A 55305-nucleotide genomic window follows, 5' to 3' on the forward strand; every position below is an offset into this window, starting at 1 on the left:
GCGTGGATGACCGAGTCGCAACCGCTGCGCGGCAACCCGGTGTTCGCCTATGCCGATCACAAGCGGCAGGTGGAGGAGATGCTTGCCGACTACCGCGCCGCGCACCCCGCGCTCGCGCAGACGGTGCTGCGCATCGGCACCATCCTCGGCGAGCGGGTCGACAACCAGATCACCGCGCTGTTCGAGAAGAAGCGGCTCATTGCCATTCGCGGCAGCGCGAGCCCGTTCGTGTTCGTGTGGGACCAGGACGTGACGGGCGCCGTCGCGCATGCGCTGGGCGGCGCGCCGGCCGGTTGCTACAACCTCGCGGGCGACGGGGCGCTCACCATTCACCAGATCGCATCGCGGCTCGGAAAGAAGGCCACCGACTGGCCGGCCGGCGTGCTCAAGGCGGCGCTGGCGGTGGGGTCTGCATTGGGTGTGAGCCGCTACGGGCCGGAGCAGCTCGACTTTTTGCGCTACCGGCCGGTGCTGCTCAACACCGCGTTGAAAGAGCGCTTCGGCTATGTGCCGCGCAAGACCAGCAGCGAGGCCTTCGATGCCTTCGTGGCGTCGCGTGCCCGGCAGGGGCGGCCGGTTACTTTTTCGTAAGCGCTTCGGGCGGTGCGATGAGGTGCTCGAGCATGCGCCGGGCATTGAGCGGCAGATCTTCGGACGAACGCACGCAGGCCATCAGCGTGCGTTCGGCCCAGGCGTCGGCGAGCGAGGCGCGCGCGATCTTCATCGAGCGGGCGCAGCGCTCTGCGGCGGTCTGCGGCACGATGCCCACGCCGATGCCGTACTCCACCATGCGGCACACCGCCTCGAAGTTGCGCACGCGCACGCGGTAGGCCAGGTGCTTGCCGAGGGCGCGCACATGGCCGGTCAGCAGCTGCTGCAGCGCGCTGTCCGCGGGAAGACCCACGAATTCACTGTCGACCACTTCGGCCAGATGCACACGGCGGCGCGATGCAAGCGCGTGGCCGCGCGGCATGACGAGCACCAGGTCGTCGCGGCGAAAGGGGTGGCATTCGAGGCCTTCCGAATCGATGGCGTCCGAGACGATGCCGATGTCGCACAGCCCGCCGCGCAGCGCATCGACGGTGTCGGGGCTCGCGCGTTCTTCCAGGTCGACCGAGATGCGCGGATGCTGCGCCAGGAAGCGGCTCAGCACCTCGGGCAGGTGCTCGGTCAGCGCCGAGGTGCCGCACATGAAGCGCACGTGGCCCTTGAGGCCCTGGCCGTATTCGCCGAGCTCGCCGCGAAGCCGCTCCATCTGCTGCAGCACGACGCGCGCATGGTGCAGCAGCGTGCGGCCAGCCTCGGTGGGGCGCACGCCTTGTGCGTGACGGGTGAGCAGCGGGGTGCCGAGCGCGTCTTCCATGCCGCGCACGCGCTGGCTGGCCGAGGCGAGCGTCATGTGCGAACGCTCGGCGCCCGCAGTGAGGCTGCCGGCCTCGACGACGTGGATGAACAGGCGCAGGTCGGTGAGGTCGAATCGCATGATGGATCGCAAGGTAGCACGCGAGCCTCAGCCTGTGCCTGAGGCTGGGTGTGCGAATGCCGCATTTGCGGGTGAGGTGCCGGTCGGCAGACTGGGCGGCAATGACGATTTTCTCCTCGAACGACCTGGCGGCGGGCCACTGGGCCGCGGCCGCTGTGGTGTTTCTCCTGGCCGGTGCGATCAAGGGCGTGATCGGGCTCGGGCTGCCGACGGTGTCGATGGCGCTGCTCGCGCTGTGGATGCCGCCGGTGCGGGCGGCGGCGTTGCTGATCGTGCCGTCGCTGGTCACCAACCTCTGGCAGACCGGGCCGCGGGCGAGCTTCGGGGCGGTGCTCAGGCGCATCGGCGGCATGCAGGCGGGGATCGTGGCGGGGACGCTGGGCGGCGCGCTGTGGCTGGGCGCGCCGGGTGGCGCCTGGGCTTCGGTGGCGCTCGGCCTGGCGTTGGTGGCCTATGCGCTCTGGGGGCTCACCGGGCGGCAGTTGCATGTGCCCGAGGCGCACGCGTGGTGGCTGGGGCCGCTGGTGGGCGCCGCGACCGGCCTGATGACGGCGGTGACCGGCGTGTTCGCGGTGCCGGCTGTGCCCTACCTGCAGGCGCTGGGATTCGAGCGCGATTCGCTGATCCAGGCGATGGGGATTTCGTTCACCACCTCGACCGTGGTGCTGGCCATCGGGCTGGCGGGCAACGGCGGCTATCCGATGTCGGCGGTGGGCGGGTCGGTCGCGATGCTGGTGCCGGCCGTCGGCGGCATGGTGATGGGGACGTGGCTTCGGCAGAAGCTGCCGGTGGCGGTGTTCAAGCGCTGCTTCTTGATCGGACTGGCGCTGCTGGGGGCGTACATGGCGGTTCGCGCCATGGTCTGAGCGGGCCGGCCGGCCCGGGGTGGTGCGCTCAGGCGAGGGACAGCAGGGCGGCGCGCACGCGCTCGATGGCCTGGCGGTAGGGCAGGGCGAAGTCGTCGAGGGCGTCGTCGGCATTGAGCCAGTGGAAGACGAACACCAGGCCTTCTTCTTCGGGGCTGCCCGTGGCCATGTGCTCGAAGGTCTCGGGCAAGGCGCCGTCGGCGCGCATCAGGAACAGGTGCCACAGCTGCGGATGGCGATGCGTGTTGCCCTCGACACCGGCTTCGCATTCGCGGTCCAGCGTGCCGAGCGGCTGCAGCGCGCCGGTGAAGTCGATGCCCGACTCCTCCAGCAGCTCGCGCAGCACGGCCACCTCGGGCGATTCGCCGGGCTCGATGGTGCCCTTGGGCAACTGCATGTTGCCGTCTTCGGGATGGCGAAACACCAGCAGCCGGCCCCGCGCGTCGACCAGGCAGGCGCAGGCCTTGAGGATCGGATCGGAGGGGCTGGCGCCGGTGTCGCTCATCGCTCAGGCGCCCGTCAACGCGGCCTTGACCGCTGCACTGACCTGGCCCATGTCGGCCTTGCCGGCCAGGCGGGTCTTGACCACGCCCATCACCTTGCCCATGTCGCCGGGGCCGCTGGCGCCCAGCTCGGCCACGATGGCCTTCACGGCGGCCACGGTTTCATCGGCGCTCATGCGCTGGGGCAGGTAGACCTCGAGCACCTTGATCTCGGCGGCTTCCTTGTCGGCCAGGTCGGCGCGGCCGCCGGTGGTGAACGCGGCGATGGAGTCCTTGCGCTGCTTGACCATCTTGTCGACGATGGCCACGACCATGGCGTCGTCGAGCTCCACGCGCTCGTCGACTTCCTTCTGCTTCAGGGCGGCGAGCAGAAGGCGGATGGTGCCCAGGCGCTCGGAGTCCTTGGCGCGCATCGCCGTCTTCATGTCTTCAGTGATCTGTTCTTTGAGGGTCATTGGGAGCCTTTCGGAAAAAACAAAAGCCGCGGCAGGTTTCCCTGGCGCGGCTGAGGCAACGGGGCGCTGGCGGTGACTTACGTCGAGGGCCGGCTGCCCGCAGGTGTTGCTTAGTACAGCTTCTTGGGGAGCTGCATGCTGCGCACGCGCTTGTAGTGGCGCTTGACGGCGGCTGCCTTCTTGCGCTTGCGCTCGGCGGTCGGCTTTTCGTAGAACTCGCGGGCGCGCAGGTCGGTCAGCAGGCCGAGCTTTTCGATGGTGCGCTTGAAGCGACGCAGAGCGACGTCGAAGGGCTCGTTTTCTTTAACGCGGATGGTGGTCATTGATGAATCGTTGAACTGAAGTTGGCTCGGGGAGATCGAGGCCCAAAGCCGGGGTTCCTCAACTGAAAATCTTTTGCGGCCGTTGAGGGGAGGCCAGAAGTTAGCCCGCGAGTATAGCACTCCCCCAGGCTGCGCGCACTTCGTGTCGCTTCGCCAACCCCCTCGCCGGGGGCGCCACCGGTGGCCCGGCAAAGCCGGTTGCACGGTGGCCCTGGAAGGCGCATCAGATGGCTGTTGCGCACGCGTGGGCGCTCGCCCAGGCCCATTGGAAGTTGTATCCGCCCAACCAACCCGTCACATCGACCACTTCGCCGATGAAATACAGGCCCGGTTGCTTCGATTCCATGGTCTGGGACGACAAATCCCGGGTGTCGACGCCGCCGGCGGTGACTTCGGCTTTCTTGTAGCCCTCGGTGCCGCTGGGGGTGATCTGCCAGCGGGCGATGCGCTCCGACAGCTGCGCCAGCGCCTTGTCGGCCGCCTCGTTCACGGGGCGCTGCAGGGCAGGGTCCTGCCCGACCCAGGCGTCGGCCAGCCGCGAGGGCACCAGCGTGGCCAGCTCGTTGGCGATGCGTTTCTTCGAGCGCAGCTTGGCTTCGCCCAGCGCCTCGGCCACGTCCGTGCCAGGCGCGAAATCGATGGTGAGGGGCGCGCCGGGCTTCCAGTAGCTCGAAATCTGCAGCACCGCCGGGCCGGAGAGCCCGCGGTGAGTGAAGAGCAGGTCTTCGAGGAAGGCCATCTTTTCCTTTTTGGCCCCGGTCTCGATGCGCACCGGCAGCGCGAGCCCGGCCAGTTCGGCATACGGCGCCCAGCCTTCGCCGCCGAAGGTCAGCGGCACAAGGGCCGGGCGGGGCGTGACCACGCGCAGGCCGAACTGCTCGGCCAGGCGGTAGCCGAAATCGGTGGCGCCGATCTGCGGGATCGACAGGCCGCCGGTCGCAACCACCAGCTTCGGCGCCTCGATGACGCCGCGATCGCTGTCAATCCGATAGATCCCGGCGCCCGTTGCGCCGGCCGCTCCCGGAGAAAAAGCGATGCTCCCCAGCTTGCACGGCTGCCACCGCGTCACGCCGCCGGCCTCGCATTCGGCCAGCAGCATGTCCACGATCTGCTGGGAGGAGCCGTCGCAGAACAGCTGCCCCTTGTGCTTCTCGTGAAAGGCAATGCCGTGCTTTTGCACCAGCTCGATGAACTGCTGCGGTGCGTAGCGCGACAGCGCCGAGCGGCAGAAATTCGGGTTGTCGCCGATGAAATGGCGCTGGGGCGCGCGCACGTCCAGGTCGCGGTTGGTGAAGTTGGCCCGTCCGCCGCCCGAAATGCGGATCTTTTCGCCCACCTTCTCGCTGTGGTCCACCAGCAGCACCTTGAGCCCGCGCTGGCCCGCCACCCCGGCGCAGAACAGCCCGGCCGCACCGGCGCCGATCACGACCACATCGAACTGAAAAGGAGTGCTCAAGACGTCAGGGCCCATCGGCCGCCAGCAGCGGCGGCGCGTTGTATTTCAGGTGCCCCACGTAGCGCAGCGGCTGCGTGGCGGCGATGGAGGGCACGTCGCCCTCGCGCATGTGCAGCAGGTCGGCCGGGCTCACCCAGCGCGGATCGGCCGCGGTGATCGGCAGGCCCGCCTGGCGGTAGGCTTCCAGCACGAACTGGGAGCAGAAGAATTGGTCGTCGCGGCTGGCTCCCAACTGCACCATGGCCAGGCCGCTGATGCAGTAGTTGCTGACCGACGACGGAATCAGCGGCAGCTCGCACAAGCGCCGGTTCAGCACGAAGGGCGCATTGAGCAGCACGCCCGTGGTGTTGTAGCGCGTGCCGACCTTCGAGTTGGCCCAGGCGCGCAGTTTGTCGACGCCCGGCGCATCGAGGCCGGGCACGCGAAAGGCCACCACCATCTGCTCTTCGGCCACCACGTCGGCCAGCGGCCGTGCGCGCACGCCGGTGCCTACGGCTTCGGCGATGAGCCCGTCGCCCAGGTACAGCACCGCATGGCTCACCGGCGAAAAGGTGCCCAGCCGGATGCCGAATGAATTGACCGTGGCGATCGAGGTCAGCAGGATGTCTCCGGGGGCCAGCGCGTCCGCCGCGATGAGCTCGCCGCCGTTGCCCGGCGCAATGACCGAGCTCTGCACGCGCAGGCGCAGGCCGTTGTCCTCGGAAGGCAGGTCGAGCCGGGTGGCGCACGCCGACACCAGCAGCGCGGCACCCGCCGCAGCCACGAGCCCGGCGGCGCGAAGGTAGGCGGCGCGCATCATCCCTTCCACATGAACGGAAACTTCAGCTGCTTGAAGAAGCCGTTGGGCACGTAGTCGCCCAGCACGCCGTACTTCTCGGGCCAGAGCTTGGTGCTCTTGACCGCAGTGCCGAAGATGTAGTCGAGAAAGGCGTAATGCGCCGCGTAGTTCTTGTCGAGCGCCTCGATGTCCTGGCTGTGGTGCCAGTGGTGGAAGTTGGGCGTCACGATCACGTAGCGCAGCGGCCCCAGGCGCACGCTCACGTTGCAGTGGTTGAACACCGCCTGGAAGCCGACAACCACGATGTAGGCGTCGATCACTTCCTTGCTGAAGCCCAGCACGTAGATCGGCGCGAGCACCAGCGTGCGCGTGATCAGCAATTCGAGGATGTGCTGCCGCGAGCCCGCCATCCAGTCCATGCTCTTGACGCTGTGGTGCACCGCGTGCAGGCGCCACAGCACCGGCACCTCGTGGTAGGCACGGTGCGTCCAGTACTGCACCAGGTCGGCCACCAGAATGATCAGCAGCACGCCGGCCCAGAACGGCAGGTTGCCCACCCAGCCGCGGATGCCGTCGTTGGCGGCCCAGCCGAAGAGCTTGTGCACCATGAGGTTGGTGGCCAGCAGCACGAAGCCCACGATCATGTGGTTCACCACGAAGTGGTGGAAGTCGGTTTGCCACTCTTCGCGGAATACGGGCTGGTCTTTTCGCAGCGCGAACAGCTTCTCGATGAAGATGAAGATCAGCGACGAGCCCAGGAGGTCGAGGATGAACCAGTCCAGCCCGATGTACGGCGTGTTGTCGGCGAAGTCGTGCACCGGCACCTTGTGCCCGCCGAGCAGGGCCGAGGCCGCCACCAGCAGGAACGCGGCCGACGAGAGCCAGCGCGAGCGGTTGAAGATGATGTTGACCAGCGAGAGCCCGCCCGAGACCACCAGCGCCGCCAGCAGGATGTAACGCATCAGGTCCACGTTGTAGCTCTTGCGCAGCTCGGGCGTGCTCAGGTACTGCGGAAAGTGGAACACCAGCACGCCCAGGAAGCACAGGATGCCCAGGCTCAGGGCGATGGTTCCGGTGACAAGGCCGCGCCCGCGCTGCAGCTCGCCGTGGCTTCCTGTGAAGTCGTTCAGTTTGTCGAGCATTTCCGCCTCTCTCGCTTGTGCTTTTGTTGGGCCGCGATTTTAGGCGGGCTGCGGGCAAAGCGCGGGCTTACCGGCTGCCTGCAGGCCCCGGTGAGAGAATCGCCCGCTGTGTTTCTTCGTATGGGCCTTGGCGTGAAATTTCGGTTGCGACGCGAGCCGCTGGCTCTGGGGTTGGTGACGGTGCTCACGGCATGCGGCGGCGGCGGCAACGATGGCACCGGCGGCACGGGCGCGGTGCCCCTGGCCTCGGCGGCCCCCATGGCCGCACTCGCCGCTTCCGGCGATTCGGCCGCAAAGCCCACGACGGTGCCGGTCGGCACCACCGCGTTGCTCCCCTCGGCGGCTCCCTCCACCACATTGGTTGCCAGCGTCCCGGCGCTCACCCTGTCGGTGAACGACACCGATCTGAACGCCGCGCTCACCGGGCGCCCCCGCACCCTCACGATCACCAACACCGGGCTCTACGAAGCCGCCGCGGTCGTCTACACCGTGTCGCCCGCGCTGCCCCAGGGCAGCACCATCTCCCCGCCGGACTGCGGCGCCATCGCCGCGGGCGGCAGCTGCGTGCTCACCGTCACCCCCGGGAGCACGCCGACGGCCGCGCCGGGCAACGCCTCGCCGGCACCCGTCGTTCTCGGCATCCAGGGGCGCAACACCAATGCGCTCACGGCCGAGCTGCGCGTGCTGGGCTACGGCGGCATCTACCAGGGCGGGCTGGTCTTTGCCATCGACGACACCGGTGCGCCGTCCGGCAGCGTGATCGCCAAGGTGCTCGCCACCTCCAGCGCCGCGCCGTCCGTTCCCTGGGGCGTCAACGGCCCGGTGCCCGGCGCGAAGGCCACGCAGGACGGCCGCTCGAACACGCAGGCGATCCAGCAGGCATCGGGCACCGCATCGGGCTACGCAGCCCGCAGCTGCAGCGAGAGCACAGAGGCCGGCTACCGCGACTGGTACCTGCCCGCGCTCTGCGAGATGACCAGCTTCTACGCCTGCGGCACCCCCGACCGGCCGCTGATGCAGAACATCAAGTCCAGCCTGAGCGACCCGCTCATCCTCGAAGCGCCATGGGACGCGTTCTGGAGCTCGACCGTGCCGTCCGAGGGCGACGGCAGCACCGCGCTGGCGGTGGGCTTCCAGCCGTTCTCGCAGATCCGCAACGAACCGCGCACGAGCCTGGCGCAGGCCCGCTGCGTGCGCGCCACCGCGCCCTGAATCGACCCGGACGCGCCGGGCGCCCGGCGCAAGGTCAGAGCGCCGCGTTCTGCCGCGCCACCATCTTCGGCGTGATGAACACCAGCATCTCGACCTTGTTGACCACCCGCTCGCGCTTGCGGAACAACGCCCCCAGGTAGGGCACCTCGCCCAGCACCGGCACGCGCGATTCGTCGTTGGTCTCGGTCAGCTCGAAGATGCCGCCGATCACCACCGTGCCGCCGCTCTCGACCAGCACCTCGGTCTGCACATGCTTGGTGTTGATGGCCGGCCCGGCCGAGGTGTTGGCGCCGCGCGAATCCTTGCTCACATCCAGCGTGAGGATGATGTTGCCCTCAGGGGTGATCTGCGGCGTCACCTCCAGCTTGAGCACGGCCTTGCGGAACGAGATGGAAGTCGCGCCGCTGGACGTGGCCTGCTGGTACGGGATTTCCTCGCCTTGCTCGATCAGCGCCTTGGTCTGGTCGGCCGTGATGACGCGCGGGCTCGACACCAGCCGGCCCTTGCCTTCGGCTTCGAGCGCCGAGATCTCCAGGTTCAGCATGCGCGTGAAGGCGGAGTTGAACAGCGACAGCGAAAAGGTCCCGGCGCTGTTGCCGGTGCCGCCCGCATCGCCGCCCGGCAGGTTCACGAAGTTGCTGTTGGTGAACGAGGTGAAGGCGTTGTCGGTGCCCGTGGGGCTGGTGCCGAAGGAGCTGTTCTTGCCGATGGCCCCGCCGCCCAGCTTGACGCCCAGCGACTTGCCGAAGGTGTCCGAAGCCTCGACGATGCGCGCCTCGATCAGCACCTGCCGCACCGGCACATCCAGCTTGCGGATCAGCTCGGCCACGTCCGCCAGCCTCACCTGTGTGTCGGTCACGAAGAGCTGGTTGGTGCGGACTTCCGCGATCGCGCTGCCGCGCGCGCTCAGAAGCCGCGTCGCCGTGCCGCCGCTGGCACCCGCGCCGCTGCCGCTGCCGCTGCCGCTGCCCGTGAGGCTCTGCACCACCGTCGCCGCCTTGGCGTAGTTCAGCTGGAACGACTGCGTGCGCAGGGCCGTCAGGTTCTCCAGCGTGGCCTGCGCCTCCAGCTCGATCTTTTCCTTGGCATTGATCTCGTCGCGCGGCGCGATCCACAGCACGCTGCCGTTCTTGCGCAGACCCAGGTTCTTGGCTTGCAGGATCACATCCAGCGCCTGGTCCCACGGCACGTCCTTGAGCCGCAGCGTGAGGGCGCCCGACACGCTGTCGGAGGTCACCACGTTGAAACCGGTGAAGTCGGCAATCACCTGCAGCAGGGCGCGCACATCGACGTTCTGGAAATTCAGCGTGAGCTTGTCGCCCGCATAGCCGGTGCCCGGCGTCAGCTTGGCCGGATCGATCTTGCGCTGGCGCACCTCGATGACGAACTGCTCGTCGGCCTGGTAGGCGCTCTGTTCCCAGTCGCCGCGCGACGCGACGGTCAGGCGCACGCGGTCGCCCATCTGCTCGGCATGGATCGATTCGACGGCCGTCCCGAAGTCCGACACATCGAGCCGGCGGCGCAGCGCGTCCGGCAGCGAAGCCCGCATGAAGTCGGCCACCAGCGCCGTGCCCTGCCGCCGCACGTCCACGCCCAGCTGGCTGCTGCCCATGGCGATGACCACGCGGCCGGCGCCGTCGCCGCCGCGGCGAAAGTCGATGTCCTTCAGCGGCGTCGTGCCGCGTTCCCTGCCTTCGGCGAATTCGGCGTTCGACGAGGTCTTGAGCGGCTGGCCGGCGCCGGGCTGCAGCGTGACCAGCAGCGAGCGGCCCTGGATCTCGGCCTGGTAGGTGGTCGCCTGTTTGAGACTCAGCACCACGCGCGAGCGTTCGCCGGCCTGCACCACGTTGGCCGCGCGCAGGTTGCCCAGGTTGAAGGCGATGGCCGCGCGCCCGACGGCATTGGTCACGCCGGGAAAATCGAGCGCGATGCGCGCCGGCTCCTGAACGACGAAGCCGGTCGGCAGCGCGGTCAGCGGCTGTGTGAAGTCGATGCGAACCAGTTCCACGTCGGACCTGGAGGTGCTGGTGACGGCTTCGATGGCGTTCTGCGCCTGCGCCTTCGCTGCCGTTGACAGCAGCCACAGCAGCGACATCAGCGCGATGGACGCAACGCCGCTCCACCTTCGCAGGCGTGCGTGCAGGACGCTCGGCGAGCGCGGGCATGTCTTCATGGGTTCTTTCTCTCTGTTGAGGCGAGGCGCGAGAGACACGCGCACTCCGCCGTTGACGGGGTGCATGGTTCCGCCCAATCTGGGAGAAATCTTGCCGAGGCGCGACGGATCGCAACTTGTGTTGCAGCGATGCAATGGACGGCCGCGGCTTGTCCTTGTCCTGCGGGCCGCCTCTTCGATTTCTCCCAGATTGGGCGAAACCATCGCGCTTTCTGGTTCATGCAGGAGCGCACGAATGGTGGCGAGTCGGTCAATGGTTGCGATGCTCGTGGGCGCGCTGGGCATCGCGTGTGCGGGGTCCGGCGTGAGCGCGAGCTACGCCACGGTGCAATCGGGCGCCGGTCATCGGGAATTGCGGGCTGCGGATGTTTCCGCGGGCCTTGCGGCACGTCCCTGGTGGTCGGCGTTCCAGAGCGAGACGCTGGATGCGCTGATCGCGCAAGCCAGGCGCGACGGGACTTTGCCCGCCGGCGGCACACACCCGAACGGCGCGAGCAACACGAGCAACCTGGAAGGACCGGCCACGGAGGTCGGCGTCTCCGCGGCTTATGTCGCGCTGCTGGTCCAGACGCTGAGCCTCACCTACATCGACAACGCGCGCGCCGCGGCGCAGCGCCAGTCGCAGCTCATGGCCGCCAGCCCCGCGGTGCACGACGACTTCAGCCGCGAGCTGGCGCGCCGCGAAGCCACGGCCCGGACATCGCTCAAGAAGATCGACGCGATGCGCGAGGTTCAACTTGCCGATCTCGCCCTGCGCGCCCGAATGCCGGCGGAGGCGCTGCAGAAAACGATTGCCGACGAGGTTGCGGCGCGCAGGTTGCCGCATTTCGCGGCCTCGCTGCCGCAGGCGCTGCCCGCGGTGCTGCTCGCCAACCGCGACGACATCCAGCTGGCGGCGTCGCTCTACGGCATCGAGCCGCGGATGCTGCTCGCGGGGACGATCCGGGCCGCCGGACAAGATGGAGATGCAGAGGATGGCAGTGATCCAGATCCCGATGCGCAGCTTCCCGGCTACCCGCTCTTTCCTCAGGCCGTGGCGCAGGGCCGCGCTGAAGTCGCCGAGGCTTTGCGAAGGCTGCAGGCCAGGAGCGGCCTCGCAGCCGCCGCCGAACAGCGGGCGCGTGAAGCCAAGGCAATGTTCGAGATGTCGAAAACGCGGCTGGACCGTCGAGAAATCTCGGAGGTCCAGATGCTGGAAGACTTCCAGGGCCTGATGCTCGACCAGCAGCGGCTGGCCGCGGCCCACGGCGACCTGGCCATCGCGTGGATCGGGCTCATGGCCAGCCTGGGCAGCCGCACGCCGGTGGTGCTGCGGGCAAGCCCTGCGAGGGACGCCGCCGCTGCCTTGCGCGCACGGCCGGCCCTGGTCGGTCCTTTCTGAGCGCCGACAGCTGGTGGGTCAGCGCGGGCGCACAGAGCGCCGGCGCAGCAATGCAGCCGCGCCCAGCGCCGCGGCCATGACCAGCAGCGACACGACGGTGGTCACCGTCCCCAGCGCATAGATCGAAGGCGTGGTCACCGTCGAGGTCAGGCCCTGCAGTTCGAGCGGCAGGGTGTTGACGTCGCCAATCGCTTGCGAGGTGCGGGCGATTTCGTCCCACGACAGCGTGAAGCCGAACATGCCGATGCCCACGATGGACGGGCCGATCAGCGGCAGCACCACGAAGCGGAAGGTCTGCCACGGCGTGGCGCCGAGGTCGCGCGCGGCTTCTTCATAGGCCGGGTTGAAGCGGTTGAACACCGCGAACATGATCAACAGGCCGAAGGGCAGCGTCCAGGTCAGGTGCGCGCCCAGTGCGGAGCTGAACAGGCCGAGCGCGGTGCCGTAGCCTTCGAGCAGCGTGGTGGCGTCCATGGCCGTCAGCACGCTCTTGATGCCGGTGTCCAGCAGCCGGAACTGAAGGCCAATGCCCAGCGAAATGATGATCGACGGCATGATCAGGCTGGCCACCGTCACGAAGAAGAGCGCGTTGCCGCCCTTGAGCTTCTTGCGAAAGGCGAGCCCGGCCAGCACCGACAGCGCCACGGTGAACGCCATCACGACCGCGCCCAGCGCCAGCGAGCGCCTGAAGGCCGCGCCGATGTCGACGGTGCCCAGGCCCTCTGCCAGCTTGTGGAACCAGTGCAGCGACATGCCCCGCAGCGGGAAGGTCAGGCCGCCCTCGGGGCCCTGGAAGCTCAGCACGAAGATCGTGATCATCGGGCCGTAGAGAAACAGGACGAAGAGGGCGAAGACGATCGCAAGGGGCCAGAAGCCGGGGGCGCGTTGTTCGCCGATGCGTTGGCTCATGTCAAAGCTCCTTGCGAATATCGACGAGCCGGGTCAGCCCCCAGATGATCATCAGCACCACCGCCAGCAAAATCATCGCGTTGGCCGCGGCCAGCGGAAACTGCAGGTACGAGGTCTGCACCTGGATGATCTTGCCGATGGAGGCGATCTGCTGCCCGCCCATCACGCCGATGGTCACGAAGTCGCCCATGACGATGGTGATGACGAAGATCGAGCCGATCAGGATGCCGGTGCGCGACAGCGGCACCACCACGTTCCACAGCGTCTGCCAGCCCGAGGCGCCCGCGTCGCTGGCCGCTTCGAGCAGCGAGCGGTCGATGCGCATCATGCTGTTGAAGATCGGCACGATCATGAACATGGTGTACAGGTGCACGAAGGCCAGCACTACCGAGAAGTCGGAGAACAGCAGCCACTCGACCGGCTGGTTCACCACGCCCACGCCCATCAGCGCCTGGTTGACCAGGCCGTTGCGCCCCAGGAGCGGCACCCACGAGATCATGCGGATCACGTTCGACGTCCAGAAGGGCACGGTGCACAGCACGAACAGCACCGTCTGCATGGTCGACGAGCGCACATGGAACGCGAGAAAGTACGCGACGCTGAATCCGATCAGCAGCGTGATGCCCCACACCAGCAGGCAGAACTTGAAGGTGCTGAGGTAGGTGTTGAGCGTGACGCACAGGTCGCCGTTGTCGGTGAGGCGCGAGCAGCCCTCGAACAGGCTCAGGTAGTTGCGCAGCGTGATAGCCGGGATCAGCTCGTATTCGTTGAAATTCCACAGGCTGACCATGGCGACCAGCGCCAGTGGAATCAGAAAGAACAGCACGAACACCAGCGCGAACGGCGCCGCCTGCCACCATGCCTTCACGGTGTGCGTGGGCATGGTGGCGGCGTGGCTGGATGTGGCGGGTGCGCTCATGCCTGCGGGGTGGGTTTGCCGGAGCCTTCAGGCGGCGACGAACTCATTCCACTTGCGAACCATGTATTCGTTCTCGTCCATCACCGCGTTCCAGCATGCGATGCCGCCCATCCGCTGCTCGTAGCTGCCGCCGTCGCGCACCGCGCCGGCCTTGGCGATCACGTCGCCCTGGGGGCTCTTGATGTCCTGCGCGGCGGGCTTGCCTTCCATCCAGTAGGCCCACTCGTAGGCTTCCATCTTGGTCTTGGCGGTGTCCAGCACGGCGCTGTAGTAGCCCTGGCGGTTGAGATACGCGCCGGCCCAGCCGTCGAGGAACCAGTTGATGAACTCGTAGGCGCCGTCGAGCTTCTTGCCCGAGAGCGTGGCCGGCAGGCCGAAGCCCGAGGCCCAGGCGCGATAGCCTTCCTTGAGCGGCTGGAAGGTGCACGCAATGCCCTTGCTGCGCACGGCCGTGACGGCGGGCGACCACATCGACTGGATCACCACCTCGCCCGAGGCCATGAGGTTGACCGACTCGTTGAAGTCCTTCCACAGCGCGCGGAACTGGCCGGCCTTCTTGGCTTCGATCAAGGTCTTGATCGTCAGGTCGATCTCGGCCTTGGTCATGTTGCCCTTGTCGGCGTACTTGTGGATGCCCTTGGCCTCCACCACCATCGCGGCGTCCATGATGCCGATCGAGGGAATGTTCAGGATCGCGGTCTTGCCCTTGAACTCCGGGTTCAGCAGCTCGGCCCACGAACCGATGGGGCGCTTGATCAGGTCGGGGCGGATGCCCAGCGTGTCGGCGTTGTAGGTGGTGGGAATCAGCGACATGAACTGCGTGGCCGACTTGGCGAAGACCTTGCTCTTCTCGCCTTCGAGGTAGATCACCTTGACCGGCGCGGTGCCCTGGTCGCCCACCTTCTTGCCGGCGACTTCGCCCTTGGTGAAGAGCGAGGTGATCTTGTCGGCGTTCTTCACGCGCTTGGTGTCGATGCCCTTCAGGTTGCCCGTGGGCACGATCTTCTTGAGCGAGAAGAACTCGGTGTCGATCAGGTCGAAGCTGTTGGGCGCGGTCACGGCGCGCTTGGTCACGTCGTCGGTGGTGACGGCCACGTACTGGATCTCGATGCCGGTGTCGGCCTTGAACTTCTCGGCGATGGCCTTGTCCTGGTTCACCGCGGTGCCCAGGTAGCGCAGCACGATCTTTTCCTGTGCGTGCACGAAGGGCGCGATGCCCGTGGCCAGGATGCCGGCGGTGCCTTGCAGCAGCGTGCGGCGCTTGACGCCGGTGGACGAGTCGATGGGTTCGGTCATGGATGAGTCTCCGTGGAAGAAAGGATGGCGAACGAAGGGAAGGGGAAAAGGATGAGGGGCTACGCGGCCACGGCCAGCGCACGCGCATCCGCCTCGGCCCATGAGAGGCGCACCGCCTGGCCCTGTGCGTAGGGGCTCGCGAGAAACGCGGCCTCGCCCAGCAGCACCGACACGTTGCGGCGCGTCGGCGGAGCGGCTTCCAGCGCCAGCCCGAGCAGCACGTAGGTGCCCTGGTATTCGACGTCGGTGACCGCCGCGGCAAGCCCGCCGGACGCATCCGCGGCCTGGGCCGGCGCGATGTGCATGTGGTCGTTGCGCACGGCGATGGGGCCGCCGGGCGTGTCGATCACGTTGTGGCCGCCCATGAAGCGCGCCACGAATTCGTTCACGGGGTGGTTGTAGATCTGGTGCGGCGAGCCGACCTGTTCGATCACGCCGTGGTTCATGACCACCATGGTGTCGGCCAGCGCCATCGCTTCTTCCTGCGAGTGGGTGACGTGCACGAAGGTCAGGCCCAGCTCCTTCTGCCAGCGCCGCAGCTCGGCGCGCATCTGGATGCGCAAGAACGGGTCGAGCGCGGACAGCGGCTCGTCCAGCAGCAGCACGCGCGGCTCGGTGATGAGCGCCCGCGCCAGCGCCACGCGCTGTTGCTGGCCGCCCGAGAGCTCGCCGGGCTTGCGTTCGGCCAGGTGGCCCATGGCGACGCGTTCGAGCAGTTCGTTGGCGCGCTTGTGGCGCTCGGCCTTGCCGACGCCTTTCATCTTCAGGCTGAAGGCCACGTTGTCGGTGGCCGAGAGATGCGGGAACAGCGCGAAGCTCTGGAACATCATGGCCGTGCCGCGCGCGGCGGCGGGCAGGTTGGTGATGTTGCGGTTGTCCAGCAGGATGTCGCCGCTGGTGACCGACTCGTGGCCCGCGATCATGCGCAGCGTGGTGCTCTTGCCGCAGCCCGAAGGGCCCAGCAGGCAGCAGTAGCTGCCGCTGGCGATGCGCAAATCGAGCTGGTCGACGGCGGCCGGTGTGCCGGGGGCATAGCGCTTGGTGAGCGCGACGATCTCGACCGCGGCGGGGACAGGCGTGGCAACGGCATTCATTGCCGATGGCCCAGCACGATCCATGCCACGCCGCGATTCTTCGCGGGCCCTATCGCGGGGTCAGGGCGGGGTCAGGGCGGCGTCAGGGCAGGGTCAGGTGCCGAACTGCTTTGCGTCGAGCGGCAACGCGGCGGCGGCCAGCCCGCGCAGCACGTCGCCCACCACGATCACCGCGGGGCTCGCGAGTCCGGCCTCGGCGATGCCTCGGTGCAGTCTGTCCAGTGTGGTCGCGATGTGCCGTTGCTGCGGCAGGCTCGCATGCTGGATCACGGCCACCGGCGTGTCGCCCGGCAGGCCTTGCAGCAGTTCGCGCTCGATGTGCCCCGCACCCGCCACGCCCATGTAGATCACCAGCGTGAGGCGTGCGTTGTACGCCGTGGCGGCCAGCGCGCGCCAGTCGGTCGGGTCTTCGCCGGCGCCTGCGCCGGTCTTGGCGTGGCCGGTGACGAACACCACGCCCTGTGCATGGTCGCGGTGCGTGAGCGGCACGCCCAGCGCGGTCGCCGCCGCCAGGCCCGCGGTGATGCCGTTGACCACGGCGCATTCGATGCCGGCTTCGCGCAGGTGCTGCACCTCTTCGCCGCCGCGCCCGAAGATGAAGGGGTCGCCGCCCTTCAGGCGCACCACGGTTTCGCCTTCGCGCACCGCGGTGATCATCAGCCGCTCGATGAAGGCCTGCGGCGTGCTCTTGCAGCCGCCGCGCTTGCCCACGTACACGATGCGCGCGTCGGCGCGGGCATAGGCGAGGATCTGGTCGTTCACCAGGTCGTCCACCAGCAGCACCGTGGCGGCCTGGATCGCCTTGACGGCCTTGACCGTCAGCAGCTCCGGATCGCCGGGGCCGGCGCCGACCAGCGTGCAGCGGCCCGTGATGAGAGGAGGGGCGGTGTCGATGTCGTGGTTGTCGTTCATGCGTGGGATGCCAGTTGCGTGATGTGCCTGACCTGCGTGGCAAGGGCCCCCGGCACGGGAAGCTCGCCGGCCAGCACGCGGCGCGTGTAGTCGGCCGTGGTGGCAACGTCGATGTCTGTCGGCAGGCCCGGCACCTCGGCCGCGGTGCCGGGCTGCTGGGCTTGCAGCTCGGTGCGCACGCCGCGCACGAAGCCGTCGATCTGTGCGGTGCGGCGCGGGTCGGACACCACCTCGCCTTCGAGGCCGCGCGAGAGCAGGGCGGTGGTGCCCATCAGCTCGAAGGTGTCGGCCATGACGCGCGCGTATTCGGGGTGCGTGTAGCTGGCGACCACCACGGCAGGCCCTGCGGCGGGCTGCATCAGCTTGACCACGCTGTGGCCCGGGTTGCGCAGGCCGACCACGCGGCGCACGTCGAGCAGGCGCTTGAGCGCGGGGTTCAGCAGCTCGGTGGGCGCAAAGGCAGCTTCGCCGTTGGCGATGGGGCGCACCGCGGTCAATGGCGGCATGCCCATGGCCGACAGCACGTTCGAGGCCAGCACTCTCGATGTTTCGCTCGCGCTGCCGTGCACCAGCACCGGCAGCCCTTCGCGGGCCAGCAGCAGTGCCAGCAGCGGCGTGAGCACCGGGAGCTTGCGCGCGCCGTTGTAGCTGGGCAGCACGACGAGCGGGCGGTCGCCGGGAGGAATGCGTTTCAGCCTGGCATGGGTGGCGTCCAGAAAACCGGCCATCTCCTCGGGCGTTTCGCCCTTGATGCGCATGGCCAGGCAGAAGCCGCCGATTTCCAGGTCGGTGACGTTGCCGTCCAGCACCTGGCCGAAGAGGTCGGTGGCCTGTTCGCGCGTGAGCGGCCGGGCGCCCCGCGCGCCGCGGCCGATTTCCTTGATGTATTGGCTGATTCCCATGGGTGGGGGGATTGTCCTGCAAGGCTTATGCCGGAATGTGAGTTGGCTTATGCATCCGTCTGGCTCCTTCCCCTCCCCCGGGAGGGGAGGGAGCAGGACGCGTGGTCAAGGGGTCTCCGCCATCGCTTTTGCCGGCGCCGTGCGGATCATGCGTTTGAGCTCCGGAACGCACGACCCGCAGTTCGTCCCGCACTTCAGCGCGCCCTGCAATGCGGCCAGCCGTTCGTCGGGTGTGCCGGTGCAGCGCTGCAATTCGCCCTGGATCGCCACGTCGGCCACGTTGAAGCAGGTGCACACCGTCTTGCCGCGCGACTGCACCGCCACGGGCGCGCGCGCGCCGGGCGACAGCAGCAGGCGGCCGTAGCTCTGCGCCGGCAATTGCTCGCGCAGCAGCGTGGCGATCCAGGCTTCGGCGCTGGTGTCGCCGCCCAGCAGAAAGCCCTCGAGCCCGGCGCTGCCGTCGGGGCGGCGCGCGAGCCGTACCGACCGGCGCTGGCCGCGGCGGCGGTCGGCGTAGCGCAGCGTGTCGGCGGTCTGCAGTGCCAGCAGGGCTTCGATCTGTTCGAGCAACGCATCGGCCGGCGCATCGTGCGCGGCCGCGCGAAACAGCAATCCGCTGCGCTCCACGCCTCCTGCATCGCCCGCGAACGGCACGCAGGCGGCGAACGGAAACATCGCCATCAGCGGCTGCAGCGCGCGGTGCGCCGCCAGTGCCTCGTCGGGCGAGAGCCAGGCCATGGCCAGCAGCGACCACGGCAGCTCGGCTTTGAGGATCTTCACCGCCGTGTGCTTGAGTTCGGGCTGCTTCGAGGTGGGGCAGTAGGCGGGCGTGGTGAGCGCATTGATGCCGGCCAGCCGCGTGCCGCTGGCCGAGCAGCCGCTCAGGTACTCCTCGCCCCAGTGCATCGCGACGAAGGCCTGGCTCATGCCGATCTCGGCGCTGCCGCGCGCGGGCAGCAGGATCGAGCCGCGCTTCGAGGTGACATGCACCAGGTCGCCTTCGTTGATCTGGCGCCGCGCCATGTCCTGCGGGTTCATCTGCACCATCGGCTCGGCCGCGTGGCCGAACAGCCGGCCGACGTTGCCGGTGCGGCTCATGCCGTGCCACTGGTCGCGCAGGCGCCCGGTGTTGAGCGAGAAGGGATAGCGCGCCTCGCGCGCCTCGGCCACAGGCTTGTAGGGCGTGTCCACAAAACGGGCGCGGCCGTCGGGCGTAGGGAACACGCCGTCTTCGTACAGGCGCACGCGGCCGATGCTTTCGCCCTCCTTCAGCGGCCATTGCTGCGGGCCGATGCCGTCGAGCATCGCGTAGCTCAGGCCGGTGATGTCCAGGTCGCGTCCGCGCGTGGTTTCGCGGTGTTCGTTCCACACCGACTCGGCGTTGTCGTAGGGAAAGAGCGTGGCAGTGCGGCCGAGCCGCGCTTCGAGCCGGCGCGCGAAGTCGGTCGCAATCGACCAGTCGTGCCGCGTCTGGCCCGGTGCGGCGATGGCCGGTCGCACGCGCGAGATGCGGCGCTCGCTGTTGGTGACGCTGCCGTCCTTCTCGCCCCAGGTGGTGGCCGGCAGCAGCAGGTCGGCGAAGGCGCAGGTGGCGGTGGTGGAGAAGGCCTCCTGCACCACCACCAACTCGGCGCGCTCCAGCGCGCGGCGCACCGTGGCCTGGTCGGGCATCGACTGGGCGGGGTTGGTGCAGGCGATCCAGAGGGCGCGGATCTCGCCGTCGGCGGCTGCCTGGAACATCTCGACAGCGCTCTTACCCGGCTTTTCGGGTACCGAGGGCACGCCCCAGAGCGCGGCCACTTCGGCGCGGTGCGCGGGGTTGGCCAGGTCGCGGTGTGCGCTCAGCAGGTTGGACAGTCCCCCCACTTCGCGTCCACCCATCGCATTGGGCTGGCCGGTGAGCGAGAAGGGGCCGGCGCCGGGCTTGCCGATCTGGCCGGTGGCCAGGTGCAGGTTGATGAGCGCCGCGTTCTTCGCGGTGCCGCTGGATGACTGGTTCAGGCCCTGGCAGTAGAGGCTCAGGGTGGCGGGCGATGTGGCGAACAAGCGCGCGGCGGCGAGCAGGTCGGTCTTGGGGATGCCGCAGACCTGCGCCACCGTGTCGGGCGTGCAGTCGCGCACCGTGGCCTTGAGCGCATCGAAGCCGTGGGTGTGGGCCGCGATGTATGCCGCGTCGGTCCAGCCTTCCCAGAGCATCAGGTGCAGCATGCCGTTGAAGAGCATCACATCGGTGCCCGGCTGGATGGGCAGGAACAGGTCCGCGATCTCGGCCGTGTCGGTGCGGCGCGGGTCGGCCACCACGATCTTCAGCGCCGGGTTCGCCGCCTTCGCATCCTCGATGCGGCGGAAAAGAATGGGGTGGGCCCACGCCGTGTTGCTGCCCACGATGAAGAGGCACTCGGCATGCTTCAGGTCGTCGTAGCAGGCCGGCGGCGCATCGGCGCCCAGCGTCTGCTTGTAGCCTGCCACCGCGCTGCTCATGCACAGGCGCGAGTTGGTGTCCACGTTGTTGGTGCCGACCAGGCCCTTGGCGAGCTTGTTGAAGACGTAGTAGTCCTCGGTCAGCAACTGGCCCGAGATGTAGAAGCCGACGGCATCGGGGCCGTGGTCTTGAATGATCTTCGCGAACTTGCCTGCGGCGTTGTCGAGCGCCGTGTCCCACGACACCGCCGTGGGCGCCTCGCCGCGCACCAGGCGCTGCATCGGCTGCAGCAGCCGCGCCTGCCGCGTGATCGGCGCGCTGGCCGTGAGGTGCAGCGTGGAGCCCTTGGTGCACAGCCGCCCGAAGTTGGCCGGGTGCTCGGGGTCGCCGCGCACGCCGGTGATCTGTGCGCCGTCGGATTCGATGATCACGCCGCAGCCGACGCCGCAATAGGGGCAGGTGGAGCGCGTATCAGCCATGGCTTGAGGAGTGAAGGAGGCTGCGGCGTTCACATTCACCGCACAGCGGACCGCCGAAGGCGAGTCCGCAGCCGACGCCGCAATAGGGGCAGGTGGAGCGCGTATCAGCCATGGCTTGAGGAGTGAAGGAGGCTGCGGCGTTCACATTCACCGCACAGCGGACCGCCGAAGGCGAGTCCGCAGCCGACGCCGCAATAGGGGCAGGTGGAGCGCGTTTCCCGTATGGCTCCCCCCCTTCCGGGGGAGGTGTGGGGTGGGGGCTCGCGGCGATGGCGATGGTCACGCTGCTGCCCTCACCCTAGCCCTCTCCCGGAGGGAGAGGGGACAAGACCTTGGGGCCGGTGACCGGGCGCGGCAGGTCGATGGCGTGCGTTGCGAGTTCGCCCGCATCGAGGTGGACGACCCCGCCGTCCGTCACCTTCACCGCGAACTTCGGCGTGCAGCCCTCATCGGGCGACTTCGCACACCCGTCGTCCAGCCCGATGGCCCAGTTGTGCAGCGGGCAGGCCACGCTGGTGCCGAACACGATGCCCTGGCTCAGCGGCCCGCCCTTGTGCGGGCAGCGGTCGAGCAGCGCGAACACCTGGTCGTCGGCGTTGCGGAACACGGCCACGTCCACGCCCGTGGGTCGCGCCACGCGGCGGGCGCCGAGCACGGGGATGTCGTCGATGCGGCAGATGGCTTTCCATTCGCTCATGGCATTCGTCCTTTCAAGCAGCCTGGCTGGCGTCGGCCGTGATCGACAGCGGCGCGAACTGCCGCACGTCCACCGAGGCTTCGGCCGACGCGAACCATGGATCGGGCTCGCCGTCGAGCGCGAACTGCAGCCGCTCCCACAGCGCCTTGCGTCCGTCCGCGTCGTCGAGGATCTTCTTCTTCACATAGTCCAGGCCCACGCGGCCGATGTAGTGCACCGTGCGCTCCAGGTACCAGCCTTCCTCGCGGTACAGCTGCAGGAAGGCGCCTGAAAACTCCATCACCTCGGCGGCCGTCTTCACCTTCACGAGAAACTGCGCCACCTCGGTCTTGATGCCGCCGTTTCCGCCCACATAGAGCTCCCAGCCCGAGTCCACGCCGATCACGCCCACGTCCTTGATGCCGGCCTCGGCGCAGTTGCGCGGGCATCCCGACACCGCGAGCTTGACCTTGTGCGGCGAGTACATGGCCCACAGCGCGCGCTCCAGGTCCTTGCCCATCTGCGTGCTGTCCTGCGTGCCGAAGCGGCACCACTCGCTGCCCACGCAGGTCTTCACCGTGCGCAGCGACTTGGCATACGCAAAGCCCGACGGCATGCCGATGTCCTTCCACACGCCTTCTAGGTCTTCCTTCTTCACGCCCAGCAGGTCGATGCGCTGGCCGCCGGTGACCTTGACGGTCGGGATCTTGTACTTGTCGGCCGCATCGGCAATGCGCCGCAGCTCGTCGGGCGTGGTGTGGCCGCCCCACATGCGCGGAATGACGGAGTAGGTGCCGTCCTTCTGGATGTTCGCGTGGCTGCGCTCGTTGATGAAGCGGCTCTGCGGATCGTCCTTTGCCTCTTTGGGCCAGGTGCTGATCAGGTAGTAGTTGACGGCGGGGCGGCAGGTGGCGCAGCCGTTGGGCGTGCGCCAGCCGAGGTTGCGGTAGACCTCGTCGTGCGTGAGGTAGTGCTCCTTGCGGATGGCGTCGCGCACGTCCTGGTGGCTCGCATCGGTGCATCCACACACGGCTTTTTTCTTCGGTGTGGCCGAGTAGTCGCCGCCCGCGGTGAACATCAGGATCTGCTCGACCAGCCCGGTGCACGAGCCGCAGCTGGCGCTGGCCTTGGTGTGCTTCTTCACTTCGTCGAGCGTGAACAGGCCCTTGTCCTTGATGGCCTTGCAGATGGTGCCCTTGGTCACGCCGTTGCAGCCGCAGACCTCGGCATCGTCGGGCATGCTCGCGGCCTTGCTGTGGCCTTCGTGGCCGGTGTCGCCGATGTTCGACTCGCCGAACATCAGCTTGTCGCGGATGTCGTGCACGTTGCGGCCGTCGCGCAGCAGCTTGAAGTACCAGCTGCCATCGACCGTGTCGCCGTAGAGGCAGGCGCCGACCAGCTTGTCGTCCTTGAGCACCAGCTTCTTGTAGACGCCACCGAAGGGGTCGCTCATCACGATCTCCTCTGTGCCTTCGCCGCCCATGAATTCGCCGGCAGAGAACAGGTCGATGCCTGTCACCTTGAGCTTGGTGGAGGTGAGCGAACCCAGGTAGCGGCCGATACCGAACTGCGCCAGGTGGTTGGCAGCCACCTTGGCCTGCTCGAACAGCGGCGCCACCAGGCCGTAGGCAATGCCACGGTGCGCCGCGCATTCGCCCACCGAGTAGATGCGCGCATCGGTCACGGTCTGCAGGGTGTCGGTGACCACGATGCCGCGGTTGCAGTGCAGTCGCATCTTCTCGGCCAGCTCGACGTTGGGGCGGATGCCCACGGCCATCACCACCAGGTCGGCCGCGACCTCGGTGCCGTCCTTGAAGCGGATGCTTTTCACACGGCCATCCTCGCCACCGACCATCTCCTGCGTCTGCGCGCCCATCAGGAACTTCAGGCCCCGGTCTTCCAGCGACTTCTGCAGCAGCTTGCCCGCCACGTCGTCCAGTTGGCGCTCCATGAGCCAGGGCATGACGTGCACCACGGTCACATTCATGCCGCGCAGCATCAGGCCGTTGGCCGCTTCCAGGCCCAGCAGGCCGCCGCCGATGACCACCGCGTTCTTGTGCGTGCGCGCGGTCTCGATCATGTAGTCGGTGTCGGCGATGTCGCGGTAGGCGATCACGCCCTTGAGGTCCTTGCCCAGCACGGGCAGCATGAAGGGGGTGGAGCCGGTGCACATCAGCAAGCGGTCGTAAGCTGCCTCGGTGCCGTCCTCTGCGCGCACGATGCGCTTGACGCGATCGACTTCCACCACCTTCTTGCCGGCGTGCAGGGTGATGCGGTTGTCGCTGTACCACTCCCAGCTGTTGAGCACGATCTCGTCGATCGTCTGCTCGCCCGCGAGCACCGGCGACAGCAGGATGCGGTTGTAGTTGGGGTGCGGCTCGGCGCCGAAGACGGTGATGTCGTACAGATCGGGCGCGATCTTCAGCAGCTCTTCGAGCGTGCGCACGCCGGCCATGCCGTTGCCGACCATCACGAGTTTCATTTTCTTCATGGGACGGGACCTTTTTTCCTGAATTCAAGCGAGCGAGAGCCTTCGGCACGCGCGGCATCGCGCGGCCGTCGTCGAGGGGTGGACGTGGTGACGCCGGCCAGCTGCCGCTGCGTCAGGCCGCGGTTTTCTCCACATGCGCCTGGCGCGTGTAGAGGAAGTCGATCACCGCCTTGCGCGCATGCACATAGGCCGGGTCTTCGGCCAGCTCCACGCGGTTGCGCGGCCGGGCGATGTCCACCGCCAGCACGTCGCCGATGGTGGCGGCGGGGCCGTTGGTGAGCATCACGATGCGGTCGCTCAGCAGCACGGCCTCGTCCACGTCGTGCGTGACCATGACCACGGTGCTGTGCGTCTTCTGCACGATGGCGAGCAACTCGTCTTGCAGCTTGGCGCGGGTGAGGGCATCGAGCGCACCGAAGGGCTCATCCATCAGCAGCACCTTGGGTTCCATCGACAGCGCCCGGGCGATGCCCACGCGCTGCTTCATGCCGCCGGAGATTTCGCCGGGGCGCTTCTGCGCGGCGGGCGTGAGGCCGACGAGCGCGAGCGCCGCATCGGTGCGTGCGCGCAGCTGGGCCTTGCTCTCGGTGGCCGCGAACACGCGCTCGACCGCGAGGTACACGTTCTCGAAGCAGGTCAGCCAGGGCAGCAGCGAATGGTTCTGGAACACCACGGCGCGTTCCGGACCCGGCCCCTTGATTTCGCGGTTGGCGCACAGCAGCACGCCCTGTGTCGGCGTGGTCAGCCCGGCGATCAGGTTCAGCAGCGTCGACTTGCCGCAGCCCGAGTGCCCGATGAGCGTGATGAACTCGCCCTTGGCGACGTTCAGGTCGATGTCGCGCAAGGCCAGGAAGCTGCCCTTGGCTGTTTTGAAGCGCTGCTCGACGCCGCGGATCTCGATGTACTTGGTGGACCGATCGTCCTGAGCTTGTCGAAGGGTCATGACTTCACCTCTTCGAAGGTGAAGGCGGTTGCGATCTTGATCAGCGCGAATTCGAGGACCAGGCCGACGATGCCGATCACGAAGATCGCGATGATGATGTTGGCGACGTTGAGGTTGTTCCACTCGTCCCACACCCAGAAGCCGATGCCGACGCCGCCGGTGAGCATTTCGGCCGCGACGATCACCAGCCATGCGGTGCCCACGGCCAGACGCACGCCGGTGAGCATGTAGGGCAGCACGGCGGGGAACAGTATCTTGGTGAGGATCTTCCATTCGGAAAGATTGAGCACCTTGGCCACGTTCATGTAGTCGCTGGGCACGCGCTGAACGCCCACGGCGGTGTTGATGACCATCGGCCAGATCGAGCAGATGAAGATGGTCCAGATGGCCGCCGGGTTCGCGCCCTTGAACACCAGGAGGCCGATGGGCAGCCAGGCGAGCGGCGACACCGGGCGCAGCAGGCTGATCAGCGGATTGAACATGCGCGCGAGGAACTCGAAGCGCCCGATCGCAAAGCCGGCCGGAATTCCCACCAGCGCCGCGAGCCCGAAGCCCAGCGCCACGCGCTGCAGCGACGAGAGCACGTTCCAGCCCACGCCCTGGTCGTTCGGGCCCTTGCTGTAGAACGGATCGCTGAACACGGTGAGCGCCTGCTGCCAAGTGGCGAGCGGCGTGGGAAAGCCGGTGGTGCTTTTCATGGCGACCAGTTCCCAGACCAGCAGCAGGAGGCCGAAGCCTGCGAGCGGCGGCAGCACGCGCATCCAGAAGGCGCGCAGGTCGAGCGAAGGTTTTGGCTCCCTCTCCCCTGTGGGGAGAGGGTTGGGGTGAGGGGCAGCCTCGATACGGGGCACACCCTCGCCCCGGCCCTCTCCCGCACGCGGGAGAGGGAGCGAGGCATCCAGGGGCGAATGAAATACAGCGCTGACCATGGTGCGTTTCTCCTCAGACATGCAGCTTGAACGACTCGGCGTACTTCTTCGGGTCCTTGCCGTCCCACACGGCGCCGTCGAAGAGCTTGCTGGTGCGCATCACCTCCTTGGGCACGGGCGTCTGCGTGGCGGCGGCGGCCTGCTTGTAGATGTCGATGCGGTTGATCTCGGTGGCCACCTTCAGGTAGTCGGGGTGTTCCTTCAGCAGGCCCCAACGCTTGTGCTGCGTGAGGAACCACATGCCGTCCGAGAGATACGGGAAGTTCACCGCGCCGGCGTTGTAGAACTTCATGTGGTTGGGGTCGTCCCAGCTCTTGCCCAGGCCGTTGGTGTAGCGGCCCAGGATGCGCTGGTTGATCGCGTCCACGCTGGTGTTGACGTAGCTCTTGTCGGCGATGGTCTCGGCCATCTTGTTCTTGTTCTGCAGGCCGGTATCGATCCACTTGCTGGCTTCGAGGATCGCGGCGGTCACGGCGCGCGCGGTGTTGGGGTACTTCTTCGTGAACTCGGCGGTGCAGCCGAGCACCTTCTCGGGGTGGTCCTTCCAGATGTCCTGCGTGGTGATGGCCGTGATGCCGATGCCGTCCATGATCGCGCGCTGGCCCCAGGGCTCGCCCACGCAGTAGCCGTCCATGTTGCCCACGCGCATGTTGGCCACCATCTGCGGCGGCGGCACGGTGATGTTCTTCACGTCCTTGAACGGGTCGATGCCGGCCGAGGCGAGCCAGTAGTAGAGCCACATGGCGTGCGTGCCGGTGGGGAAGGTCTGCGCGAAGGTGTATTCGCGCTTCTCGGTGGCGATGAGCTTGGCGAGCGAGGCGGCATCGACCGCGCCCTTGTCGGCCAGCTTCTTGGAGAGCGTGATGGCCTGGCCGTTGTTGTTCAGGGTCATGAGCACGGCCATGTCCTTCTTCGGGCCGCTCAGGCCCAGGTGCATGCCGTAGACCAGGCCGTAGAGCGCGTGCGCCATGTCGATGTCGCCGTTGGAGAGCTTGTCGCGCACGCCGGCCCAGCTGGCTTCCTTGCTGGGGACGATCTTCACGCCGTATTTCTTGTCGATGCCCAGCACCGAGGCCATCACCACGCTGGCGCAGTCGGTCAGCGGGATGAAGCCGATCTTCACTTCTTCCTTTTCGGGCTTGTCGGAGCCCTGGGCCCAGACGGCGGCGCGCAGCGCGGGGTCGATGCCCACGGCGCCGATGGCGGCGGCTTGCAATACGCGGCGGCGGCTGAGGCGGGTTTTCAGCAGGTCGGTCATGAGGGCGGGCTCCGGTTGAAGAACAAAAAACAGAAAGCGAAAAACAAAAAAGGCGTCCCGACCACGCAGGGGCTGCTCGCGAACGAGCCCTTGCGGGATGGGGACGCCTTTGTCCGGTTCGGTGGGAAGCACCCGCCGTTGGGTGCCGCCTGCCTAGAAGACCTGTGGGGTCTTATGCATTCACCCATGCAAGCCGTGTGCCAGTGCCTGGAGACTTCCGCGCGCTATCGAAAAAGTAGCTGCAGTGCGTTGTGGATGAAGGCTTTAGCACGCGTAGCCACGGCGAACAGCCGAGGCCCGTTTTTGTGCGATGCACCAACTTGAACGCTTTCAGCGCAGCGGGCGTGCGTCCGGCAGGGGCAGGTAGTCGGCCATGGCCAGCATCGACTCGGCCACGTCGACCAGCCGGCGCTTCTGGTTCATGGCGGTCTGGCGCAGCATCTTGTGGGCCTCGTCTTCGCTCAGGCGCCGGTGCGCCATGAGCAGGCCCTTGGCGCGCTCGACCACCTTGCGCTCGTTGAGCGAGGCACGCACCGTCTGCAGTTCGTCGCTCATGGCCTGCAGGCGCTGCGACTGTTCCTGCACCATGTCGAGCACCGAGCGTTCGAGGTTGCGGCCGTAGGGTGCGGGGGCGACGGCCTCGGTGCCGGCGTCGTCGAAGAACAGGGCACCGCCGGACTGCGGCGCAAGCGTGACCAGCAGTTGCCGGTAGGCCTCCAGGTCGGTGCGCGCCTGGGCGGTCTTGCGGTCGCACAGGGCGCGCAGGTCCGCGGCCAGGCGATCTTCGACCCTGCGCATGGCGTCGATGCGGCGGGTGCAGCAGTCAAACCAGTTCTGGCTCAGCTGGCTGTGCGGCGCCTCGTGCGCCGCGGCCGGCGCGGTGCCCACGCGGCGCAGGCGCTCCAGCTCGGCCATGGTGGCGTCGTCCTCGCTCTCGCGCCAGAGCGCCAGCACTTCGTTGCTGGAGAAATCGGTGAAGACGTGAAAGCAGCGCTCCTGCGATTCGATCAGGTGCAGCCACTGCACGCGCTGCGCCTCGTTGCCGCGGCCCAGCGCCAGCGTGGCGGCGCCGAAGGCACGCTCCTGGCCCGCGAACTCCTTGCCCTGCATGAAGTTGAACATCGCGACCAGGAGGCGCGAGATCTCGGGGTCGGTGGCGCCGTCGGCCGCCTCGAACACCACCGCGAGCAGGCCGGCGATGAGCTTGGCGAAGGCGGCGGTGGATTGCGCCGGCGCGAGCTCGAGCGCGCCCACACGCTGGCGCAGGACGGGCAGGGCGTCCAGCCCCGGCAGCACCCAGGCGATGCGGCTGAAAAGACGCGCGCTGTTGCCCGCGCTGGCCCGCTGGCGGGCCTCGGTCTCCAACTGGTCGAAGCTTGCGCGCACCTCCTGCTCCAGCGCCAGGCATTCGGCGATTTGCGGATCGCGCTGCTCGGCAAAGCGAACGCCGCGCGAAGCGAGGAACACGTTGGACATGCCCCGCTCGCGCTGCAGCGCATGCACCAGGCGGCCAATCGCGCTGACCAGCGCGCTGGTGCGGGCAAGCTGGTCGAGTTCGTCGATTTCGCACTGGCGCGCGGCGATCAGAAAATGCAGGCCGGATTTCATGGGGGGTAGGGTGAGGGACGCACACGGTCGCTGCAACATCCGTGCCTCGGGCTGCCCGCGCCCGCGCTTTCCCCTTCGGGGGCGCCCTTTGCAGGCCCCACCTACACTCGCCGGATGCTCTTGTTGGGAATCGAATCATCCTGCGACGAGACCGGCGTGGCGCTGGTCGAGTCGCATGGCAACGCGCTGCCGGTGCTGCTTTCGCACGCGCTGCACAGCCAGATCGCCATGCACCAGGCCTACGGCGGCGTGGTGCCCGAACTGGCCAGCCGCGACCATATTCGCCGCGTGCTGCCGCTGACCGAAGCCGTCATGGCCGAGGCGGGCCGCGCGCTGAACGAGATCGACGTGGTGGCCTACACGCGAGGCCCGGGCCTGGCTGGCGCGCTGCTGGTGGGGGCGGGCGTGGCCTGTGCGCTGGGCGTGGCGCTGGGCAAGCCGGTGCTGGGGGTGCATCACCTCGAAGGGCATCTGCTGTCGCCGTTCCTGAGTGCCGATCCGCCTGAATTTCCGTTCGTCGCGCTGCTGGTGTCGGGCGGCCACACCCAGCTGATGCGGGTCGACGGCGTGGGCCGCTACGAACTGCTCGGCGAAACCATCGACGACGCGGCCGGCGAGGCCTTCGACAAGAGCGCCAAGCTCATGGGCCTGCCGTACCCGGGCGGCCCCTGGCTCGCCAAGCTGGCCGAAGGCGGCAGCCCCACCGCGTTCAAGCTGCCGCGGCCACTGCTGCACAGCGGCGATCTCGATTTTTCTTTTGCCGGCCTCAAGACTGCGGTGCTAACGCAGGCCAAGAAGCTGGGCGACCAACTGGAGGCGAACAAGGCCGATCTGGCGGCGTCCACGCAGGCGGCCATCGTCGAGGTGCTGTTGAAGAAGTCGCTCGCCGCGCTCGACCAGACCGGGCTCAAGCGCCTGGTGGTGGCCGGCGGCGTGGGGGCCAACAAGAACCTGCGCGAACAGCTGAATGCGGCCTGTGCCAGGCGCAAGGTGCGCGTGCACTACCCCGAGCTGCACCTGTGCACCGACAACGGCGCCATGATCGCCATGGCCGCGGCCATGCGCCTGCAGTCAGGCCTTTCGCAGGCCAGCGCGCGCTATGCCTTCGACGTCAAGCCGCGATGGCCCATGGCTTCGCTGATGACCGAGGCTGGCTGAACTCTCCTACCGGAAACCGCGTGACCGGTTGCAGCGGGCGCCCCAGTTTCGGCAGCGGCAGCACATCGAGCACGTTGCGCCAGAGCTGGCGCCATTCGGGCCAGTCGTGCCCGCCCTCGGTCGTGAAGACGCGCTCCGGCGGCAGGGCGTCGGCCAGCAACTGGTGGTTGCCCGCGAAGCGGTCGCCCAGGCCGAAACCCAGGTAGAGCGGCGGCAGGGACCTGGAAGGTTCGGCCTGCAGGTACTGCTGGAAGAAGGGCCAGAGCTGGCGATCGGGTTCCTCGTCGGGCTGCGGCCCGGTGGGGGCATGCCAGGCGCGCAGGCCGCCGGCCTTGCGGATCTCCGCTCCCAGCACGCGGCGCCCCAAGTAGGGCGCAAGCGCCACGATGCCGTCCACCGACCCCGGCCGTGCGAGCTCGTGGATCAGCGCGCCGAAGCCGCCGATCGAAATGCCCACGAGCCAGATCGAGGTGTAGCCCTTGGCACGCTGGGGCGCGATGACGTCCGCGTGCAGGCGGTCGCTGAGCGTCTGGTCGTAGTAGTAGGAGACATCGGCGTCCACCAGCATGGCGTCGGCGGCGAAGTGCCGCTCTCGCACAGCGCTGATGAAGCCCTGCTGCTCGAATTCTTCGGGTTTGAGGTACGCGCCGGGCAGAAATACCAGGAGCGTTTGGGACTGGATGTTGTCGTTGGCCGACTGCAGGTGGGTTTTCATGGTGCCTTGAGGGGCACCCGGACGCGCACCGGCACGAGTTTCGGTGCGCTTGCGAGACGCCCACGAAGAAGAAAGTTCTAAGTTAACGCCACGTCATGTGATGTTAACTCGGGGCTATTGTGAATAAGTTGCTTGTTTAAAGTCAAAAACAAGCAAGTACTGACATTTTCCTCTTGTGGGCATCCGCGAGATCAGTCGATCTGCAGCTGCGTAGCCTGGCTCACCGGGGCCAGCTTGCCGAGCTTGAGCGTGAGCACGCCGTTCTCCAGCTTCGCGGTGCTGGCTGCCACGTCGATGTCCTGCGGCAGCTCGTAGGCGGCCTTGACCTGGCGCTTGGCTTCGGCCTTGCTGTCGATGCGAACCACGGCGCCTTCGATCCCGATGACGAGGTCTTCGCGCGAGAGGCCGGGCACGTCCAGCGAAAGGGTCCAGCTGGTGTCGTCCTGCTCCACCAGCGGCGAGCGGCGGGGTGCGGCGAAGGCCTCGTTCACGAAGCGTTCGAAGGCGCGATCCTGCGAGCGGGGAACGAAGCGGGTGGTGCGGATGGTGGGTGCGAAAAACATGATGAAGAGCTCCTGAATGAACACAATGGGGACAAGGAATGTGTGTCCCTTACACTGCGCGGCCATTCAATCCTGAGTGCCGCTTGACACCTCATCTAGGCGCAGCCGCACGCGTTTCAAGACGATGACTCCCACCTTTATTTGGCGCCGCCACGCCTTGAAATTCGCGGCGTTGGCGCTATGCGCGAGCCCTCTGGCCGGGCTTGCACAAACCCCGGCCGCGCCGCCCGCGCCCATTCGACTGGCCTTGATCGAGAGCATGAGCGGGCCGTTTGCCAACACGGGCGAGGCGGTGTTCCGCAACCTGCTGTGGGCGGTGGAGCGCGTGAACGCACGCGGCGGCGTGAAGCTGCCGGGCGGTGCGCGCCCGTTGCAGCTGGACCGCTACGACAGCAAGGGCCAGAACGAAGAGGCGCTCTCCGCATTCCGCGCGGCCATGGACGACGGCGCGCGCATCGTGCTGCAGGGCAACTCGTCGGCCACCGCGGCGGCGCTGGTCGATGCCATCGACAAGAACAACGAGCGCGACCCCGCGCGGCGCGTGATCTTTTTGAACTACGCTGCTGTCGACCCGGCGCTCACCAACGAGCGCTGCAGCTTCTGGCACTTCCGCTTCGACGCACACGCCGACATGCGCGTGGCCGCGCTGATGGACGTGGTGAAGGACGATGCCGCGCTCAAGCGCGCCTACCTGATCGGGCAGGACTACAGCTTCGGCCAGGCGGTGCTGCGCGAGTCGCGCCGGCAACTCGGCGTGCAGCGGCCCGACGTGGAAATCGTCGGCGACGAACTGCATCCGATGGGCAAGGTGAAGGACTTCGCACCCTACGCCACCAAGATCCTCGCGAGCGGCGCGCAGGCGGTGTTCACCGGCAACTGGGGCAACGACCTCACGCTGCTGGTGAAGGCGGCGCGCGAAGCAGGGTTCAACGGCACTTTCTATAGCTTCTACGGCAATGCGCTCGGCGCGCCCGCGGCCATCGGCGATGCGGGCATCGGCCGCGTGGTGGCAGTTGCGGACTGGCTGCCCAATGTGCAGACCGCGCAGTCGGAGGCTTTCTATCGCGCGTTCCGTGCGCGCTTTCCAAAGCCGGCGGACGACTATGTGCACATGCGGATGCAGTTGCTGGTCGAGTCGCTGGCGCAGGCCGTCGAACGCGCGGGCAGTGTGGATGCCGTGGCGCTGGCGCGTGCGTTGGAGCAGGCCGACGTGAGCCTCTACGGGCAGCGCGGCCGAATGCGCGCGGCGGACCACCAGTTTCAGCAGCAACTGGTGGTCGGCGTGATGGACAGGCAGGGCAAGCCCGGCGTGCAGTTCGATGTCGAGGGCTCGGGCTACGGCTTCCGCGTGATCAAGACCATTGCCCCCGAGCGCGCCGAACTGCCGACCTCGTGCAAGATGAAACGACCATGACGAACAGGACCCCCGCCGATGCGTGAAGCCATCCACAACCTCGAAGCCTCCAAGATCCGCGAAGTGGCCAATGCAGGCCTCGGCCGCGACGACGTGCTCGCCTTCTGGTTCGGCGAGAGCGACGAGGTCACGCCCGAGGTGATCCGCCAGGCGGCCATCGATTCGCTGCAGCGCGGCGAGACCTTCTATGCGCACAACCTCGGCCTGCCCGAGTTGCGCGAAGCCATTGCGCGCTACACCAGCGCGCTGCATCCGGCGGTCGATGCCTCGCGCATCGCCGTCACCTCGGGCGGCGTGAGCGCGCTGATGCTGGCGGTCCAGGCGCTGGTCGAGGCGGGCGACGACGTGGTTGCGGTGACGCCGGTGTGGCCCAACCTCACGGCGCAGCCGGCGATCATGGGCGCGCATGTGCGCACCGTGCCGCTGGTGCCTGTCGAAGGAGAGTGGACGCTCGATCTGCCTGCGCTGCGGTCGGCCGTCACGCCGAAGACGAAGCTGCTGATCGTCAACGCGCCCAACAACCCGACGGGCTGGACGATGTCGCGCGACGAGCAGCAAGCCGTGCTCGATCATTGCCGTCAGACTGGCACCTGGATCCTGGCCGACGAGGTGTACGAGCGGCTGTATTTCGAGCCCACGCCGAACGGCTGCGCGCCAAGTTTTCTCGACATCTCGAAGCCCGATGACCGGTTGGTCGTGACGCACAGCTTTTCGAAGAGCTTCCTCATGACCGGATGGCGCCTCGGCTGGCTGGTGCTGCCGCCTTCGATGGTGGACGGCATCGGCAAGCTGATCGAGTTCAACACTTCGTGCGCGAGCGTGTTCACGCAGCGCGCCGCCATCGCGGCGATCGAGCACACGGCAGACATCACGCCGCGCGTGGTGGCGCACCTGAAGCTGTGCCGCGACACGCTGGTGCCGCTGCTGGCCCAGGTGCCCGGCGTGCAGGTGGCGCCGGCCAAGGGCGGCATGTATGCCTTCTTCCGGCTGGACGGCTTCGGCGATTCGCTCGAGGTGGCCAAGCGGCTGGTGGTCGAGGCGGGGCTGGGGCTCGCGCCGGGCAATGCTTTCGCCCCCGAGGCGCAGGGCTGGCTGCGCTGGTGCTTTGCGTCCAAGGACCCGCAGCGGCTGGTGGCGGGCGTGGAGCGGCTGCGCCGCTGGCTGGCGGAGCAGCAGCCCCGCTGAAACGAGGTGTGGTGACGCCCGAAAAGGGTTTCGGCAGGGGTCAAAGCCCGTCCAAAGTCGCCGGGCTATAATCCCGAGGCTTTGCATGCCGCAAGGCGCACGGTGAGGGCAGTTCCAGCGCTCACCGCAAGTCAAACATCCCGGAACAAGGAAATCATCATGATCGCAGCCTCCATCAAGGCCGAAGTCGTCAAGGACAACGCCCGCGCCGCCAACGACACCGGCAGCCCCGAAGTGCAAGTCGCACTGCTGACCGCCCGTATCAACGAGCTCACCCCCCACTTCAAGACGCACGCCAAGGACCACCACGGCCGTCGCGGCCTGCTGCGCATGGTGAGCCGCCGCCGCAAGCTCCTAGACTACCTCAAGTCCAAGGATGCTGAACGTTACACCGCGCTGATCGCCAAGCTGGGTCTGCGCAAGTAAACCGAATCGCATGAAAAAACGCCTGGGTTAGTCCGCTAGCTCAGGCGTTTTTTACTTCGCGATCCACTTTCGGAGTGCCAAAACAGAGCGAAGCTGTGTCATTCCAATGAAGTTCGCCCCGAGCTTCGCTGGAATGGCATCGTGTTCTGAGACAGCCTCCGCCCCTTGCGAACCCTGTGCGGTTCGCTACTAAAACAGGAGCAAACATGAGCCTCTTCAACAAAGTCACCAAGTCCTTCCAGTGGGGCGACAAGACTGTCGTCATGGAAACGGGCGAAGTCGCCCGTCAAGCCAATGGCGCCGTGCTGGTCGACATCGACGGCACCGTGATCCTGGCGACCGTGGTCGCTTCCAAGTCCGCCAAGCCGGGCCAGGACTTCTTCCCGCTGACCGTCGACTACATCGAGAAGACCTACGCCGCGGGCAAGATCCCCGGCAGCTTCTTCAAGCGCGAAGCCAAGCCCAGCGAACACGAAACGCTGACCAGCCGCCTGATCGACCGTCCGATCCGCCCGCTGTTCCCCGAAGGCTTCCTGAACGAAGTGCACGTGGTCATCCACACCGTATCGCTCAACCCTGAAGTCGACGCCGACATCGCCGCCATGATCGGCGTGAGCGCCGCCCTGTCGATCTCCGGCATTCCGTTCAGCGGCCCGATCGGTGCCGCCCGCGTGGGCTACATCAACGGCCAGTACGTGCTGAATCCGGGCCAGACGGCTCGCAAGGATTCGCAGATGGACCTCGTCGTCGCCGGCACGCAAGCCGCCGTGCTGATGGTCGAGTCCGAAGCCCAGCAATTGAGCGAAGAAATCATGCTCGGCGGCGTGGTGTTCGGCCACGAACAGGCAGGTATCGCGATCAACGCGATCCATGAGCTCGTGCGCGACGCCGGCAAGCCGGTGTGGGACTGGCAAGCGCCCGCCGAAGACGAAGCCTTCGTCGCCAAGGTCAAGGGCCTGGCCGAAGAAAAGCTGCGCGCCGTGTACCAGATTCGCAGCAAGCAAGCCCGCACCCAGGCCCTGCGCGAAGCCAACGCCAGCGTCATGAGCGCGCTGAAGGAAAGCGGCGAGCCCTTCGATGCGGGCAAGGTCAACGACCTGCTGTTCTCCATCGAATCGAAGATCGTGCGCAGCCAGATCCTGTCGGGCGAACCCCGCATCGACGGCCGCGACACGCGCACCGTGCGCCCCATCGAGATCCGCAATTCCGTGCTGCCGCGCACCCACGGTTCGGCCCTGTTCACACGCGGTGAAACCCAGGCGCTGGTCATCACCACGCTGGGCACCGAACGCGACGCACAGCGCATCGACGCGCTGGCCGGCGAGTACGAAGACCGCTTCCTGTTCCACTACAACATGCCTCCCTTTGCCACCGGCGAAGTGGGCCGCATGGGCTCGACCAAGCGCCGCGAAATCGGCCACGGCCGCCTGGCCAAGCGCGCGCTCGTCGCCGTGCTGCCGACCAAGGAAGAATTCCCGTACACCGTGCGCGTGGTCTCGGAAATCACCGAGTCGAACGGCTCTTCGTCGATGGCTTCGGTCTGCGGCGGCTGCCTGTCGATGATGGACGCCGGCGTGCCGATGAAGGCCCACGTGGCCGGCATCGCCATGGGCCTGATCAAGGAAGACAACCGCTTCGCGGTGCTGACCGACATCCTGGGCGACGAAGATCACCTGGGCGACATGGACTTCAAGGTTGCGGGTACCACCAGCGGCATCACCGCGCTGCAGATGGACATCAAGATCCAGGGCATCACCAAGGAAATCATGCAGGTCGCACTGGCACAGGCCAAGGAAGCGCGCATGCACATCCTGGGCAGGATGCAGGAAGCCATGGGCGAGGCCAAGGCCGAGGTGTCGAACTTCGCGCCGCGCCTGACCACGATGCGCATCAACCCCGAGAAAATCCGCGACGTGATCGGCAAGGGCGGCGCTGTCATCCGCGGTCTGCAGGAAGAAACCGGCACGACGATCAACATCTCCGATGAAGATCCGGGCCTCATCACCATCGCGTCCACCGATCCTGAAAAGGCCGAGATGGCCCGGAAGCGCATCGAGCAGATCACGGCCGAAGTCGAAATCGGCAAGGTCTACGAAGGCCCGGTCACCAAGATCCTGGACTTCGGCGCGCTCATCAACCTGCTGCCCGGCAAGGACGGCCTGCTGCACATCAGCCAGATCGCGCACGAACGCGTCGAGAAGGTGACCGACTATCTGAGCGAAGGCCAGATCGTGAAGGTCAAGGTTCTCGAGACGGACGAAAAGGGCCGCGTCAAGCTGTCCATGAAGGCCCTGACCGAGCGTCCGGCCGGCATGGAATACAGCGAGCGCCCGCCGCGTGAAGACCGCGGCGATCGCGGTGACCGTGGCGGCGAACGCCGTGAGCGTTCGGACCGTGGCGATCGCGGCGGCGATCGTGGCGAGCGCGCACCGCGCTTCAACGACCAACAGCAACAGCCGCGCAACGACCAGCAGCAGGCTCCGGCCGGCGAGCAACAGTCGCAGGCACCGCGCGAGCCTCAGGAGTAAGAAGGGCGCGACGGCGGCAAACCTGCCGTCGCTATCTTTTGAATTTTGAACAGCTAGCTGCGCCCCATCTGCGGGCGTTGGAGGCCGAAAGACCATGAAAGCCATTGAAATCACTTCGTACGGCGCCCCTGAGGTGCTGCGCGTGGCCGATCGTCCCGATCCGGTGGCGGGCGTGGGCGAGTTGCTGATTCGCGTTGCGGCCAGCGGGGTCAACCGCCCCGACGTGCTGCAGCGGATGGGCCACTACCCGGTGCCGCCGGGCGCATCCGACCTGCCGGGCCTCGAGGTGGCCGGCGAGATCGTCTCGGGCGACGCTGCGGCGCTGGCCGAGGTGGGCCTCAAGGTCGGTGATCGCGTCTGCGCGCTGGTCGCCGGTGGCGGCTATGCCGAGCTGTGCGTGGCGCCCGTGGCGCAGTGCTTGCCGGTGCCCAAGGGCTGGAACGATGTCGATGCGGCATCGCTGCCCGAGACCTTCTTCACCGTCTGGAGCAATGTGTTCGAGCGCGGCCGCCTGCAAAAGGGCGAGACGCTGCTGATCCAGGGCGGCTCGAGCGGCATCGGCGTCACCGCGATCCAGATCGCCAAGGCGCTGGGCGCGACGGTGATCGTCACGGCCGGCAGCGAGGACAAGTGCGAAGCCTGCATGAAGCTGGGGGCCGACCATGCCATCAACTACCGCACGAGCGACTTCGTCGAAGAGGCGAAGAAGCTCACCGGCGGCAAGGGCGTGGACGTGATCCTCGACATGGTGGCGGGCGAATACGTGGCGCGCGAGATCGAGTGCCTGGCCGAAGACGGCCGGCTCGTGATCATTGCGGTGCAGGGCGGCGTGAAGGCCCAGATCAATGCGGGCCTCGTGCTGCGCAGGCGCCTCACGATCACCGGCTCCACGCTGCGGCCCCGGCCGGTGGCGTTCAAGGGCGCAATCGCCAAGGCCTTGCGCGAGAAGGTGTGGCCGCTGCTGGAAAGCGGCGCGATCAAGCCCGTGATCCACAGCACTTTTGCGGCGGTGGGTGAACCCAGTGGCGCGGCCCAGGCTCACACGCTGATGGAATCGAACCAGCACATCGGCAAGATCGTGCTGACATGGTGACAACGAGCAACGCGATGACGACCAAGAAAAAACTGATCGCCGGCAACTGGAAGATGAATGGCGGCCTGACCGCCAACGAGGCGCTGGTGAAGGCCTTGCAGCAAGGCCTGGCGGCGAGCCCGGCGGGCTGCGATGTCGTGCTGTGTGCGCCTGCGCCGTACTTTGCCCAGCTGCAATCGCTGCTTGCGGGATCGACGTCGCTGGCACTGGGGGCGCAGGATATTTCGGCGCACCCGCAAGGAGCGTTCACCGGCGAGCAATCGGCGGCGATGCTGAAGGATTTCGGTGTGCGCTACGCGATCGTTGGGCACTCCGAGCGTCGCCAGTACCACGGCGAAACCGACGAGATCGTGGCTGCAAAGGCGGCTTGCGCACTGGCGAACGGCATCACGCCGATCGTCTGTGTCGGCGAGACCCTGGCAGAGCGCGAAGCAGGGCAGACCGAAGAGGTCGTCAAGCGCCAGTTGGCCGCAGTGATCCATGTGAACGGCCATTGCATCAGCGAGATCGTCGTGGCCTACGAGCCCGTCTGGGCCATCGGTACCGGCAAGACGGCGTCGCCCGAGCAGGCGCAGGCGGTTCATGCCTTGCTGCGCGCGCAGTTGCATCACGCGGCGAGCGAGCATTCGGCCGGCATCCGCATTCTTTATGGCGGCAGCATGAACGCGGCCAATGCCGCCGAACTGCTGGCGCAGGCCGACATCGACGGCGGCCTCATCGGCGGCGCGTCGCTCAAGGCGCCCGACTTTCTGCAGATCATTTCTGCCGCTGCGCGCTGAACGCGCAACGGCTGTTGTCAATTAGGAGTAAGAACGAATGAACGTGGTCCTCAACCTTCTGGTCGGTGTGCAAATGCTGGCAGCCCTTGTGATGATCGGCCTGATCCTGATCCAGCACGGCAAAGGCGCCGACATGGGCGCAGCCTTCGGCAGCGGCAGCGCCGGCAGCCTCTTCGGCGCCAGCGGCAGCGCGAACTTTCTCTCGCGCACCACGGCCGTGCTGGCTGCAGTGTTCTTTGCATGCACGCTGCTGCTCGCGTATTTCAGCCATGCGCGTCCTGGCGGCGGCAGCAGCCTCATCGAGCGTGCGGCCGTGGGCGCACCGGCTGCGCCGGCATCTGGCGCGGCAGGCGAAATCCCTGGCGCGGGCGCTCCGAGCGCACCGGCATCGGCACCTGCCGCACCGGTTTCGGGCGCGGGTCAGATCCCAAGCAAGTAATCAAGTCGTTTTCATGCAGTCCTCGCCAAGAAACGACTGCATTTCAGGGTAAACTCTAAAGCTGTTCAGAAAGCCAAATGCCTTAACCGGTACCTCATGCCATCTGAGCAGCAAAAACCGCGGTCGTGGTGAAATTGGTAGACACGCTATCTTGAGGGGGTAGTGGCGAAAGCTGTGCGAGTTCGAGTCTCGCCGACCGCACCAAATCTCATCGGCAGAAAACCTCATCCAGGGGTTCTTCTTGCCGGTGGCAAGCGGTGAAAAATTCTCGATGAACCTCGATTCCTACCTTCCGGTCCTTTTGTTCATTTTGGTCGGAGTCGGCGTAGGCGTCGCCCCTCAGGTCATCGGATACATCCTCGGCCCCAATCGGCCCGACGCCGCGAAGAACGCGCCCTACGAGTGCGGCTTCGAAGCCTTCGAGGATGCGCGCATGAAGTTCGATGTGCGCTACTACCTCGTCGCCATTCTCTTCATCCTGTTCGATCTCGAGATTGCCTTTCTCTTTCCGTGGGCCATTGCGCTCAAGGAAATCGGCGCCGTCGGCTTCTGGGCCATGATGATCTTTCTCGCCATCCTCGTCGTAGGTTTCATCTACGAGTGGAAAAAAGGCGCGCTCGACTGGGAATGACAAGGAAGTACCACGATGGCCATTGAAGGCGTTCTCAAAGAAGGCTTCGTCACCACCACCTACGACTCGGTGGTGAATTGGGCGAAGACCGGATCTCTCTGGCCGATGACGTTCGGCCTCGCATGCTGTGCGGTCGAAATGATGCATGCGGGCGCGGCCCGCTACGACATCGACCGTTTCGGCATGCTGTTCCGTCCAAGCCCGCGCCAGTCCGACCTGATGATCGTGGCCGGCACGCTGTGCAACAAGATGGCGCCCGCGCTGCGCAAGGTCTATGACCAGATGCCCGAGCCGCGCTGGGTGCTCTCGATGGGGTCGTGTGCCAATGGCGGTGGCTACTACCACTACAGCTATTCGGTCGTGCGCGGTTGCGACCGCATCGTGCCCGTCGATGTCTACGTTCCGGGTTGCCCCCCCACCGCCGAAGCGCTGCTTTACGGCGTGATCCAGCTGCAGCAGAAGATTCGCCGCACGAACACCATTGCCCGCGCCTGAGAGATTGCCGACGATGACTGACTTTGCAATTTCGCCGGAGGTGCTGCGCGCCACCATCGCCGAGGCGCTGGGCGCCAAGGCCAAGAGCGTGACGCTCGCACTGGGCGAGGTCACCGTGGTGGTGAGCGCTGCCGACTACCTCGAAGCCGCCACGCTGCTGCGCGATGCGCCCGGCTGCCGCTTCGAACAGCTGATCGACCTCTGCGGCATGGATTATTCCGACTACCGCGAAGGTGAGTGGCAGGGCGAGCGCTTCTGCGTTGTCACGCACCTGCTGTCGGTGAGCCTCAACCAGCGCGTGCGCCTCAAGGTCTTTGCCGCCAGCGAAGACCTGCCCGTGATCGACTCGCTCCAGCCCGTTTGGAGCGCTGCCACCTGGTTCGAGCGCGAAGCCTTCGACCTCTATGGCATCGTGTTCGACGGCCACGACGATCTGCGCCGCATCCTGACCGACTACGGCTTCATCGGCCACCCGTTCCGCAAGGACTTCCCGGTGTCGGGCCACGTCGAGATGCGTTACGACGAAGAACAGAAGCGCGTCGTGTACCAGCCGGTATCGATCGAGCCGCGAGAAATCACGCCGCGCGTGATCCGCGAAGACAACTACGGCAGCGGTTTGCACTGATATGGCCGAAATCAAGAACTACACCCTCAACTTCGGCCCCCAGCATCCGGCCGCGCACGGCGTGCTGCGCCTGGTGCTCGAGCTCGACGGCGAAGTGATCCAGCGTGCCGACCCGCACATCGGCCTGCTGCACCGCGCGACCGAGAAGCTCGCCGAATCGCGTACCTTCATCCAGTCGCTGCCCTACATGGACCGCCTCGACTACGTGTCGATGATGTCCAACGAGCACGCCTACTGCCTCGCCATCGAGCGGATGATGGGCCTCGATGTGCCGATCCGCGCGCAGTACATCCGCGTGATGTTTGCCGAGATCACCCGCCTGCTGAACCACCTGCTGTGGCTCGGTGCGCACGGTCTGGACTGCGGCGCGATGAACATGCTCATCTACTGCTTCCGCGAGCGTGAAGACCTGTTCGACATGTACGAAGCCGTCTCCGGTGCGCGCATGCACGCGGCGTACTTCCGTCCGGGCGGCGTCTATCGCGACCTGCCGGATTCGATGCCGCAGTACAAGGTCAGCAAGATCAAGAACGCCAAGGCCATCGAGCGCCTGAACGAAAACCGCCAGGGTTCGCTGCTCGATTTCGTCGACGACTTCTGCAAGCGCTTCCCGAAGATGGTCGACGAGTACGAAACGCTGCTCACCGACAACCGCATCTGGAAGCAGCGCACCGTGGGCATCGGCGTGGTCACGCCCGAGCGCGCGCTGAACCTGGGCTTCACTGGCCCCATGCTGCGCGGCTCGGGCATCGAATGGGACCTGCGCAAGAAGCAGCCCTACGACGTCTACGACCAGATGCAGTTCGACGTGCCTGTGGGCAAGACGGGCGACTGCTACGACCGCTACCTCGTGCGCGTCGAAGAAATGCGCCAGGCCAACAAGATCATCCAGCAGTGCTCGGCATGGCTGCGCGCCAATCCCGGCCCGGTGATCACCGACAACCACAAGGTCGCCGCGCCCGCGCGCGAATCGATGAAGGCGAACATGGAGGAGCTGATCCACCATTTCAAGCTCTTCACCGAAGGCTTCCATGTGCCCGAAGGCGAAGCGTATGCCGCCGTCGAGCATCCGAAGGGCGAGTTCGGCATTTATCTCGTGAGCGACGGCGCCAACAAGCCTTACCGCCTGAAGATCCGTGCACCCGGTTTCCCGCACCTTGCCGCCCTCGACGAAATGTCGCGCGGTCACATGATCGCCGACGCTGTCGCGGTGATCGGCACGATGGACATCGTGTTCGGCGAAATCGACAGGTGAGAAAGAGCGAATGACTTCCTCAACCCATCACCATGACGCGGCTCCCTCGGCCCCGTTGAAGGCCGAGATCCTCGAGCGCTTTGCGCGCGAGGTCGCCAAGTACCCCGAAGCCGGCAAGCAATCCGCCGTGATGGCGTGCCTGGCCATCGTCCAGCAGGACGAAGGCTACGTCAGCATGCAGCGCGAGCGCGAGATCGCCGACTACCTCGGCATGGCGCCCATCGCCGTGCATGAAGTGACGACCTTCTACAACATGTACAACCAGCATCCGGTGGGCAAGTTCAAGCTCAACGTGTGCACCAACCTGCCGTGCCAGCTGCGTGACGGCGTCACCGCGCTCGTTCACCTCGAGAAAAAGCTGGGCATCAAGATGGGCGAGACCACCGCCGACGGCGTGTTCACGCTGCAGCAGAGCGAGTGCCTGGGCGCCTGCGCCGATTCGCCCGTGATGCTGGTCAACGACCGCACCATGTGCAGCTTCATGAGCAACGAGAAGCTCGACCAGCTCATCGAAGGCCTTCGTGGCTCGACCAAAGGGGAGGCCGCCTGATGTCGCCCGAACAAGTGCTCCAGCAGTTCCAGGCGACGGGCGTCCAGACCTGTTTCCATGACCGCCACATCGAGCCGCAGATCTATGCGGGCCTGAACGGCACCAACTGGCGTCTGGCCGACTATGAGGCGCGCGGCGGCTACAAGGCGCTGCGCAAGATCCTCACCGAGGGCCTCACGCCCGACCAGGTGATCGCCGAAGTCAAGGCCTCGGGCCTGCGTGGCCGTGGCGGCGCCGGTTTTCCGACGGGCCTCAAGTGGAGCTTCATGCCCCGCCAGTTCCCGGGCCAGAAGTACTTGGTCTGCAATTCGGACGAAGGCGAGCCGGGCACGTGCAAGGACCGCGACATCCTGCAGTTCAACCCGCACATCGTGATCGAGGGCATGGCCATCGCCGCGTATGCGATGGGCATCAGCGTGGGCTACAACTACATCCACGGCGAGATCTTCCAGAGCTACGACCGCTTCGAGGAAGCCCTCGAGGAAGCACGCGCCGCCGGCTATCTCGGCGACAAGATCATGGGCAGCACGTACAACTTCCAGTTGCACGCGGCCCACGGCTTCGGCGCCTACATCTGCGGTGAAGAAACCGCGTTGCTCGAATCGCTCGAAGGCAAGAAGGGCCAGCCGCGCTTCAAGCCACCGTTTCCCGCGAGCTTCGGTCTCTACGGCAAGCCCACCACCATCAACAACACCGAGACCTTCGCGGCGGTGCCCTGGATCATCAACAACGGCGGTCCGGCTTATCTCGAATGCGGCAAGCCGAACAACGGCGGCACCAAGATCTATTCGGTGAGCGGCGACGTCGAACTGCCCGGCAACTACGAAGTGCCGATGGGCACGCCGTTCTCCAAGCTTCTTGAACTGGCGGGCGGCGTGCGCAAGGGCCGCACGCTCAAGGCCGTGATTCCCGGCGGATCGTCGTCGCCGGTGCTGCCGGCCGACATCATGATGGCCTGCACCATGGACTACGACTCCATCGCCAAGGCCGGCTCCATGCTGGGTTCGGGCGCGGTGATCGTCATGGACGACAGCCGCTCGATGGTCGAGTCGCTCAAGCGCCTGTCGTACTTCTACATGCACGAGTCCTGCGGCCAGTGCACGCCTTGCCGAGAAGGCACGGGCTGGCTCTACCGCGTGGTGGACCGCATCCACAACGGGCAGGGCAGGGCGACCGACATGGACCTGCTCAACTCCGTGGCAGACAACATCCAGGGCCGCACCATCTGTGCCCTCGGCGATGCGGCGGCGATGCCGGTGCGCGCCATGATCAAGCACTTCCGTCACGAGTTCGAGGCCCTGATCCCGGGCTACGTCCCGAAGGCGCCCGTCCAGGCCTGAGCGCGAGAAGAAACATACTCATGATCGAAATCGAACTCGACGGCAAGAAGGTCGAAGTGACCGAAGGCAGCATGGTGATGCATGCGGCCGACAAGGCGGGCACCTACATCCCGCACTTCTGCTATCACAAGAAACTCAGCATCGCGGCCAACTGCCGCATGTGCCTGGTCGACGTGGAAAAGGCGCCCAAGCCGATGCCGGCCTGCGCCACGCCCGTCACGCAGGGCATGATCGTTCGCACCAAGAGCGAAAAGGCCATCAAGGCGCAGCAGTCGGTCATGGAGTTCCTCCTGATCAACCACCCGCTGGATTGCCCCATTTGCGACCAAGGCGGCGAATGCCAGCTGCAAGACCTGGCCGTCGGCTATGGCGGCTCTTCTTCGCGCTACGAAGAAGAGAAGCGCGTCGTCTTCCACAAGGACGTCGGCCCGCTGATCAGCATGGAAGAGATGAGCCGCTGCATCCATTGCACGCGTTGCGTCCGCTTCGGCCAGGAAGTGGCCGGCGTGATGGAACTGGGCATGACCCAGCGCGGCGAGCATTCCGAAATCGAAACCTTCCTCGGCGACTCGGTCGACTCGGAACTGTCGGGCAACATGATCGACATCTGCCCGGTCGGCGCGCTCACGAGCAAGCCGTTCCGCTACAGCGCCCGCACCTGGGAGCTGTCGCGCCGCAAGTCGGTGAGCCCGCACGACTCCACCGGCGCCAACCTGATCGTCCAGGTCAAGAACCACCGCGTGATGCGCGTGGTGCCGCTGGAAAACGAAGACGTTAACGAATGCTGGATCGCCGACCGTGACCGCTTCTCGTACGAAGCGCTCAACGGCCCGGAACGCCTGACGCAGCCCATGCTCAAGCAGGGCGGCCAATGGCAGCAGGTCGACTGGCAGACCGCGCTCGAATATGTGGCCAACGGCCTGAAGCAGATCAAGACCGACCACGGCGCGCAAAGCATCGGCACGCTGGTCAGCCCGCACAGCACGCTCGAAGAGCTGCAGCTCGCCGCCATGCTCACGCGTGAACTGGGCAGCGACAACATCGACTATCGCCTGCGCAACGCCGAATTTTCGGCCTTCGAAGGCGTGCGTTGGCTCGGCACCTCGATTGCATCGCTCACGCAAGTGCAGCAGGCGCTGGTCGTCGGCTCGAACCTGCGCAAGGAACATCCGCTGTTCGCGCAGCGCGTCCGCCAGGCCGTGCGCAAGGGCGCCGCGCTGTCGGTCATTACCTCGGCCGCGCTCATGGCCGACCGCGAGGCGTGGGCCATCAACGTCGCGCAATCGACGATTGTCGAAGCCGATCAATGGGTCGAGGCACTCGCTGCCGTGGCCGCCGCCATCGGCAAGACCAACGGCGCCGCTGCCCTGCTGGCACCGAAGAACGAACCTGACGCAGCCGCACAAGCCGTCGCAGCATCGCTGCTGAGTGGCGAGCGCAAGGCCATCCTGCTCGGCAACGCCGCCGCCCACCACGCACAAGCCAGCAGCCTGCTGGCCCTCGCGAACTGGATCGGCGCGCAAACCGGTGCCACAGTCGGCTACCTGACCGAAGCCGCCAACACCGTGGGCGCACAGCTCGTCGGTGCCTTCCCGAAGAACGGCGGCCTCGACGCCGGCCGCATGCTTGCCACCGGCTCCGGCCTCAAGGCCGTGCTGCTGCTGAACACCGAGCCGGTGTTCGACTCGGCCGCGGGCGCCGCGGCAGCCGATGCCATCGGCAATGCGCAGATGGTCGTCACGCTGAGCCCCTTCAAGGCCAACCTCGAATTCAGCGACGTGCTGCTGCCCATCGCGCCGTTCACCGAAACACCCGGCTCCTTCGTCAATGCCGAAGGCCGCCTGCAAAGTTTCCATGCCGTCGTGAAGCCGCAAGGCGAAGCGCGTCCGGCGTGGAAGGTGCTGCGCGTGCTGGCCAACCTGCTGGGCCTGCCCGGCTTCGCCTTCGAATCCACCGCCGATGTGCTCAAGACAGTGGGCGAGGGCGGTGCCGTTCCGGCGAGCGCGCTGAGCAACGCCACGGCTGCGAAGGCCGTGGCTTCTCACGGCGCGGCGCCCGCGCCTGTGGTCGCGAGCATCTACCAGCTCGACTCCATCGTGCGCCGCGCGCCGTCGCTGCAACTGACGGCCGATGCGCGCAACGCATCGACCCCACCGGTCGCATCGGCGCGGGCCGAGGAGGCATTGGCATGATCGACGCGATTCATGGCTTCGGCCAGGGGCTGATCGCCGCAGGCTGGTGGACGGCCGTGGCATGGCCCGTGATCTGGACGCTGATCAAGATCATCGTGGTCGTGATCCCGCTGATGGGGGCCGTGGCCTACCTCACGCTGTGGGAGCGCAAGGCCATCGGCTTCACGCAGATCCGCATTGGCCCCAACCGCATCGGACCGCTGGGTCTGCTCCAGCCGATCGCCGACGCGCTCAAGCTGATGACCAAGGAAATCATCATTCCGACGGTCGCCAACAAGGGCCTGTTCCTGCTCGGCCCGATCATGACCATCATGCCGGCGCTTGCCGCATGGGCGGTGATTCCCTTCGGCCCCGATGTGGCGCTCGCCAACATCAACGCAGGCCTTCTGTTTGTGATGGCCATCACCTCGCTCGAGGTGTACGGCGTGATCATCGCCGGCTGGGCATCGAACTCGAAGTACGCCTTCCTGGGCGCACTGCGCGCCTCGGCACAGATGGTGAGCTACGAAATCGCGATGGGCTTCTGCTTCGTCGTGGTGCTGATGGTCACGGGCAGCCTGAACATGAGCGACATCGTGACCGTGCAGGGCAAGGGCATGTTCCATGACCTGGGACTGGGCTTCCTGTCGTGGAACTGGCTGCCGCTGCTGCCGATCTTCGTCGTCTACTTCATCTCGGGCCTGGCCGAAACCAACCGCCACCCGTTCGACGTGGTCGAAGGCGAGTCCGAAATCGTTGCAGGCCACATGATCGAGTACTCGGGCATGAGCTTCGCGATGTTCTTCCTGGCCGAGTACGCCAACATGTGGCTGGTCTCGATCCTCACCGTGGTGCTGTTCCTCGGCGGCTGGCTGCCACCGTTCGAGTTCCTGAGCTTCATTCCGGGCTGGATCTGGCTCGGCGCCAAGACCTTCTGCGTGGTCACCATGTTCCTGTGGGTGCGCTCGACGTTCCCGCGCTTCCGCTATGACCAGATCATGCGTCTGGGCTGGAAGATCTTCATTCCCGTCACTCTGGTGTGGCTGGTCGTGGTCGGTGGCTGGATGCAGACGCCGTTCAACATCTGGAAATAACTGGAAGCGCCAACATCATGACTGCTTCGCAAACCGCCGGCGCGCTCGCGCGCCCGTCCAAGCTGGCTTCCGCGCCGTTCTCGCTCAAGGATTTCTTGGGCAGCTTCATGCTGTTCGAATTGTTCAAGGGCCTGGCGATCACGGGCAAGTACGCCTTCGCCCGCAAGATCACGGTGCAGTTCCCCGAAGAAAAGACACCGCTGTCGCCGCGTTTTCGCGGCCTGCACGCGCTGCGCCGCTATGAAAACGGCGAGGAGCGCTGCATTGCCTGCAAGCTGTGCGAAGCCGTCTGCCCGGCATTGGCGATCACCATCGAATCCGATGTGCGCGACGACGGCTCGCGCCGCACCACGCGCTATGACATCGATCTGACCAAGTGCATCTTCTGCGGCTTCTGCGAAGAGAGCTGCCCGGTCGATTCGATCGTCGAGACCCACATCTTCGAATACCACGGCGAAAAGCGCGGCGACCTGTACTTCACCAAGGACATGCTGCTGGCCGTGGGCGACCGCTACGAAAAAGAAATTGCAGCGAACAAGGCGGCCGACGCCAAGTACCGCTGATCCGACCAGCCCGAAACCCGTACCAATTCGAATTCCAATGGACGTCAAGACCGGTCTGTTCTATCTGTTTGCCGCGGTGCTGCTGTTCGCAGCCTTCCGCGTCATCACTGCACGCAACCCCGTGTACGCCGCGCTGTACCTGGTGCTGGCCTTCTTCCAGGCTTCCGCGATCTGGCTCTTGCTGCGTGCCGAGTTCCTGGCGATCTCGCTTGTGCTGGTGTATGTCGGCGCGGTGATGGTGCTGTTCCTCTTTGTCGTGATGATGCTGGACATCAATGTCGACGGCCTGCGGCAGGGCTTCTGGAAGCACTTTCCGCTCGCTGCCGGTGTGGGCGCGTTGATCGCGCTCGAAATGGCGGCCGTGCTCATGGGCGGTTTCCGCCTCGGTGAAGCACCGCGCGCCATGGCGACCACCTCCGCCAACACCTCCAACACCATGGAACTGGGCAAGCTGCTCTATTCCGAATACCTGTATCCGCTGGAAATCGCGGCGGTCATCCTGCTCGTGGCCATCATTGCCGCCATCGCACTGACGCTGCGCACCCGCAAGGACAGCAAGTACACCAACCCGTCCGACCAGGTGCGCGTGAAGGCGCGCGACCGCGTGCGCATCGTGCAGATGGAAGCCACGCGCGCGGCCGAACCGGTGGTGCCGGCGGCCCCGGCGGAAGCGGCAAAGGAAAACAAGGCATGACAGTCACGCTAGGACACTTCCTCTCCCTGGGCGCGATGCTCTTCGCGCTGTCGGTGATCGGCATCTTCCTGAACCGCAAGAACCTGATCGTGCTGCTGATGGCCATCGAGCTGATGCTGCTCGCGGTCAACATGAATTTCGTGGCGTTCTCGCACTACCTGGGCGACATGCACGGACAGATCTTCGTGTTCTTCATCCTGACGGTGGCCGCGGCCGAGTCGGCCATCGGTCTTGCATTGCTGGTTCTCCTGTTCCGCAACAAGTCCAACATCAACGTCGACGAACTCAACTCGCTCAAGGGTTGAAACCAGTATGAGCGCAACCCTTTCCGCATCTACCCTCCTGGCCGTGCCGCTGGCACCCCTGGTAGGCGCCGTCGTCGCAGGCCTCTTCGGCACCCAGTTCGGCGGCAATCACATCGGCCGCAAGGTCACGCATTCGCTGACCATCCTCGGTGTGCTGGTCGCCTTCATCATCTCGGCCATGACGCTCAAGAGCGTGGTGGTCGACGGTGCCCGCTTCAACGCCACTCTCTACGAGTGGATGGTGGTCGGCGGCCTGAAGATGGAAGTCGGTTTCCTGGTCGACGGCCTCACGGCCATGATGATGTGCGTGGTGACCTTCGTGTCGCTGATGGTGCACATCTACACCATCGGCTACATGGAAGAGGACGCCGGCTACAACCGCTTCTTCTCGTACATCTCGCTGTTCACCTTCTCGATGCTGATGCTCGTCATGAGCAACAACATGCTCCAGCTGTTCTTCGGCTGGGAAGCGGTGGGCCTGGTGTCGTACCTGCTGATCGGCTTCTGGTTCAACAAGCCCACGGCAATCTTCGCGAACATGAAGGCCTTCCTGGTCAACCGCGTGGGCGACTTCGGCTTCATCCTGGGCATCGGCCTGATCGCCGCCTACGCCGGCACGCTGAACTACGGCGAAGCCTTCGCCAAGGCCGACATGCTGGCCGGCATCACCTTCCCCGGCACCGAGTGGATGCTGGTGACCGTGATCTGCATCTGCCTGTTCATCGGCGCGATGGGCAAGAGCGCGCAGTTCCCGCTGCACGTGTGGCTGCCCGACTCGATGGAAGGCCCGACGCCCATCTCGGCGCTGATTCACGCGGCGACGATGGTGACGGCCGGCATCTTCATGGTGGCGCGCATGTCGCCGCTGTTCGAGCTGAGCGATACGGCCCTGAGCTTCATCCTCGTGATCGGCGCCATCACCGCGCTCTTCATGGGTTTCCTGGGCATCATCCAGAACGACATCAAGCGCGTGGTCGCGTACTCCACGCTCTCGCAGCTGGGCTACATGACGGTGGCGCTCGGTGCCTCGGCCTACTCGGTCGCTGTGTTCCACCTGATGACGCACGCCTTCTTCAAGGCACTGCTGTTCCTGGGCGCGGGCTCGGTGATCATCGGCATGCACCACAACCAGGACATCCGCTGGATGGGCGGCGTGCGCAAGTACATGCCCATCACCTGGATCACCTCGCTCCTGGGTTCGCTCGCACTCATCGGCACGCCGCTGTTCTCGGGCTTCTACTCGAAGGACAGCATCATCGAAGCGGTGCACGAGAGCCACCTGTGGGGCGCCAACTTCGCCTACTACGCGGTGCTGGCGGGCGTGTTCATCACTGCGTTCTATTCGTTCCGCATGTACTTCCTGGTGTTCCACGGCAAGGAGCGCTACGACCAGAACCCGGATGCGCACCATGACGACCATGCGGCGCACGGTGACGATCACCGCCATGGTCACCATGACCACAAGCCGCACGAATCGCCCATGGTGGTTTGGCTGCCGCTGGTGCTGCTGGCCATTCCTTCGGTGGTGATCGGCTTCCTGACCATCGATCCGATGCTGTTCGGCGAGTTCTTCAAGGGCGCGATCTTCGTGGACGGTGCCAAGCACCATGCCATGAAGGAGCTCGAAGAAGCCTTCCACGGCCCGGTCGCCATGGCGATCCACGGCCTGCAGACAGCGCCGTTCTGGCTTGCGCTGGCGGGTGTGGTGTCGTCGTACCTGATGTACATGCAGTTCCCGGCGGTGCCGGCTGCGATCAAGCGCGCTTGCGGCCCGATCTACCGCCTGCTCGAGAACAAGTACTACCTCGACTGGATCAACGAAAACATCATCGCCCGCGGTGCGCGCCTGCTCGGTACCGGCCTCTGGAAGGGCGGCGACCAGGCCCTGATCGACGGCGCCGTGGTCAACGGTTCGTGGAAAGTGATCGGTCGTATTTCGAGTGTGGTCCGCTGGGTTCAGTCGGGCTACATCTATCACTACGCCTTTGCGATGCTGCTCGGCATCTTCATCCTGATGACGTACTTCGTCTGGTTCAAACGCTGAACCCGAACGCTGGAGAAAAAGAAAAATGGGTTTGTTGAGCCTTGCCATCTGGGTGCCGATCGCATTCGGCGTCGCGCTGCTGGCGTTCGGCCGCGACGAGCACGCCAAGGGCGTGCGCTGGGTCGCCCTGGTCGGCGCCATCGTGAGCTTCCTGGTCACGGTGCCGCTGTTCACTGGCTTCCAGAACGGAACCGCCGCCATGCAGTTCGTCGAAAAGACGAGCTGGATCGCGCGCTTCAACGTCAATTACCACATCGGTCTTGACGGCCTGTCGCTGTGGATGGTGCTGCTCACTTCGTTCATCACGGTCGTGGTCGTCATCTCGGCCTGGGAAGTGATCACCGAGCGCGTGAACCAGTACATGGGCGCGTTCCTGATCCTGTCGGGTTTCATGATCGGCGTGTTCTCCGCGCTCGACGGCATCCTGTTCTACGTGTTCTTCGAAGCCACGCTGATCCCGATGTACCTGATCATCGGCATCTGGGGCGGCCCGAACAAGATCTACGCGGCGTTCAAGTTCTTCCTGTACACCTTGCTCGGCTCGCTGCTGATGCTGGTGGCGCTGATCTTCCTGTACAACAAGTCGGGCGGCAGCTTCGACATCCTGGCCTGGCACAAGCTGCCGCTGGGATCGACCGCGCAGACCTTCCTGTTCTTCGCCTTCTTCGCGGCTTTTGCCGTCAAGGTGCCGATGTGGCCGGTTCACACCTGGCTCCCGGATGTGCACGTCGAGGCACCCACCGGCGGCTCGGCCGTGCTGGCCGCGATCATGCTGAAGCTGGGCGCCTACGGTTTCCTGCGTTTCTCGATGCCCATCGCTCCTGACGCTTCGCACGAATGGGCCTGGCTCATGATCGCGCTCTCGCTGATCGCGGTGATCTACGTGGGCCTGGTGGCGCTGGTGCAGCAGGACATGAAGAAGCTGGTGGCCTATTCGTCGGTCGCCCACATGGGCTTCGTGACGCTGGGCTTCTTCATCTTCAACGAACTCGGCGTGTCCGGCGGCATCGTGCAGATGATTGCGCACGGCTTCGTGTCGGCCGCAATGTTCCTGGGCATTGGCGTGCTGTACGACCGCGTGCATTCGCGCCAGATCGCCGACTACGGCGGCGTGGTCAACACCATGCCCAAGTTCGCCGCGTTCGCGCTGCTGTTCGCCATGGCCAATTGCGGCCTGCCGGGCACCGCCGGTTTCGTGGGCGAGTGGATGGTGATCCTGGGCGCCGTGAAGGCCAACTTCTGGATCGGCCTGGGGGCAGCCACCGCGCTGATCTTCGGCGCCGCCTACACCCTGTGGATGTACAAGCGCGTGTACCTCGGCCCGGTCGGCAACGACCACGTCAAGGAACTCACCGACATCAACGCCCGCGAGTTCCTGATGCTGTCGCTGCTGGCCATTGCCGTGTTGTGGATGGGCCTGTATCCCAAGCCCTTCACCGACGCCATGGACGCTTCGGTGACCGAGCTTCTTCGCCATGTGGCGATCTCGAAGCTGCCCAATTGATGCCACGCTGAAGACAAGAGAACGAGATGATTGACAAACTCAGCTGGATCGCGATCTACCCCGAAATCGTGTTGCTGGTCATGGCCTGCATCATTGCGCTGGTCGACCTGTCGGACACGAGCCCCCGCCGCACCCGCACCTATGTGCTGACACTGCTCACGCTGCTGGTGGTGGCGGTGCTCACCGGCATGGCCGCGCTGGACAGCAAGACCTTCTACGGCTTCGGCGGCATGGTCGTGAGCGACTCGATGGGCAACTGGCTCAAGTGCTTCTCCACCATTGCGCTCATGGTCACGCTGGTCTACGGCCGTCCTTACGCGGCCGACCGCGAGATGCTGCGCGGCGGCGAGCTCTTCACCATCAGCCTGTTCGCGCTGCTGGGCATGTTCGTGATGATCTCGGGCAGCAACTTCCTGCTGATCTACCTGGGCCTGGAGCTGCTCACGCTCTCGAGTTATGCGCTCGTGGCGCTGCGCCGCGACAACGCGGTGGCCAGCGAAGCCGCCATGAAGTACTTCGTGCTCGGCGCGATGGCCAGCGGCTTCCTGCTGTATGGCTTGTCGATGATGTACGGCGCGACCGGCTCGCTCGACCTGAACGAAGTGTTCAAGGCGATCTCCACCGGCAAGGTCAACCACCAGGTGCTGGTGTTCGGCCTCGTGTTCATCGTGGCCGGCCTGGCGTTCAAGGTGGGGGCGGCGCCTTTCCACATGTGGGTGCCCGACGTCTACCAGGGCGCGCCGACGGCCGTCACGCTGCTGATCGGCGCGGCGCCCGAGCTGGCTGCCTTCGGCATCATCATCCGACTGCTGGTCGACGGCCTGCAGCCGCTCGCCATCGACTGGCAGCAGATGCTGGCCGTGCTGGCCATCGCCTCGCTGCTGATCGGTAACCTTGCTGCCATTGCGCAGAGCAACCTCAAGCGGATGCTGGCCTACTCGACCATCTCGCAGATGGGCTTCATGCTGCTGGGCCTGGTTGCCGGTTCGGACCTCTCGGGCACGCAGAACGCACAGGCCGCCTACAGCGCCTCGATGTTCTACATCGTGACCTACGTGCTGACCACGCTGGCGAGCTTCGGCATCATCCTGCTGCTGGCGCGCGAAGGCTTCGAAAGCGAAGAGATCACCGACCTGGCCGGCCTCAACCAGCGCAGCCCGCTGTATGCCGGCGTGATGGCCATCGCGATGTTCTCGCTGGCCGGCCTGCCGCCGCTGGTGGGCTTCTACGCCAAGCTGGCCGTGCTGCAGGCGCTCATCGCCTCGGGCCAGGCCATCTACATCGGCCTGGCGGTGTTCGCGGTGATGATGTCGCTGGTCGGCGCCTTCTACTATCTGCGCGTGGTCAAGGTCATGTACTTCGACGCGCCTGTCACGGCCACGACCGTGTCGGCATCGTTCGACGTGCGCACCGTGCTCGTGATCAACGGTGCGCTGATCCTGATTCTCGGCGTGCTGCCCGGCGGCCTGATGACCTTGTGCTACGAGGCCATCGCGGCCACGCTGGCCCACTGACGCGGCCCGGCGCTCTTCACGGTGTCGCAATCCGCATCGGTCTGGGTCGTGTTGATGGTGGCCTTGCTGGCCGCCAACCTGCCTTTCTTCAATGGCCGGCTCTTCGGGGTCGTGCCTTTGCCGATGCCCAAGACGCTCGCAATCCGCCTGGCCGAACTGGTGGTGCTGTACTTCGTTGCCGGCGGCATCGGCCTGCTGTTCGAGCGCAGGGCAGGGCAGATCGCCCCGCAGGGCTGGGAGTTCTACGCGGTCACCGGCGCGCTCTTCATCGTGCTGGCATTCCCAGGATTCACCTGGCGCTACCTGATGAAGCACAGGCATTGACATGACATCACCCATTGCCGATTCGCACCTGAAGGAAGAACTCGTCAGCAGCGAGGAGCTCTTCAAGGGCAAGTTTCTGCAGGCCAAGCGCGACACCATCCGCCTGCCCGACGGCCACAGCGCCACGCGCGAGTACGTGGTGCATCCGGGCGCCGTGGTGGTGATTCCGCTGCTGGACGACGGCCGCGTGGTGCTGGAGCGCCAGTTCCGTTACCCGGTGGGCCATGTGATGGTCGAGTTTCCGGCCGGCAAGCTCGATGCGGGCGAAGATCCGTTGGTCTGCGGCCAGCGCGAGCTGCTCGAGGAAACCGGCTACACCGCGCGCGAATGGGCGCATGCCGGGGCCATGCACCTGGCCGTGGCGTACTCGACCGAAATCATCCACATCTACTTTGCGCGCGGCTTGTCGCTCGGCGAGCGCCAGCTCGACCACGGGGAATTCCTCGACGTGTTCACCGCCACGCCCGCGGAGCTGGCCGGCTGGTGCGGCGACGGCACGGTGACCGACGCCAAGACACTGACCTGCACGCTCTGGCTGCAGAACGTCCTTTCGGGCGCATGGGCACTGACCTGGAAGGCGACGGCGTCGCAGGGCGGCGCGGGATAATCCGCGCATGAAGGTTCTCGATCTCCGCTGCACGCACGGCCACGGCTTCGAGGGCTGGTTCGCGTCCAGCGAGGCCTTCGAGACCCAGTTGGCCGCAGGGCTGATCGAATGCCCGGTCTGCGGCGACACCGCGGTGGTCAAGCTGCTGAGTGCGCCGCGCCTCAATCTCGGCAATGCCAAGGCGCCTGCGGAAGCGGCGCCCGCAGCGCCTTCACAGGTGCAGTCGCTGCTCTCGCCCGAAGCCCGCTGGATGCGCGCCGTGCGCGAGGTCATGGCCAAGACCGAGGACGTCGGCGAACGCTTTGCCGAGGAAGCCCGCAAGATGCACTACGGCGAAACCGAAGAACGCGGCATCCGTGGGCAGGCAACACCCGAGCAGACCGAGGCGCTGCTCGACGAGGGCATCGCGGTGATGCCGCTGCCGATTCCCGCGGCGCTCAAAGAGACGCTGCAGTAATCGGCCCGCGGCTCAGGCCGTGAACTGAAGCGCGGCCAGGCGGGCGTAGACCCCGCCCTGCGCCACCAACGCCGCGTGCGTTCCCTGTTCGACGATGCCGCCGTGGTCCAGCACGATGATGCGGTCGGCCTTCTGCACGGTCGCCAGGCGATGCGCGATCACCAGCGTCGTGCGGCCTTCCATGGCCGACTCGAGCGCGGCCTGCACCATGCGTTCGCTTTC

55 protein-coding genes and 1 tRNA gene (2 of these 56 cut by a window edge) are annotated in these 55305 nt (G+C 66.2%); 30 read left to right on the forward strand and 26 right to left on the reverse strand.

Annotated features, from left to right (window positions below; all coding sequences use genetic code 11):
* Positions 1-591, forward strand: the 3' portion of a protein-coding gene (locus tag ABIC90_RS01285) for an SDR family oxidoreductase (RefSeq protein WP_354352228.1). It extends 387 nt beyond the left edge of the window; the window shows 591 of its 978 coding nt (coding positions 388-978); the start codon falls outside the window, past its left edge; its stop codon occupies positions 589-591.
* On the opposite strand, the gene ABIC90_RS01290 is transcribed toward ABIC90_RS01285, so the two are convergent.
* The gene (locus ABIC90_RS01290) at positions 578-1483 is read right to left on the reverse strand and encodes a LysR family transcriptional regulator (protein WP_354352229.1); all 906 of its coding nucleotides are present in this window, start codon (positions 1481-1483) and stop codon (positions 578-580) included. The genes ABIC90_RS01285 and ABIC90_RS01290 overlap by 14 nt on opposite strands.
* Positions 1484-1584: 101 nt before the next feature.
* Here ABIC90_RS01290 and ABIC90_RS01295 point away from each other — a divergent pair, with 101 nt between their 5' ends.
* Positions 1585-2349, forward strand: a complete 765-nt coding sequence (locus ABIC90_RS01295; protein ID WP_354352230.1) for a sulfite exporter TauE/SafE family protein — start codon at positions 1585-1587, stop codon at positions 2347-2349.
* A 28-nt stretch (positions 2350-2377) separates the two neighbouring features.
* On the opposite strand, the gene ABIC90_RS01300 is transcribed toward ABIC90_RS01295, so the two are convergent.
* The 6 genes from ABIC90_RS01300 to ABIC90_RS01325 form a co-directional block, all read right to left on the reverse strand.
* On the reverse strand, positions 2378-2854 hold the full coding sequence (locus ABIC90_RS01300) for an NUDIX domain-containing protein (protein ID WP_354352231.1): 477 nt from the start codon (positions 2852-2854) through the stop codon (positions 2378-2380).
* A gap of 3 nt (positions 2855-2857) precedes the next feature.
* Complete coding sequence (locus tag ABIC90_RS01305; protein WP_206174382.1) at positions 2858-3307, reverse strand: GatB/YqeY domain-containing protein; 450 nt, start codon at positions 3305-3307, stop codon at positions 2858-2860.
* A gap of 110 nt (positions 3308-3417) precedes the next feature.
* Positions 3418-3630: a 30S ribosomal protein S21 gene (rpsU, locus tag ABIC90_RS01310; protein ID WP_007833691.1), complete on the reverse strand. Its 213-nt coding sequence runs from the start codon at positions 3628-3630 to the stop codon at positions 3418-3420.
* Between the two features lie 223 nt (positions 3631-3853).
* Positions 3854-5101: an NAD(P)/FAD-dependent oxidoreductase gene (locus ABIC90_RS01315; protein WP_354352232.1), complete on the reverse strand. Its 1248-nt coding sequence runs from the start codon at positions 5099-5101 to the stop codon at positions 3854-3856.
* The gene (locus ABIC90_RS01320; protein ID WP_354352233.1) at positions 5091-5882 is read right to left on the reverse strand and encodes a YaeF family permuted papain-like enzyme; all 792 of its coding nucleotides are present in this window, start codon (positions 5880-5882) and stop codon (positions 5091-5093) included. The genes ABIC90_RS01315 and ABIC90_RS01320 overlap by 11 nt, the downstream gene beginning before the upstream one ends.
* Positions 5882-7006 (reverse strand): sterol desaturase family protein, encoded by a 1125-nt coding sequence (locus tag ABIC90_RS01325; protein WP_354352234.1) that lies wholly within the window; start codon positions 7004-7006, stop codon positions 5882-5884. Before ABIC90_RS01325 ends, ABIC90_RS01320 begins: the two co-directional genes overlap by 1 nt.
* A 132-nt stretch (positions 7007-7138) precedes the next feature.
* Here ABIC90_RS01325 and ABIC90_RS01330 point away from each other — a divergent pair, with 132 nt between their 5' ends.
* The gene (locus ABIC90_RS01330) at positions 7139-8218 is read left to right on the forward strand and encodes a hypothetical protein (protein WP_354352235.1); all 1080 of its coding nucleotides are present in this window, start codon (positions 7139-7141) and stop codon (positions 8216-8218) included.
* A 34-nt stretch (positions 8219-8252) separates the two neighbouring features.
* Here ABIC90_RS01330 and pilQ read toward each other — a convergent pair whose 3' ends face one another.
* Positions 8253-10313: a type IV pilus secretin PilQ gene (pilQ, locus tag ABIC90_RS01335; RefSeq protein ID WP_354352603.1), complete on the reverse strand. Its 2061-nt coding sequence runs from the start codon at positions 10311-10313 to the stop codon at positions 8253-8255.
* Positions 10314-10644: 331 nt separating this feature from the next.
* On the opposite strand from pilQ, the gene ABIC90_RS01340 reads away from it, so the two are divergent.
* A complete protein-coding gene (locus tag ABIC90_RS01340) occupies positions 10645-11772 on the forward strand; it encodes a hypothetical protein (RefSeq protein WP_354352236.1) in 1128 nt (375 codons plus the stop codon).
* An 18-nt stretch (positions 11773-11790) separates the two neighbouring features.
* On the opposite strand, the gene ABIC90_RS01345 is transcribed toward ABIC90_RS01340, so the two are convergent.
* The 15 genes from ABIC90_RS01345 to ABIC90_RS01415 all read right to left on the reverse strand — a co-directional run bounded on the left by ABIC90_RS01345 (position 11791) and on the right by ABIC90_RS01415 (position 28610).
* Positions 11791-12681 (reverse strand): ABC transporter permease, encoded by an 891-nt coding sequence (locus ABIC90_RS01345; RefSeq protein ID WP_354352237.1) that lies wholly within the window; start codon positions 12679-12681, stop codon positions 11791-11793.
* 1 nt (position 12682) lies between these two features.
* Complete coding sequence (locus ABIC90_RS01350; RefSeq protein WP_354352238.1) at positions 12683-13600, reverse strand: ABC transporter permease; 918 nt, start codon at positions 13598-13600, stop codon at positions 12683-12685.
* 27 nt (positions 13601-13627) lie between these two features.
* Positions 13628-14896, reverse strand: coding sequence for an ABC transporter substrate-binding protein (locus tag ABIC90_RS01355; RefSeq protein WP_354352239.1), 1269 nt, complete (start codon positions 14894-14896; stop codon positions 13628-13630).
* Positions 14897-14955: 59 nt separating this feature from the next.
* Complete coding sequence (locus tag ABIC90_RS01360) at positions 14956-15990, reverse strand: ABC transporter ATP-binding protein (RefSeq protein ID WP_354352240.1); 1035 nt, start codon at positions 15988-15990, stop codon at positions 14956-14958.
* 93 nt (positions 15991-16083) lie between these two features.
* The gene (cobA, locus tag ABIC90_RS01365; RefSeq protein ID WP_354352241.1) at positions 16084-16902 is read right to left on the reverse strand and encodes a uroporphyrinogen-III C-methyltransferase; all 819 of its coding nucleotides are present in this window, start codon (positions 16900-16902) and stop codon (positions 16084-16086) included.
* The gene (gene ybiB, locus ABIC90_RS01370; protein WP_354352242.1) at positions 16899-17804 is read right to left on the reverse strand and encodes a DNA-binding protein YbiB; all 906 of its coding nucleotides are present in this window, start codon (positions 17802-17804) and stop codon (positions 16899-16901) included. Before ybiB ends, cobA begins: the two co-directional genes overlap by 4 nt.
* Before the next feature lie 105 nt (positions 17805-17909).
* The gene (locus tag ABIC90_RS01375) at positions 17910-20705 is read right to left on the reverse strand and encodes a nitrate reductase (protein WP_354352243.1); all 2796 of its coding nucleotides are present in this window, start codon (positions 20703-20705) and stop codon (positions 17910-17912) included.
* Positions 20698-20817: a hypothetical protein gene (locus ABIC90_RS01380; protein ID WP_354352244.1), complete on the reverse strand. Its 120-nt coding sequence runs from the start codon at positions 20815-20817 to the stop codon at positions 20698-20700. Before ABIC90_RS01380 ends, ABIC90_RS01375 begins: the two co-directional genes overlap by 8 nt.
* Positions 20810-20929, reverse strand: a complete 120-nt coding sequence (locus tag ABIC90_RS01385; protein ID WP_354352604.1) for a hypothetical protein — start codon at positions 20927-20929, stop codon at positions 20810-20812. The genes ABIC90_RS01380 and ABIC90_RS01385 overlap by 8 nt, the downstream gene beginning before the upstream one ends.
* A gap of 74 nt (positions 20930-21003) precedes the next feature.
* Positions 21004-21402: a nitrite reductase small subunit NirD gene (gene nirD, locus ABIC90_RS01390; RefSeq protein WP_354352245.1), complete on the reverse strand. Its 399-nt coding sequence runs from the start codon at positions 21400-21402 to the stop codon at positions 21004-21006.
* 13 nt (positions 21403-21415) lie between these two features.
* Complete coding sequence (gene nirB, locus ABIC90_RS01395; RefSeq protein WP_354352246.1) at positions 21416-23872, reverse strand: nitrite reductase large subunit NirB; 2457 nt, start codon at positions 23870-23872, stop codon at positions 21416-21418.
* Positions 23873-23984: 112 nt separating this feature from the next.
* Entirely contained in the window at positions 23985-24815 is an 831-nt protein-coding gene (locus tag ABIC90_RS01400; RefSeq protein WP_354352247.1) for an ABC transporter ATP-binding protein, read from the reverse strand.
* Entirely contained in the window at positions 24812-25744 is a 933-nt protein-coding gene (ntrB, locus tag ABIC90_RS01405; RefSeq protein ID WP_354352248.1) for a nitrate ABC transporter permease, read from the reverse strand. Before ntrB ends, ABIC90_RS01400 begins: the two co-directional genes overlap by 4 nt.
* A gap of 13 nt (positions 25745-25757) precedes the next feature.
* Complete coding sequence (locus ABIC90_RS01410) at positions 25758-27002, reverse strand: CmpA/NrtA family ABC transporter substrate-binding protein (RefSeq protein ID WP_354352249.1); 1245 nt, start codon at positions 27000-27002, stop codon at positions 25758-25760.
* A 330-nt stretch (positions 27003-27332) separates the two neighbouring features.
* Positions 27333-28610 carry a nitrate- and nitrite sensing domain-containing protein gene (locus tag ABIC90_RS01415; protein ID WP_354352250.1) on the reverse strand — a complete coding sequence of 426 codons (1278 nt, stop codon included), beginning with the start codon at positions 28608-28610 and terminating at the stop codon, positions 27333-27335.
* A gap of 114 nt (positions 28611-28724) precedes the next feature.
* On the opposite strand from ABIC90_RS01415, the gene tsaD reads away from it, so the two are divergent.
* Positions 28725-29768 (forward strand): tRNA (adenosine(37)-N6)-threonylcarbamoyltransferase complex transferase subunit TsaD, encoded by a 1044-nt coding sequence (tsaD, locus tag ABIC90_RS01420; protein ID WP_354352251.1) that lies wholly within the window; start codon positions 28725-28727, stop codon positions 29766-29768.
* Here the strand turns inward: tsaD and ABIC90_RS01425 are convergent.
* Both ABIC90_RS01425 and ABIC90_RS01430 read right to left on the reverse strand, forming a co-directional pair.
* Entirely contained in the window at positions 29722-30483 is a 762-nt protein-coding gene (locus ABIC90_RS01425) for an alpha/beta hydrolase-fold protein (protein ID WP_354352252.1), read from the reverse strand. The genes tsaD and ABIC90_RS01425 overlap by 47 nt on opposite strands.
* A 191-nt stretch (positions 30484-30674) precedes the next feature.
* Entirely contained in the window at positions 30675-31046 is a 372-nt protein-coding gene (locus ABIC90_RS01430; protein WP_354352253.1) for an Hsp20/alpha crystallin family protein, read from the reverse strand.
* A 124-nt stretch (positions 31047-31170) separates the two neighbouring features.
* On the opposite strand from ABIC90_RS01430, the gene ABIC90_RS01435 reads away from it, so the two are divergent.
* The 25 genes from ABIC90_RS01435 (at position 31171) to ABIC90_RS01555 (ending at position 55083) form a co-directional block, all read left to right on the forward strand.
* Positions 31171-32460 (forward strand): branched-chain amino acid ABC transporter substrate-binding protein, encoded by a 1290-nt coding sequence (locus tag ABIC90_RS01435; protein ID WP_354352254.1) that lies wholly within the window; start codon positions 31171-31173, stop codon positions 32458-32460.
* 18 nt (positions 32461-32478) lie between these two features.
* On the forward strand, positions 32479-33645 hold the full coding sequence (locus ABIC90_RS01440; RefSeq protein ID WP_354352255.1) for a pyridoxal phosphate-dependent aminotransferase: 1167 nt from the start codon (positions 32479-32481) through the stop codon (positions 33643-33645).
* A 159-nt stretch (positions 33646-33804) separates the two neighbouring features.
* Positions 33805-34071, forward strand: coding sequence for a 30S ribosomal protein S15 (rpsO, locus tag ABIC90_RS01445; protein ID WP_056579564.1), 267 nt, complete (start codon positions 33805-33807; stop codon positions 34069-34071).
* A 206-nt stretch (positions 34072-34277) separates the two neighbouring features.
* Positions 34278-36599, forward strand: coding sequence for a polyribonucleotide nucleotidyltransferase (gene pnp / locus ABIC90_RS01450; protein WP_354352256.1), 2322 nt, complete (start codon positions 34278-34280; stop codon positions 36597-36599).
* A 94-nt stretch (positions 36600-36693) separates the two neighbouring features.
* Entirely contained in the window at positions 36694-37692 is a 999-nt protein-coding gene (locus ABIC90_RS01455) for an NAD(P)H-quinone oxidoreductase (RefSeq protein ID WP_354352257.1), read from the forward strand.
* On the forward strand, positions 37686-38471 hold the full coding sequence (tpiA, locus tag ABIC90_RS01460) for a triose-phosphate isomerase (protein ID WP_354352258.1): 786 nt from the start codon (positions 37686-37688) through the stop codon (positions 38469-38471). The genes ABIC90_RS01455 and tpiA overlap by 7 nt, the downstream gene beginning before the upstream one ends.
* A gap of 37 nt (positions 38472-38508) precedes the next feature.
* On the forward strand, positions 38509-38910 hold the full coding sequence (secG, locus tag ABIC90_RS01465; RefSeq protein ID WP_354352259.1) for a preprotein translocase subunit SecG: 402 nt from the start codon (positions 38509-38511) through the stop codon (positions 38908-38910).
* Positions 38911-39029: 119 nt separating this feature from the next.
* A tRNA-Leu gene (locus ABIC90_RS01470) sits at positions 39030-39114 on the forward strand.
* Positions 39115-39181: 67 nt separating this feature from the next.
* Positions 39182-39541, forward strand: a complete 360-nt coding sequence (locus ABIC90_RS01475) for an NADH-quinone oxidoreductase subunit A (protein ID WP_041943881.1) — start codon at positions 39182-39184, stop codon at positions 39539-39541.
* Positions 39542-39556: 15 nt separating this feature from the next.
* Positions 39557-40036, forward strand: a complete 480-nt coding sequence (locus ABIC90_RS01480) for a NuoB/complex I 20 kDa subunit family protein (RefSeq protein ID WP_007837763.1) — start codon at positions 39557-39559, stop codon at positions 40034-40036.
* Positions 40037-40049: 13 nt separating this feature from the next.
* Positions 40050-40661 (forward strand): NADH-quinone oxidoreductase subunit C, encoded by a 612-nt coding sequence (locus ABIC90_RS01485; protein WP_354352260.1) that lies wholly within the window; start codon positions 40050-40052, stop codon positions 40659-40661.
* Position 40662: 1 nt separating this feature from the next.
* Positions 40663-41916, forward strand: coding sequence for an NADH-quinone oxidoreductase subunit D (locus tag ABIC90_RS01490; protein ID WP_354352261.1), 1254 nt, complete (start codon positions 40663-40665; stop codon positions 41914-41916).
* 10 nt (positions 41917-41926) lie between these two features.
* Complete coding sequence (locus ABIC90_RS01495) at positions 41927-42466, forward strand: NADH-quinone oxidoreductase subunit NuoE family protein (protein ID WP_354352262.1); 540 nt, start codon at positions 41927-41929, stop codon at positions 42464-42466.
* Positions 42466-43806 (forward strand): NADH-quinone oxidoreductase subunit NuoF, encoded by a 1341-nt coding sequence (gene nuoF / locus ABIC90_RS01500; RefSeq protein WP_354352263.1) that lies wholly within the window; start codon positions 42466-42468, stop codon positions 43804-43806. The genes ABIC90_RS01495 and nuoF overlap by 1 nt, the downstream gene beginning before the upstream one ends.
* Positions 43807-43826: 20 nt before the next feature.
* Positions 43827-45998, forward strand: a complete 2172-nt coding sequence (gene nuoG / locus ABIC90_RS01505) for an NADH-quinone oxidoreductase subunit NuoG (RefSeq protein WP_354352264.1) — start codon at positions 43827-43829, stop codon at positions 45996-45998.
* On the forward strand, positions 45995-47071 hold the full coding sequence (gene nuoH / locus ABIC90_RS01510) for an NADH-quinone oxidoreductase subunit NuoH (protein WP_354352265.1): 1077 nt from the start codon (positions 45995-45997) through the stop codon (positions 47069-47071). The genes nuoG and nuoH overlap by 4 nt, the downstream gene beginning before the upstream one ends.
* Before the next feature lie 17 nt (positions 47072-47088).
* Positions 47089-47634 carry an NADH-quinone oxidoreductase subunit NuoI gene (gene nuoI, locus ABIC90_RS01515; RefSeq protein WP_354352266.1) on the forward strand — a complete coding sequence of 182 codons (546 nt, stop codon included), beginning with the start codon at positions 47089-47091 and terminating at the stop codon, positions 47632-47634.
* Positions 47635-47671: 37 nt separating this feature from the next.
* Entirely contained in the window at positions 47672-48328 is a 657-nt protein-coding gene (locus ABIC90_RS01520; RefSeq protein ID WP_354352267.1) for an NADH-quinone oxidoreductase subunit J, read from the forward strand.
* Entirely contained in the window at positions 48325-48633 is a 309-nt protein-coding gene (gene nuoK, locus ABIC90_RS01525; protein WP_354352268.1) for an NADH-quinone oxidoreductase subunit NuoK, read from the forward strand. The genes ABIC90_RS01520 and nuoK overlap by 4 nt, the downstream gene beginning before the upstream one ends.
* 7 nt (positions 48634-48640) lie before the next feature.
* Complete coding sequence (gene nuoL / locus ABIC90_RS01530; RefSeq protein ID WP_354352269.1) at positions 48641-50677, forward strand: NADH-quinone oxidoreductase subunit L; 2037 nt, start codon at positions 48641-48643, stop codon at positions 50675-50677.
* 25 nt (positions 50678-50702) lie between these two features.
* The gene (locus ABIC90_RS01535) at positions 50703-52181 is read left to right on the forward strand and encodes an NADH-quinone oxidoreductase subunit M (RefSeq protein WP_354352270.1); all 1479 of its coding nucleotides are present in this window, start codon (positions 50703-50705) and stop codon (positions 52179-52181) included.
* 26 nt (positions 52182-52207) lie between these two features.
* Complete coding sequence (gene nuoN / locus ABIC90_RS01540; protein ID WP_354352271.1) at positions 52208-53695, forward strand: NADH-quinone oxidoreductase subunit NuoN; 1488 nt, start codon at positions 52208-52210, stop codon at positions 53693-53695.
* A 21-nt stretch (positions 53696-53716) separates the two neighbouring features.
* Positions 53717-54019, forward strand: a complete 303-nt coding sequence (locus ABIC90_RS01545) for a DUF2818 family protein (protein WP_354352272.1) — start codon at positions 53717-53719, stop codon at positions 54017-54019.
* Position 54020: 1 nt separating this feature from the next.
* Positions 54021-54626, forward strand: coding sequence for an NUDIX hydrolase (locus ABIC90_RS01550; protein ID WP_354352273.1), 606 nt, complete (start codon positions 54021-54023; stop codon positions 54624-54626).
* Between the two features lie 7 nt (positions 54627-54633).
* Positions 54634-55083, forward strand: a complete 450-nt coding sequence (locus tag ABIC90_RS01555; RefSeq protein WP_354352274.1) for a DUF1178 family protein — start codon at positions 54634-54636, stop codon at positions 55081-55083.
* 12 nt (positions 55084-55095) lie between these two features.
* Here the strand turns inward: ABIC90_RS01555 and ABIC90_RS01560 are convergent, their stop codons facing one another.
* A protein-coding gene (locus ABIC90_RS01560; protein WP_354352275.1) for an ABC transporter transmembrane domain-containing protein crosses the window boundary here: on the reverse strand, positions 55096-55305 show its end. 1575 nt of this gene lie beyond the right edge of the window; the window shows 210 of its 1785 coding nt (coding positions 1576-1785); its start codon lies beyond the right edge, outside the window — the gene reads right to left on this strand; the stop codon is at positions 55096-55098.

The organism is Variovorax boronicumulans (genome assembly GCF_040544675.1).
GTDB lineage: Bacteria > Pseudomonadota > Gammaproteobacteria > Burkholderiales > Burkholderiaceae_C > Variovorax > Variovorax boronicumulans_D.

What these genes read in the sequence shown, in the direction of transcription:
- ABIC90_RS01520 (WP_354352267.1), top strand. Translation starts at nt 47,672, where the DNA reads ATGGACGTCAAGACCGGTCTGTTCTATCTGTTTGCCGCGGTGCTGCTG.
- tsaD (WP_354352251.1), top strand. Translation starts at nt 28,725, where the DNA reads ATGCTCTTGTTGGGAATCGAATCATCCTGCGACGAGACCGGCGTGGCG.
- rpsU (WP_007833691.1), bottom strand. Translation starts at nt 3,630, where the DNA reads ATGACCACCATCCGCGTTAAAGAAAACGAGCCCTTCGACGTCGCTCTG.
- ABIC90_RS01300 (WP_354352231.1), bottom strand. Translation starts at nt 2,854, where the DNA reads ATGAGCGACACCGGCGCCAGCCCCTCCGATCCGATCCTCAAGGCCTGC.
- ABIC90_RS01430 (WP_354352253.1), bottom strand. Translation starts at nt 31,046, where the DNA reads ATGTTTTTCGCACCCACCATCCGCACCACCCGCTTCGTTCCCCGCTCG.
- ABIC90_RS01455 (WP_354352257.1), top strand. Translation starts at nt 36,694, where the DNA reads ATGAAAGCCATTGAAATCACTTCGTACGGCGCCCCTGAGGTGCTGCGC.
- ABIC90_RS01475 (WP_041943881.1), top strand. Translation starts at nt 39,182, where the DNA reads ATGAACCTCGATTCCTACCTTCCGGTCCTTTTGTTCATTTTGGTCGGA.
- ABIC90_RS01490 (WP_354352261.1), top strand. Translation starts at nt 40,663, where the DNA reads ATGGCCGAAATCAAGAACTACACCCTCAACTTCGGCCCCCAGCATCCG.
- ABIC90_RS01435 (WP_354352254.1), top strand. Translation starts at nt 31,171, where the DNA reads ATGACTCCCACCTTTATTTGGCGCCGCCACGCCTTGAAATTCGCGGCG.
- ABIC90_RS01550 (WP_354352273.1), top strand. Translation starts at nt 54,021, where the DNA reads ATGACATCACCCATTGCCGATTCGCACCTGAAGGAAGAACTCGTCAGC.
- ABIC90_RS01340 (WP_354352236.1), top strand. Translation starts at nt 10,645, where the DNA reads ATGGTTGCGATGCTCGTGGGCGCGCTGGGCATCGCGTGTGCGGGGTCC.
- ABIC90_RS01440 (WP_354352255.1), top strand. Translation starts at nt 32,479, where the DNA reads ATGCGTGAAGCCATCCACAACCTCGAAGCCTCCAAGATCCGCGAAGTG.
- nuoF (WP_354352263.1), top strand. Translation starts at nt 42,466, where the DNA reads ATGTCGCCCGAACAAGTGCTCCAGCAGTTCCAGGCGACGGGCGTCCAG.
- ABIC90_RS01360 (WP_354352240.1), bottom strand. Translation starts at nt 15,990, where the DNA reads ATGAATGCCGTTGCCACGCCTGTCCCCGCCGCGGTCGAGATCGTCGCG.
- tpiA (WP_354352258.1), top strand. Translation starts at nt 37,686, where the DNA reads ATGGTGACAACGAGCAACGCGATGACGACCAAGAAAAAACTGATCGCC.
- nuoH (WP_354352265.1), top strand. Translation starts at nt 45,995, where the DNA reads ATGATCGACGCGATTCATGGCTTCGGCCAGGGGCTGATCGCCGCAGGC.
- ABIC90_RS01320 (WP_354352233.1), bottom strand. Translation starts at nt 5,882, where the DNA reads ATGCGCGCCGCCTACCTTCGCGCCGCCGGGCTCGTGGCTGCGGCGGGT.
- ABIC90_RS01480 (WP_007837763.1), top strand. Translation starts at nt 39,557, where the DNA reads ATGGCCATTGAAGGCGTTCTCAAAGAAGGCTTCGTCACCACCACCTAC.
- ABIC90_RS01375 (WP_354352243.1), bottom strand. Translation starts at nt 20,705, where the DNA reads ATGGCTGATACGCGCTCCACCTGCCCCTATTGCGGCGTCGGCTGCGGC.
- ABIC90_RS01325 (WP_354352234.1), bottom strand. Translation starts at nt 7,006, where the DNA reads ATGCTCGACAAACTGAACGACTTCACAGGAAGCCACGGCGAGCTGCAG.
- nuoN (WP_354352271.1), top strand. Translation starts at nt 52,208, where the DNA reads ATGATTGACAAACTCAGCTGGATCGCGATCTACCCCGAAATCGTGTTG.
- ABIC90_RS01355 (WP_354352239.1), bottom strand. Translation starts at nt 14,896, where the DNA reads ATGACCGAACCCATCGACTCGTCCACCGGCGTCAAGCGCCGCACGCTG.
- nuoI (WP_354352266.1), top strand. Translation starts at nt 47,089, where the DNA reads ATGACTGCTTCGCAAACCGCCGGCGCGCTCGCGCGCCCGTCCAAGCTG.
- secG (WP_354352259.1), top strand. Translation starts at nt 38,509, where the DNA reads ATGAACGTGGTCCTCAACCTTCTGGTCGGTGTGCAAATGCTGGCAGCC.
- cobA (WP_354352241.1), bottom strand. Translation starts at nt 16,902, where the DNA reads ATGAACGACAACCACGACATCGACACCGCCCCTCCTCTCATCACGGGC.
- nuoL (WP_354352269.1), top strand. Translation starts at nt 48,641, where the DNA reads ATGAGCGCAACCCTTTCCGCATCTACCCTCCTGGCCGTGCCGCTGGCA.
- ABIC90_RS01350 (WP_354352238.1), bottom strand. Translation starts at nt 13,600, where the DNA reads ATGAGCGCACCCGCCACATCCAGCCACGCCGCCACCATGCCCACGCAC.
- ABIC90_RS01415 (WP_354352250.1), bottom strand. Translation starts at nt 28,610, where the DNA reads ATGAAATCCGGCCTGCATTTTCTGATCGCCGCGCGCCAGTGCGAAATC.
- ABIC90_RS01495 (WP_354352262.1), top strand. Translation starts at nt 41,927, where the DNA reads ATGACTTCCTCAACCCATCACCATGACGCGGCTCCCTCGGCCCCGTTG.
- ABIC90_RS01535 (WP_354352270.1), top strand. Translation starts at nt 50,703, where the DNA reads ATGGGTTTGTTGAGCCTTGCCATCTGGGTGCCGATCGCATTCGGCGTC.
- ABIC90_RS01295 (WP_354352230.1), top strand. Translation starts at nt 1,585, where the DNA reads ATGACGATTTTCTCCTCGAACGACCTGGCGGCGGGCCACTGGGCCGCG.
- ABIC90_RS01400 (WP_354352247.1), bottom strand. Translation starts at nt 24,815, where the DNA reads ATGACCCTTCGACAAGCTCAGGACGATCGGTCCACCAAGTACATCGAG.
- ABIC90_RS01290 (WP_354352229.1), bottom strand. Translation starts at nt 1,483, where the DNA reads ATGCGATTCGACCTCACCGACCTGCGCCTGTTCATCCACGTCGTCGAG.
- nuoG (WP_354352264.1), top strand. Translation starts at nt 43,827, where the DNA reads ATGATCGAAATCGAACTCGACGGCAAGAAGGTCGAAGTGACCGAAGGC.
- ntrB (WP_354352248.1), bottom strand. Translation starts at nt 25,744, where the DNA reads ATGGTCAGCGCTGTATTTCATTCGCCCCTGGATGCCTCGCTCCCTCTC.
- pilQ (WP_354352603.1), bottom strand. Translation starts at nt 10,313, where the DNA reads ATGTCGCTGCTGTGGCTGCTGTCAACGGCAGCGAAGGCGCAGGCGCAG.
- ABIC90_RS01410 (WP_354352249.1), bottom strand. Translation starts at nt 27,002, where the DNA reads ATGACCGACCTGCTGAAAACCCGCCTCAGCCGCCGCCGCGTATTGCAA.
- nirD (WP_354352245.1), bottom strand. Translation starts at nt 21,402, where the DNA reads ATGAGCGAATGGAAAGCCATCTGCCGCATCGACGACATCCCCGTGCTC.
- ABIC90_RS01425 (WP_354352252.1), bottom strand. Translation starts at nt 30,483, where the DNA reads ATGAAAACCCACCTGCAGTCGGCCAACGACAACATCCAGTCCCAAACG.
- ABIC90_RS01380 (WP_354352244.1), bottom strand. Translation starts at nt 20,817, where the DNA reads ATGGCTGATACGCGCTCCACCTGCCCCTATTGCGGCGTCGGCTGCGGA.
- ybiB (WP_354352242.1), bottom strand. Translation starts at nt 17,804, where the DNA reads ATGGGAATCAGCCAATACATCAAGGAAATCGGCCGCGGCGCGCGGGGC.
- pnp (WP_354352256.1), top strand. Translation starts at nt 34,278, where the DNA reads ATGAGCCTCTTCAACAAAGTCACCAAGTCCTTCCAGTGGGGCGACAAG.
- ABIC90_RS01485 (WP_354352260.1), top strand. Translation starts at nt 40,050, where the DNA reads ATGACTGACTTTGCAATTTCGCCGGAGGTGCTGCGCGCCACCATCGCC.
- rpsO (WP_056579564.1), top strand. Translation starts at nt 33,805, where the DNA reads ATGATCGCAGCCTCCATCAAGGCCGAAGTCGTCAAGGACAACGCCCGC.
- ABIC90_RS01315 (WP_354352232.1), bottom strand. Translation starts at nt 5,101, where the DNA reads ATGGGCCCTGACGTCTTGAGCACTCCTTTTCAGTTCGATGTGGTCGTG.
- ABIC90_RS01345 (WP_354352237.1), bottom strand. Translation starts at nt 12,681, where the DNA reads ATGAGCCAACGCATCGGCGAACAACGCGCCCCCGGCTTCTGGCCCCTT.
- ABIC90_RS01305 (WP_206174382.1), bottom strand. Translation starts at nt 3,307, where the DNA reads ATGACCCTCAAAGAACAGATCACTGAAGACATGAAGACGGCGATGCGC.
- nirB (WP_354352246.1), bottom strand. Translation starts at nt 23,872, where the DNA reads ATGAAGAAAATGAAACTCGTGATGGTCGGCAACGGCATGGCCGGCGTG.
- nuoK (WP_354352268.1), top strand. Translation starts at nt 48,325, where the DNA reads ATGACAGTCACGCTAGGACACTTCCTCTCCCTGGGCGCGATGCTCTTC.
- ABIC90_RS01555 (WP_354352274.1), top strand. Translation starts at nt 54,634, where the DNA reads ATGAAGGTTCTCGATCTCCGCTGCACGCACGGCCACGGCTTCGAGGGC.